We start from the raw sequence: 56,269 nt of genomic DNA, 5'->3' as shown, positions 1-56,269 counted from the left end.
ACCGCGTGAAACGTCGGAAGGATTTCACACGTTTGCCCCAAATGCCGAGGGTAACGATCTGGCGAAAAGCTGCGCGTACGGTCCGAGCTGTTCAGTGACCACTACAGCCAGGCACGTCTTTTCTACCGGTCACAGCAGCCGCCGGAACAGGCGCACATAGCAACCGCAATTGCTTTCGAGCTATCCAAGGTTCAACTCGACCACGTCCGGAACCGCGTGATCTCCCAACTTCGCAATATCGACGAAGAACTCGCATCGCGCGTGGCAACTGGTCTGGCATTGCCGCTCCCCGGCAAGGCGCCCGCGGCGCGCGAGCCGGTCGATCTACCGCTTTCGCCTGCGTTGTCGTTGCTCGGCCGCGCCAAACATACTCTGGTGGGGCGCAAGGTCGGCATCCTGTTTTCGGACGGATCGAAGAAAGCGACGATCGACACCCTCGCCGAGGCAATCAGAAAAGAGGGCGGCACACCCATGTTGATCGCACCGCGTGTCGGCGGAATCAAGGTCGAAGGCGGCACGCTGAAGGCCGACGGACAACTGGCTGGAACACCCTCCGTGCTGGTCGATGCCATAGCCCTCGTGCTGACCGAAGACGCAGCGGAAAAGCTGTGCTCAGACAGTGCAGCAGTGGGCTTTGTTGCCGACGCCTTCGCGCATCTCAAGGCAATAGGCTTTACGGCAGGTGCGCAGGCGCTACTCAATCGGGCAGGCGTGCAGGCAGACGAAGGCGTAACCGACGATCTGGGCAAAGCATTCCTGAGCGCGGCCTCACGGCGATTCTTTGATCGGGAGCCATGTGTAAGGAACCTGTGCTAGCCAGACGCTCTCAGACTGACGGAGCGCATTCACGGATATGGTGACGGCAACATTTCAAATTGCCCGCTAGATTTCAAATTGCCCGCTAGTATTGAGACTTGAATACTAACGTCATAGCGATTCTGGTGCGAATCCGTCGATGGTGGCGATGCGTTCGGCGGCCAGGTTGCCCGATTGGAGACCTATCATCAAGTCCCAGTTGTTTCCGTGGCGGGAAACGTGTTTCTTCACGCTGGATCGCTCGCGCTCTCCGGGGGGCAGACAGGGCCGTCTGCGCCTGCTCGGCTTTGATGTTGAGTTATCGCACAACCGCCGGAACTGGGCGTCGAGGCTGCAATGCTGAGGCGGTCCTCTGCGGTGGATCGCACACGATGGCGCCAAAGCTGCGCGGCGACAAAGGAGGCTGGGTCGTTCATGCAAGCGCCGTGGGCAGCGCCCGGCATCTCGCCTCAAGCGCAGCAGCGGTGATAGACGCATTGATTTCGGCGGTCGCGGCATTAGGTGCCGGAATTTCCGACACTGGGGTGGCGTATCTTGGGCGCGATGCGCAGGCTTATCGTGGCCGGCCCGCCATCGCGCGGTTACTTCTGGCGGGACTCTGAGCGGATTGGCCCGTGCGGCGACGGGTGCGGATCTGGGCGCGTAGAAGACGCGTGGCTGAGCGGTGGAGATCTGGGAATGGCCGTGCTGGCGACCTTGGCGTGCGATCCAGGCACATGATCAAGATCACGTTAGTTTGAGAGAGCGGCGATAAAACCGGGCACGCGCTCTCGATACGTCAGCGCTGGCTATGTTCAACGGCTTTCACCTGCCCTTGGTGGCGAGCAGGCACAGGAAATCGCGGCGCAACGCTGCGTCTTCGAGGAAGAGGCAGCGCATGACGCTACTGGTCATTTTCGCGCCGTTATCTTTCGTGCCTCGCCAGTGCATACAGTAGTGGTCGGCTTCCATCGCGACTGCAAGCCCGTCGGGGCGGATCCTGTGTCCGAGCCGATCGTAGGTGAGCCGCCGTCGACACGCGACGTGTCGCCGGTCGCCGCGCCCACATCTCGCCTGCATCTCCGGAAAGCATGTCTGCGGACCCGGGGGCAGTAGCAAGGTAGGCCTGTTCGCAGCGGCGACGTCTTTAAATGCGTCTGCGGCTTTTCCTCTTGAAATCCCCGCCAGAGTGTCTATCTTAGTTCTCGCTCAGGCAGACGCGCGGCTTGCAAGGTTCCGCGCGCTGCGTGTTTCGATTTGTTTTGCCAGAAGCTGGCAGGCGAACTGGAGCGCGTATGCCCGTTCGCCTCCATCGTTTTTTGAGGAGAACTTCATCATGAGCGATTTCTACTACGGAACTGACCTCTTCAGCGAGTTCGACCGGCTGCAGCGGCGGATGGCTAACCTCTTCGGTAGTTATCCAACCAGTCTCCGGGCGAGCCACCTCGGAGCATTTCCGGCCGTTAACATAGGCGCCACCGACGACACGATTCAGATCGTCGCGTTCGCGCCCGGCATCAATGCGGAGGAACTCGACGTGTCGATCGATAAGGGACTGTTGACCATCAGTGGTGAGCGCAAGCCGGCTCAACCGCATTCGGGCGAGGACGAACGCATTTATGCACAGGAGCGCTTCACCGGCGCGTTCCGTCGGGTGATCGAGCTGCCGGAGAACGCCGACCCCGACAAGGTTCAGGCGCGCTACGAGAATGGTTGCCTGTCGATCGCCATCGGCAAGCGCGAATCCTCGAAGCCTCGTGCCATTACCGTCCAATGATCCGGGAGCCGACAATGAGCGATACCACCGAACTGAGCCGGCGCGACCCGTCGGCCGTCACGCGCACCGCGAACGAACCATCCGCGCGGCGGATGACCATCACACCTGCCGTCGATATCTACGAGGACAGTCACGGCGTCACACTGTGGGCCGACCTGCCTGGCGTCACGCGGGACAAGCTCGATGTGCGCGTCCATGATGGCAATCTAGCCATTGAGGCTGAGGCCGTCGTGCCGACACCGGCAAATCTGCGGTTGCAGCATGCCGAGGTTCGTGAGCCGCGGTTTGCGCGCACCTTCACGGTCTCCCCGGACTTCGATACAGCGAAGATCGAGGCGAACCTTAAGGATGGCGTACTGAAGCTCACGATCCCGCGCCGTGACGAGGCGCGTCCTCGGCGCATCGAAGTGCGTTCGGACTGAAGTCTGCGCTCGCGGGGCAGCTACGGCAGCAGGTACAGCAGATACAGCGGCTGTTTGCGGTTTGGCTGCCCCCGCCGTTAGCGCAGGCCGGCGAGTGGGCCGGTGGAAAAGCAGCCGTGCGGATGCAATAACCGGTTCTCCTGGCATATTCCAGAAGAGGCAATGATGAATCCCGATCCGAAAAAGTGGAATCCCTTCAAGTTCCTTCGCGAGGATGTGCGCAGGTCCGAAGCGAACAGCAAGGAGAGTTCGCCGAGTGGAGAAAACGAGCAAGGGCGGCCCTTGCTACCCGACATTGCGCGATTGTTCTCGCGAGAGCAATGGCGCGCGGTGGAGGAGTTTTTTCACGACCCATTTGCAGGCCGTAGTGCGCTCGAGCGATGGTTCGGCGACTTCAGTTCATCGCGCTTCCAGCCACGTATCGACGTCGTCGACGAGGGGCCGGTGCTGCGCGTGACCGCGGAACTTCCTGGAATGGATCGCGAAGACGTCAAGGTGAGCGCTGAGGACGGCGCAATAGTGCTGCGCGGCGAGAAGAAACAGGATGTGCGCAGTGGCGAAAACGGCTGCTACCGGCTCGAGCGCGCTCATGGACGCTTTGTGCGCACGATTCCGATGCCTGAATATGCCGATCCAGCTCGCACCCTGGCAAAATTCGATAATGGTGTGCTCACGTTGACCGTGCCGAAAACGGAGCCGGCGTCATACACGAGTTGCACCATCGATATCGGTTAGGGCAAGCATGCCGAGCCCCATGACGGACGGCGGAAAAGAGGACCGGGCCGTTAGCTCAGATGGTAGAGCAGCGGACTTTTAATCCGTTGGTCACTGGTTCGAATCCAGTACGGCCCACATGAAACCGGGCAGTCGACGCCACCAGGAAAACGGGGCTTGGTCCTCTGTTTGACTGCTGCCATCATCCCGGCGCAGGCAGTAAAATGGCCCTCCATCGCGGACATTAGAGCAACCGTCCCGGGGCAAGAAGGGCGCCAGATTCTTCCTGGCCATGGCCAGCGGTTAGCCAGACGTGCCGGAAGGATTACGACGGATGATCCCGGAGATTGTCGACGCATATTGCACTGCGTGCTCCTTCGGGCCGGGTTGAATTTCACACCAGAATTCCTGGTGGCGGGCACCGAGACGTCGGGCCGCCTCATAGAGGTAAAAGTGACTGGCAAGCCAGAACTGGCAGCCATCAAAGAAGACCTTCATTGCCGGCTGCGCCGCGCGCATTGAACCGCTGCGAATAGCGGCCATAGCATCATTTAATACGGCATCGTCGAACGATCCTCCACAGGCAAGCTCCTCACTCACCGAGAGCTGCAAAAACTTGAGATAGTCCAGGCCGAGCACGCCAGCAGGTAGTCTGGCCGGTGATCGGGCACGAAAATGTCCGGACATCACGATGTCAGATCATGCGGGATAACTATACGAACGGGAAACCTGGTCGCGCCATAGATCCCGAGCGGAACTGACCATCCATCCATTCATTCATCCACCATCAGATGGCGAATCACAAGTGCCGGATCGGCGATGTCGAGGATGAGCCTGCGCAGGACGCGCCTGCGCATGTGCTCTTCGTCGAGGATCCAGGGTGCACCTTTCTCGCTGAGATAGCGCTCCAGGGCGGCATGATGATCTTCGCTGTCGGGCAGATTCAGACGAGCGGCCAGCAATCCCGCAACGACGTCGTCGATCTCAATATCGAGTGGCATCGAATCAATGCTTAGTTCAAGCTTCATGTCTGACTCCGGTAAAAAGCGGCGCCGCATGACGGAGACAGCGTGCGGCGCCGAACGGGTTGCGCCGGTCGCGACTGTAGACCGACGCATGCAGGAAACCCTGCCGGATTAGTAATCGATCGCGGTGTCAGCAGACTGTGCCGACTTTTCGTCCTTTGGCGCTTCGGCAACCGTGGCATCCGTCGTCAGGATCAAGCCGGCAATCGAGGCCGCGTTCTGCAGCGCCGTGCGCGTCACCTTGGTCGGATCCACCACACCCGCCTCGACGAGATCGCCATACTCGCCGGTTCCTGCGTTGTAGCCGAAGTTGCCCTTGCCTTCGAGGACCTTCGCGATGACCACGGAAGGCTCGTCCCCAGCGTTGGCGGCGATCACGCGCAACGGCGCTTCGAGCGCACGCATCACGATCTGGATGCCCGCATCCTGGTCACTGTTGGCGCCTTTGAGGCCCGTCACGGCCGAACGCGCGCGCAGAAGCGCCACGCCGCCACCGGGCACGATGCCTTCCTCGACCGCCGCGCGCGTGGCGTGCAGCGCGTCGTCGACCCGATCTTTCTTTTCCTTCATCTCGACTTCGGTTGCCGCACCGACCTTGATGACGGCCACGCCACCGGCGAGCTTCGCGACGCGCTCCTGGAGTTTCTCGCGATCGTAGTCACTCGTCGTTTCCTCGATCTGCGCGCGGATCGACTTCACGCGCGCCTCGATGCGCTGCTCGTCGCCCGCGCCGTCGATGATGATCGTATCGTCCTTTCGCACCTCGACGCGCTTCGCACGTCCGAGATCCTCCAGCGTTGCTTTTTGCAACTGCTTGCCGGTTTCCTCGGAGATGACGGTTGCACCCGTGAGGATGGCGATGTCCTCGAGCATCGCCTTGCGTCGGTCGCCAAAGCCCGGCGCCTTGACGGCGGCGACCTTCAGGATGCCGCGCATTGCGTTGACCACGAGTGTGGCGAGCGCCTCACCGTCGATATCTTCCGCGACGATCAGCAGCGGCTTGCCGGCCTTGGACGTCGCCTCGAGCACCGGCAGCAGGTCACGGATGTTCGAGATTTTCTTGTCGTGCAGCAGGATCAACGCATCATCGAGATAGGCCACCTGCTTGTCCGGATCGTTGATGAAGTAGGGGCTCACGTAGCCGCGGTCGAACTGCATGCCCTCGACCACGTCGAGTTCGTTCTCGAGCGATTTGCCGTCCTCGACCGTGATCACGCCTTCCTTGCCGACCCGCTCCATGGCGTCGGCAATGATTCTGCCGATCGCCTCATCGGAGTTCGCTGAAATCGAACCGACCTGTGCGATCTCCCTGTTCGTGGAAATCGGCTTCGACAGCTTGCGCAGCTCGTCGAGCACGGCGGCTACCGCCTTGTCGATGCCGCGCTTCAGATCCATCGGGTTCATGCCAGCGGCGACATGCTTCATGCCTTCCTGGACGATGGCCTGCGCCAGAACGGTGGCCGTAGTGGTGCCGTCGCCGGCGACATCGGCGGTCTTCGAGGCGACCTGCTTGACGATCTGGGCGCCCATGTTCTCGAAGCGGTCCTTCAGCTCGATTTCCTTTGCAACCGACACGCCATCCTTGGTGATGGTCGGCGCGCCGAAACTGCGCTCGATCAGCACGTTGCGACCTTTCGGTCCGAGTGTGACCTTCACGGCGTCGGCCAGCACGTTCACGCCCTTGACAATACGGGCACGTGCGCTGTCGTGGAATTTGACGTCTTTTGCACTCATGTTATTGCTCCGGGTAAAGTCGTTGACTCGCGTCGCGAACGCCCGTCCCGGTGTTCGCGACCGCATCGGGATTTTCAGGCGGCCTTGCGGGTGGCGCCCGCGTCGACCTCGAGGACGCCCATGACGTCTTCCTCGCGCATCACGAGGAGTTCCTCTCCATCCACCTTGACTGTCTGACCCGCGTACTTTCCGAAGAGCACCCGGTCACCGACCTTGAGCTGGAGCGCGCGCAGCGTTCCGTCCTGCAGCAGCCGGCCGCTGCCGACTGCGACGATTTCGCCCTGTTCGGGCTTTTCTGCTGCCGAATCGGGAATCACGATGCCCGAGGCCGTCGTCCGCTGCGTCTCGATTCGCTTGACGATAACCCGGTCGTAGAGGGGACGAATCTGCATTCTCATCTCCTGAGCGATTAAAGGATCACCAATAAGGGAATTCGGCTGCTGTTACCGGAGCGTGTGGGACGCCTCGGAGCAGCCGAGCCAGTTTGCCTGGCGGAAAGCGAAATAGAGGCGTCCATCACACGCTTCAAGGGGCGCTAATACGGCTTTGTGTAACAAATTATTTCAGAGTGGCAGGAGGATGCGATCGATCTTGCCAAGGTGATAAACCGTTCGGCCGCGTCCGTCCGGTCGGCGAGGCCGAGGCTGCACGGGACAGGGCGGCTGGCGTCCGCCATCGGCATCCAGGGTGTCGTCTGGCTCATTGAGCGTGCGCCACAATCCGCCCTTGACAGGGCGGAACAGCCAGCGCACGTAACCCCTGCGCGCGGCAAGTTTCATCAGCTCGTCGCGATCAGTCCCGTCATCGAAGATTTGCGGATCGCGGACCATGTCCTCTCCATAGTCGCCGAACGCCTGACGACAGGCGAGCGCCTCCGCAGCGCTGGCACCGATCACGTTGCACCCGCGCCGCTCCGTACGCTCGACATCCCACGCACCGAATTGCCAGGCTGCATCCAGCAGCATCGCGTCCACACTCTCAAAGTTGTGCCATGGCGCATGAAGTGGAAAGGCTGACACAGGAACTGGCCGGGGCGGGATCTTGATGCCGGGCAGGACAAGCGGCGTCGCGCGCCGGAATCCATGCCAGTGGATTATGGCGATGAGCGGCGTATTCACCTGCGCCGCCGCCGTGACGGTAACGGCGAAAAGCGGCTGGCGCACGGTCTCAATCTGCTCCTGAAGTCTGTCGAAAAAGTCCATGAAGCCTCCTAGGTTGACATGTTGCAGAGCCTCTTGAAATTTCCGTTCCTTGCGCTATTTTATGCATCGCTCAGGCAGTCGCGATCAAGCGCTGCGTGTTTCGATTTGTTTGTCGGCGGGTTTCCCACGGGCAGGCGGACTGGAGCGCGTGGTTCCGTTCGTCCCCGTGTCGGCCCGGTTTTCCAGGAGCCATCATGAGCGACCTCTTCTTCAGCACCGGTCTTCCGGGCGAATTCGACCGCCTGCAATGGCAGATGGCCAGCCTCATTCCCGGCTTTCCCGCGCGCCTGCGCGCCATGCGCAGCGAAACCTTTCCTCCCGTCAACATCGGCAGCACCGACGACAGCGTCGAGATCGTCGCGTTCGCGCCAGGACTCGATCTGGCCGCGATTGACGTATCGATTGACAAAGGAGTGCCGACGATCAGTGGCGAGCGCAAGCTGTCCGGACCCGAAGCGGACGATGAGACGCGCGTGTATGCGACGGAGCGTTTCATGGGTGCCTTTCGCCGGGTGATTGAACTGCCGCAGCACGCAAAGCTTGAGGTGCGGGTGCAGGACGCCACCCTGAACATCGAGGCTGAAGCGGTGATCCCGACTCCCTCCGGGCTGCACCTGCAGCATGGCGAGGTGCGCCACCCGAGCTTCCAGCGCGCCTTTACGCTCAGCCCTGAACTTGACGTCTCGCTTATCGATGCGCAACTGCGCGACGGGGTGTTCGAGCTCAGCATTTCCCGTCGTGAGGAGGCAAAGCCGCGACGCATCGAGGTGAGCGTTGGTCAGGCGTAAGCGCAGGGGCAAGTCCGGTCATCCGGAGGAATGTATGAACGACGTACGCAGCGAAAGCTGGAAGGGCTTCATGATCGAGACCAGCGCGTTTCCGGTCCGGCACTGCGCGCTGCCTCCCGCTGGCCGGGAGACGTATGTAGCCGTCGTGCGCATCCGGCGCGCGGAGCGCACGGTCGCGGACTGGCACCTGCCGCGCTACGCGCAGCACCGGTCAAGCGTGGACGAGGCGCACCGGGAGGCGCTCGAGTACGCGATACACGCCATCAACGCGGGCTGTGTCAACGACACGGGTTCGCCGGCGCGCTTCCTCGCGTGACAAACACCGCGCTGCACGGTGCGCGGTCCTCGTTTGGCTGCATTACGTGTCGTTTTTTGTGCGGGGGCCCCCTGCTTTCGGGACCCTGTTTTACGGGAGAAGGAAATGCTCAGTCCACACGAATTTGCGACCCTGATGCTGATTAGTCAGGCACCGGACCAGATCGACATGAATCGCGCGGAACTCGACGCGTTGCTCGAGCGCCAACTGGTCATGCTGGAACATCGCGCCGGGGGGGCGCGACGCGTGTACCTCACCGGGAAGGGCAGAACGGTCCTCGACGCGCTTCACCCGGGCGACGCACCGCGTCGAAGCCTCGAGACCGCCGGGAACGACGGTGGAGCAAGGCCGGAAACGCGCTCCGTGCCTGGTGGCATCACGACGGATATTGTGGTGCCGTCAGGCTGAATGGCTGCGTGATCGCTACGCCAGGCTTGTCATCGTCGCAGAGAGACGCGGGCGCGAGGTTATCGGGGTCTTCCAGGCAATCTCGGGGCGACACAAGTCGTCGTGCTCGCGCCAGATTGCGCCGACGGGGGCATGCCTGCAGCTCGCCATGCGGAATGCTACATGAACCGATGGGAAACTCATTTCGCCGCGGGCGCTTGCGCATGGGTGAGGCGCCCTGCCGGAGGTGCGTTATGAATGTGGACAAAATCATCGAGTATCACGGCTGCGAGATCCGGGCGGTGGTCATCGCCATTGGGAAGGGCCGTTACGCAGCTGTGGCCATCATCACTGACCGGGACGACGAAACGCGCACGCTCGGCGTGGACGGGGAGTTCGCCAACCCACAGGAGGCGCGCGATGAAGCGTTGGAACTTGCCGTCGCATGGATCCAGCAACGCTCAGTCGTTTCAGACCACGTCCAACGGACTTGGCTCCCGGTCAGCAACTGCCGTCCGGACGCGAGGTGATTACCTGCGGCTTCACGGTCGATCCGGTTCCGGTTCGCTGCGCCTGCGGGACCATCTGGGCTCGAGCCACTTCGAGGAAAACAGCATGACAGACATCGCATTCATAGATTCCGACAAGGAGGCGCTTTATGAACGCATACGGCTGCTGCTCTTCAGCGCGGATCTGCCGGTGCAGCGTCTGGAAGCCGACATCGACGATATCGGACGTTTCACCGCGCCAGATGTGCGCTCACCGCACCTGCGTCTGGTCGAGTCCATGCCGCCGCTCACGCCTGCTGCCGAAGCGATCGTGCGCGCCGTGATCCGCGCGTACGGCATCGAGCTGTTCGGGCGCGACGGCGTGAATTCCCGTCTGCGTGCCCTGATAACAGCTGGACCAGTCAGATTTGGACAGACTGCCCTGATGCTGGGGCCGGACGCGCCCGTCCCGCAGCGGGCCCGTGCACTCGTCGAGGAGTTCAACCGGATTTTCGAGCGCTATCCTGAGAGCGGCTTCGCGCAGGCGCGATACCTTCTCTCGGGGATTGGCCTGCCGGTCGGTCGCGATGTGCCTCGTAGGCCAACTCGCTCGCGCAAGGGTGGCGGGAAGACTTTCACGCCGGCAAAAATCTTGCGTCGGGACCGTCGGCTCACGTCATAGCGGTCAGTTTTCGCGAGCGAGGCTCGGCCACGCGCGGACTTCCTTCGCACCTGCCGGTAGCGCAGAGTTCGCGCCACCACGGTTCGCACTGTCGTTGCGCAGCGTAGCAATTGTCGGAACAGTGTCATCATGATGGCGACGTTCGATCTGGCATGCTGGCCAGTCTGCCACGATCGACCCCGTCGGGCGAGCTACGTTGGGACTCAAGCCCGGCGTATCCAATGTTGAAGACCGTAATCACGGATCAGACGATTGATGTGGAGAGTTTTGATAGGCAATATGTTCTGCGTCAGGCGAGCACACCATCCCGGCCAACACGTGAACGCCTCTCAGACACTGATCAATTTTTCCAAACGGCGACTCCCCGCGCTCAGTAAGTGCCACGAGACGCACGCGGTCGCCAAACCTCATAAAAGGAGTAACAGCCACACCTGTTTCCAGAATCTCCAGCACGCGTCGCTCCGCAATACACGCCGAACCCACCGATCGATCCGCGTTCGAGACCGTCCCTGAACCGATAATCGTGCCCGCACTCAAACGCCGCGTGCGCGCCGCATGGGCGATAAGCGTACCGAAGTCGAAACTCATCTCATCGCCGCTGGGATTGCCGAACCATTTGCCGTTCCAGTCCACCCGCAGCCTGAGACTGACGCGACCGTCGTGCCAGTTGTGGCCCAGTTCGTCGGGCGTGAGCGCGATGGGCGCAAAGCTTGTCGACGGTTTGGCCTGCAAAAAGCCAAACCCTGATTTCATTTCGCGCGGTCCCAATGCACGCAGACTCCAGTCGTTCAGTTGCACGATCAGGCGTACGTGCGCGAGCGCATCGCGTGCCTCGACGCCCATCGGCACTGCCTGCGTGACCACGCCGAATTCACCTTCGAAGTCGATGCCTTGCGCTTCGTCGGGCAGAAAAACATCGTCGTTAGGGCCGAGAAAATCGTCGCTAGCGCCCTGGTACATCACGGGAATCGTGTCGAAATCGGGAATTGGTTCGGTGTTGAACGCGCGCTCCATCAGCCGTCCGTGGTTGAGAAACGCCGAGGCGTCGCACCACTGAGGGCTACGCGGCAAGGGCGCGGCACAGGCACGCGGATCGAAGGCGAAAGCGTCTTCGGTACGGCCCGCGTTTAACGCGTCATAACGCGCGGCAAGACGCGGCGCGAGCGCATCCCAGCGCTCCAGTGCGTCGAGCAGATTAGGCGCGATATCCTGCGCCGAAACCGCCCGCGCAAGATCGCGCGAAACGATCAGAAGCTCGCCATCACGGCTACCGTTACGGCGGGTGGCGAATTTCATGCGCGCTCCTCATCGACGATGGCAACCGCGCGCGTCCAGCCCGCCGACGCCTTGCGGATCTTGTGCGGAAAACAACTGATCGTGAAGCCGTGCGGCGGCAGCGCTTCGAGGTTATGCAGTTTCTCCAGGTGGCAATAGCCGATCTCGCGGCCCGCCTTGTGGCCTTCCCAGATCAGCGAGGTGTCGCCCGTCGCCGCCACTTTTTGCGACGTGTAGGAGAAGGGCGCGTCCCAGCTCCACGCGTCTGTGCCGGTGAGGCGCACGCCGCGCTCCAGCAGATACAGAGTCGCTTCGCGGCCCATGCCGCAGCCCGCGCCCAGATAGTCGTTGTGCCCGTAACGCGAACCCGCACGCGTGTTGACGACCACGATGTCGAGCGGCTCCAGCGTATGACCGATGCGTTCGAGTTCGGCTTCGACATCGGCAGCGGTCGCGACGTAGCCATCGGGAAAGTGCCGGAAATCGAGTTTCACGCCCGACTGGAAGCACCATTCGAGCGGCACTTCGTCGATCGTGATCGACGGGCGCGGCTCACCGAAGCGCGCATCCATCGTCGAATGAAAATGCCACGGTGCGTCCAGGTGCGTGCCGCTGTGGGTCGTGAGCGTGACCCATTCGGCGGCGGCGGCTTCGCCGTCGGGATAGTCCTCGGCGCGGGTGCCCGGCAGCATCGCCATGAATTCGGGCAGCGTGTCGGCGTGCGCCTGATAGGTGATCTTCGGCGCGAGCGGCGGCGGATCGGAGAGTACGTCGTTTTCCAGATAGATCGACAGGTCGATAAAGCGGCGCACGGGTTTCATGATGCGTGTCCAGTAGTGTGGGTTATACGGGGAATGCGCGCGAAACAGCCGCAGGCGAGGGCGCCCACGACGAGCGCCGCGCAGCCCAGGCTGCCACAGCCGAAGTGCTTGACCAGCACGCCGCCGAGCAACGGTCCGGCGGCGGCGCCCGCCATCACCATCGCGGGCGTGGCAGCGGCGGCGCGGCCGCTTGCGTCGAGGCGCGCAAGCAGGCCGAACGCGTAGGTGTGGCAGAAGATCATCACGGCGGGAAACACGGCGGTGGCCGCCGCGTACGAGGTGAAGCCGTTGCCGAGCGTGATCGTGAGCGCCAGCGCCGCCTGCGCGAACGGGCCGATGAGCACGACGGTGCGTGCGTTCAGGCGGCGCTGCGTGAGCGCGGCGAGCGGTGCGGGCAGCAGATTGACGAGGCCCAGCGCGATCAGCACCGAGGTCACCGCCGTCAGGCCAAAGCCGCGTTCGACGCCGATGCGCGCTACGAAGCTCGCGAGCATGGCCTGCGTGAGCGCCATGCAGATCACGCCCGCAATCGCGAACCACACGGGCGCGTCGAGCGGCGTTTTCCCGGCACGCGATGGCGCGACGTCGGCCTTCGGCGCGGCGGCAGGAAACGCCAGCGCGCTGATCAGTGCCGCCACCGCCATCACGGCTGCGACGATCGTGAAGAACGCCCGTGCGCCGTAAGCTGCGACGGCATGCGGCGTCGCACCGAGAAACGCAATCGAAAACGCGCCGAGCGCAAAGCCCGCAAACGCAAACAGCCGATGCGGATTCGCGCTGCGCCCGATCGTGCCGTGCGTGATGCTCAGGCTGCACCCGACCGCGAGACCCGCCAGCAGATGCAGCGCCGCCATCGCGGCATAGGTGCTGGCCGTGCCCGCGCCATAGAACGCCACGGCCGCGAGCGCGAAGCCCGCCGCCACGAAGGCGCGTGCGGGCAGTCTGGCCGCGAGGCGCAACAGGAGCGGCGAGCACACCGCGCTGCTCGCCACCACGCCTGCGAGAAACAAGGTCGGCAGCGCGCCCGCGTGCTGCGCGTCGAGCCGCAGGCCGCCGATCAGCGTGGCGACCCAGACCGGCAACGCCACGAGGTCGACCATACCCGCGCAGTGCGCGGCCATCAGCGCGGCCAGACCGGCCCGTCGATACGTGCTTCGTGCGGGCGTGGAGGCGTGGCCCGTCGAGAGTGCGCCGGCAGAATTGTCCATGATGGCGCTCCGCTCAGATCGCACGCGCGAGATAGTGATGCGTCTCGTGCATGATGCGCGCGTGTTCGGCGCGGTCGCCGTTGGCAATTTCGATTTCGCCGAGACGGCCCGAGTTTTCGACCACCACGCGGCAACGCTCGAAGCGGCGCACCTCGAAGGCTGCGAGCGCGTCGGCGGGCGTGGCGTGGCGCGCAAGTTCTTCGGCGAGCACGATGCCGTCTTCGATGCCGATGCCCGCACCCGAAGCCATATGTGGCGTCGTGGCGTGCACCGCGTCCCCGACCAGCACGACGCGCCCACGCGACCACGGACGCTGCATCAGCAGACTTTCGAGCGGCCGGTAGATGACGCTCGACTGCCCGTCGATCTGCTCGCGCACGCGTTGCAGCACCGGCGCGCCGAAGCCCGCCAGCAGATCGCGCAGCATGCCGGGCGCGGCGGCCGCATCGATGTGGGCGCGCGTCGGGCGGTCCTCGGTCAGGAACAGGTACATCTCGTCGCGAGAGACGGGATTGAGGCCCGCCTTGACCTTGTGGCCGAGCCACATCGACGCGCATGCGATCCCCGACGGGCGCGGCAGCACCGCGCGCCAGACGCCCTGGCCGGTGTAGCGCGGGGAGGGCGCGTCGGGAAACGTGGCGGTTCGCACCTTCGAGTAAAGCCCGTCCGCGCCGACGACGAGGTCGTAGCGCGCTTCGCTGCCATCGGTGAGCGTGACGTTCACGTGATCGGCCTGCGCGTCCAGGCGCTCGAACGAACAGCCGAGCTTCACGTTGACGCCCGCCGCACGCGTTGCGCGGGCGAGGATGTCGGCCAGCACCGGGCGCATGATCGCGCCGCCGCCGGGCACGTCCTCGCCCGCCACGCGCGGCGTCGGCAGCGCGCCGAGCGGCGTGCCGTCCGGCGCGAACAGGTTCACGCCGTCGCCCGCATGACCGCGTTCGACAAAGTCGTCGAGCACGCCCACGGTGCGCAGCGCGCGCAGCGTCGGGCCGCCGATGCTGATGCCCGCGCCATACGAGCGCCAGCCCGCGTCGATTTCGACGAGATCGACTTCGAAGCCGCGTTTGGCACATTCGATGGCGGTCGTCATGCCGGAAAATCCGCCGCCGATAATCAGGACGCGCCGCAAGGGCTGGTTCATGGTGAAGTCTCCTGGTCTTGCTGTTGTAAGTTGAGGTCTTGCAGATACACGCGGCCGTTTTCGTCGATATGCAATGGCACCGGCGTCAGCCGCTGGCCAAGGCACGGGCCTTTCACGCACAGGCCGCTCTCGATGTCGAACAGCGCGCCGTGGGCATGGCAAACGATGTGCGTGCCGCCCGCATCGAGCCAGGCGTCCTTGCGCCAGGCCATCGGCGTATCGCCGTAATGCGGGCAGGCGTCGCGCCATGCCCGCACTCCAGTCGCGTGACGCACGACGAACAGCGTCGGCTGACCCGTGCCGTGCGGATCAAAGCCGCGCGAGCACGGCTGCGGCAGCGCATCGAGATCCGTGAGATAGCGCACGGTCTTAACGAGCCGGCGGCGGGCCGCCCGGCGCCCATTTCTCGCGATGCTGAAGCAGGAAAAGCTGTGAGGCGTCGGCGCCCATCGGCGCGGCGCGGGCCTGCCATTCGTCGTCGTGCAGGTCCATATCGGCGTCGTATTCCACGTGGCAACCGAGCGGGCTGTTGAAGTACCAGAACCAGTTCGAGCCAAAGCGATGGCGGCCCGGTCCCCAGAACGACTGGTAGCCCTTTTCGACAAAGCGCGTGCCCGCCTGCACGACTTCGCTCGGGCCGCCCATATGGAACGTGAAGTGCTCGCAGCCCTTCATGAATGGCGGCGTTTCGATCAGGAACAGCGTGTGGTGATCGAGCGTGCCGGCAGGGCGCAGAAACGGGCCGACGCCGGTGAAGCGGTCGGTGCAGCGAAAGCCCAGGCGCTCGACGTAGAACGCTTCGGCGCGCGCGGCGTCGGGCACGAAGTAGACGACATGCGAGAGCGTGCGCGGCGTGAGCACGGCGGCGTCGTTTGCGGCGACCACATTGGGCGCGCGCTGCGCAGGCGCGCCCGGCGCATTGATGGCTTCCGCGGCAAGCGACAGCGGGCGGCGCACGCTGATCTGGAAGCCGAGCGTGAAACCCATGTCGTCGGTGCTTTCGAGCGAGCCGTCGGGCAGGGTGCGGACCTCGCGGTCCTTGCGCAGTTCCGTGGCGATCTGGTCGAGCGCGGCTGCGTCGGCCACGCCGTAGATGGTCTTGCGCAGCAGGCTGGCAGTGCCGAGCGAGGGCGGCAAACGGGCGTCGTTGGCGCGGCGGATCTCGATGGCGGTGCCGTCGAGCGCCTCGAAACGACCACCCGCGCTCGCGCCGTCCGCTTCATCCGCAATCTGGCTGGCGGCGACCGGCAACAGGCCGTAATCGACGAGATACTGGCTGCAAGCGGCGACGTCGTCCACGCCAAAGACGAGGCAGTCGGGGCCGATGATATTCATGCCTGATTCCTTGAGACTTGCGGTTTAAAGAGCCGTTAAAGGCGAATTAAAGTTGCGTGCGACCGCCGAGCGCTTCGGCCACCCAGTCGGCGATGTAATGCCCGGCGTTGATCGAGTTGTCGAAACTCGCGTGCTGCGCGCCGCCTTCGCGATCCGTAAAAATCTTGAGTTCGCGGCGCGGGCTGTTGATGAGCTGGTCATAAGTGCGCTGCGCCCACACGAGCGGAATCTGCGAGTCTTTCTCGCCGTGCGTGACCAGAAACGGCACGCGGATGCGATCGAGTACGCCGTCCAGATGCACGTCTTCGGCAATCCGCATGAAGTCGTCGATATCCTTCGCGCCCCATACCCAGCACACGTGCTTCCAGTAGTGCGGCACAGGGAAATCGCCTTCGCGCTGCAGGCGCTTTTTCTGGACGTCGCGCCAGTCGTGATTCGCGCCCCACACCACGCCGCACGCAAAGCGCGGTTCGAAGGCGACGGCGCGCGGGCAGTAATAACCGCCCAGCGAAACGCCTTCCATGCCGATGCGATGCGAATCGACGTCGTGACGCGTTTCGAGCCAGTCGACGATCCGGCTTGCCCAGCGCTCGCTGTCGAACACCGCGTTCATGCCGTGCAGCCGCAGCGCTTCGCCCGTGCCCGGCTGATCGACGATCAGCGAAGACACGCCGCGCTCGGCCAGCCAGGCGGGCAGGCCGACGAAATACTTCATCTCTTTCGTCGAGTCGAGACCGTTGACCTGCACGAGCAGCGGCGCGCGTTCAGGTGCGTTCTTCGCCCGCACATAGAGACCGGCGAGATGACCATCGCCATACGGAATTTCGACGCGTTCGCACGCATCGCGCGCGAGCGCGATCCCTTTTGCAAACACATCGAGTTCGCGCTGGTACAAGGCCATGCGCCCCGGCGAATCGTGCGCGAGCATGCGCTCGCTCGTCAGCAGATAGATGCTGGCGCGTTTGTATTTCTCGCCCGCCGAGAGCAGACGGCCGCGTGCTTCGTCTTCCGCGGCGAGTTCGCAGAGCGTGTCGGCCATCTTGACCCACGCTTCGCGGAATGCGCGCGTGCCTTCGGCATCGGGCTGCTTTGCCGCTTCCTGAAGCGGCGCGCACATCGCCTCGATTTCACCCATGCGCGCGCCCATTTCGATCGCGAGATCGATCGACAGATTCCAGACGTAATTGGTTGGGAAATAGCGGAACATATTTTTAATTCTTCCTTGCTGACGTTTGAAACGTTTGAAACGTGGCGTCGGGCGTTACATCAGCGGCACCGCGATGTTCAGCCAGACGTTATTGCTCTTCGAGGTATTGGCCGCGTAAAGCCCTTGCTGATAGTTCAGATTGATCTTGACCGGCCCGGCGTCGTACACGATCGACGGCCCGAAGCCAAAGCTGCGCGTGCGATAGCCGGAAGCCACCGTGGCGCCGTTTTGCGTGTCGTTGCTGTACTGATTGAGGTAGGAGCCCACCACGCCGAGCTTCCAGTGCCCGAGATGCCAGCCCGCTTCGAATTCGCCGAGATACGCGTCGCCCGATGTGTAGTTGGTCGTCGAATTGCGCTGGTTGAGCAGCAGTCGATTCGAAATACCGATATCGATACCGCCCGGCTGGTCGTAGCGCGCCGCAAAAACCGGCTGCAAGGACGTGTAGCCCACGGCCACGCTGGCCTTGGTCGCGCTGTACGAACCGGTTTCGAGCGCGATATCGAGGCCCGTTGCGAATGAGAGTTCACGCGTGGGCCGCCAGTCGATAATCAGCGGCGACACCGTGATATTCGACAGACCATTCTGTGTTGAATGCTGGGCCGCCACGGTCGTATGCAGCGAAACCACGGGAATCACCAGTTGCGAATAAAACCGCGCGCCATAGAACTCGAACGGATACGAGGCGAGCAGACGCGTGACTTCCGTGGCTACCGACGAATGAAACGGCACGGGCAGTTTCGAACCGTCGTTGCCATACAGCCCGTTTGAAAAGCTGTAATTGAACTGCTGCAAAACGAACAAGCCGGGGAACGGCGGCATCGACGCGATGTTGTCACCGGTGGCGCTCGCGGGATAGGGCGAGATGCCGCCTTCGAATGCATTGGCGTGCTGTGAAACGGTGATGAGTGACGCTAATGAGGCGAGCGAAGCGAATACGCAAGCGTTGCCGAAGCGTTTGAAATTGCCCTGCATGGTGTCTCCTGAACGATTCTGTGAATCGCTTTGTGGGTGTTTTTGTTGTGGGTGCGGCTAGGTTAAGATGCCGCGAAACATGTGAAAAATGGATTGAATCCATTCGCCGGATCGATTTGCTGAATACCAAGGGAAAACCCTGGATCGGCCAAAGAGACGGCAAAAACAAAAGCGGAGACGGGACGCATGCGTTTCAACAAGCTGGATCTCAATCTACTGGTTGCGCTCGATGCGTTGCTTAGCGAGCGCAGCATCAGCCGCGCAGCGGAGCGCGTGCATTTGAGCCAGTCGGCCATGAGCAATGCGCTCGCGCGCCTGCGCGATTACTTCGAAGACGAGTTGCTGGTGCAGGTCGGCCGCAAGATGGAGCCGACGCCGCGTGCGGAAGCGCTGGCGGATGCCGTGCGCGATGTGCTGGTGCGCGTCGAGGCCACGATCTCGACGCAACCGGCTTTCGTGCCGGCCGAGTCAACGCGCGAATTCCGCCTGCTGGTTTCGGACTACACGATGACCACGCTGATGCCGCACCTGCTGGCGCGCATCTATGTGGCGGCGCCGCATATCCGCATCGATCTGCGACCGCAGGTGGCGCATCCCGAACGCGCGCTCGAACGCGCCGACGCCGACCTCCTGATCATTCCCAGCGAATACTGCTCGCCGGAGCATCCGGTAGAAACCTTGCTGGAGGAGCAGTTCTGCTGTGTGCTGTGGAAAGACGCAGCGCTGGCGGCCGCGCCGCTGACGCGCGAGGCGTACCTGGACGCGGGGCATGTGCTCGTGTTGCCGGGACAAGGGCAACCGGCGCTCGAGCATTGGCTCGTGCAGCGCCTAGGCGTATCGCGCCGCGTGGAAGTGACGACTTACAGTTTCATGGCGTCGACCCAGCTGCTGATGGGCACCGAGCGGATTGCGACCGTGCATCGACGGCTGGCCATACAGGCACAGCGTCACGAACCGATTGTGATTCGCGAGGTGCCGCTGCCCATGCCGACGATGCGCCAGACGGTGCAGTGGCATGAGCATCGCACGGCCGATGCTGGATTGGCCTGGTTGCGCGAGCAGTTGCGCTTGACGGTAACCGCGATGGATAACGGCGGGACGTGGAATTGCAGGCAGTCAACCGGCACCTAGCTAGCGATTGGGGTAGGGGATCGCCGCAGTTTACTCGTGAGCGTCCTCAGCGTTAGCCTGCATAATTGTTAGAACGCAGTTTCTGCAGGTAAAGTCTGCTCACAGAGGCCTGGCTGGCGCGACGGCTCCGTCAATCTCTCGGTTGGGGGTGGAGCAAGCCTTAGCGAACATTTCACCGGTTGCCGGGCTCAATTCGTCTAGCTAACGACTTCGAAAGATCGCCAGTCATCCCAGATTGCGCAGGCAGCCGTAGTGAAAAAGATTCGGACTTGAATTCCAGGGAACGAATCCTGATAGCCGCTACAAAAATGCGCAGATGCGTGGCTATACCGGCCTGAATTTGCGTGATCTTGACCGGAGGCTTCTTAAGGAGCGCGGCGAACTCACGTCCCGACAGGAGCAGCCCCACGTATCTGAGGACACAGGCACTCTCTTAAAAATAGACATAGTCTTGTGCATAATAGGACGCCTAGTCATTACGTGGAATCAATCGAAATTCTGACCGAGCCGGAGCGCCGTCGCCGGCGCACCGCGCAGGAAAAAGTTGCCTCAGTGCAGGAAACACGCGAGCCGGGAGCGTCCGTCAGCGGTGGCGCGTCGGGACGGCGTGAATGCCAACCAGGTGTTCGGCTGGCGCAAGCAATACCAAGAAGGCAGTCTGGCAGCGGTGAAGGTAGGTGAATCTGTTGTGCCCGCATCCGAGTTGGCGACGGCCATCACGGAAATCAAGAAGCTGCAACGACTACTCGGGAAAAAACGATGGAAGTCGAAATCCTGAAAGAAGGTGTGGATTGGGGCCGCTCAAAAAACCTGATTGCGCGCTCGCCCTTGCTGCCGGGGGACGACCTTTGAAAACGGTCTGCGAAGTTTTCGGCGTGGCGCGCTCTGGTGTAGCAGCCAAACGGGTTCGCTCGCTCAGTTGGCAACGGCTACTGACGCATCTGGGCATTGCTGTGCCGAAGTCGAGAATAGACCAGCGCGCCGTGCGTCGATCACAAGCGTGTGTATCGGGTATGCGTGAGCATCAGTTGCTGCTGCGGAGCCCCGGAGTGCGACGAGACAGTCGACGGCATGATGGTCGCGTGGCTGTTGACTGTAGCAACACCCGCTGGTGCTCCGATGGCTTTGAGTTCCGGTGCGACGATGGTACGCCGCTGCGCATCACGTTCGCGCTGGACTGCTGAGACCGGGAAGCCATTAGCTGTGCGGCGACGACTGGCGGCCATAGTGGTGATGTGGTGCGCAACGTGATGCTGGCTGCCGTCAAGCCGGCACCACGCAGGCTACGCAGACCATCGAATGGCATCGGACAACGGCTCGGCATACATCGACCACCGCACACGCAGCTTCGCTCGTGATCGGAGGTGGGCGGTGTCCATTCCGTCTCAGCCATGTGCGGCTATTTGCGCGCTTCATTGTCCGTGCGTCGGGACGTAGGCTTCCCCGCAGCAACCGGCCATAACATGCTCCCCGACTTCGATGCGCCGCGCTTGGCAAAGGACTTGCTCCACAGTTGGCCACCTCCGTTTGCACATGATGCAGTTATGCCAAGACCGTCGTTTTCCACTCAGCTCCTTACGCTCTGGATTCTCATCGCCGTGCTGTGCGGTCTGTTGAGCGTCGCGATATGGCTTATGTTGTCGTCGGCGCTGAGCGAGCGCGTCATCGCCGCAAAGCAGCAGGCGGTGGCCGCTTGCACCGCGGTAGCATCGCGCTATGACCTGTCGATGCAGCGCTCGGGCGAAACCAACACCGACCTGATGCACGCGGTGCTTGATCTGGTGCTGATTCAGACCGATGGCGTCGAAGGCGGCTTCTGGACCAGCGCCCCGCCTTCGAAGGCGCCCAATGGCTTCATTGCGTACGCATTTCCTACCTACGGAGGCAGCGGCGTCAAACGCGATATTCCAGAAGCCGAGACACCACTTATTCTTCGCGCGCTGAAAAGCGCTGTGAGTGCCCGACAGTTGCAGGCCGAAATCGTGTCGAGCGGAACGGACGCCGTGCTCGCGGTCGCCTGTCCGGTCTCGCGTCACGCTGATCTGCTCGCATGGACGCTCACGCGCGCCCGCCCGCCGCTTGGACCCTACGGCGAGCGCGCCACCGCGATTCTGGCGGGCGTGCTCGCCGTCATAGTCGTGCTTGCGCTATTTCTGGCGCTGACGCTCAAGCGATGGCGTCAGAACCTCACACGGCTGGAACACGCGCTTGCTCCGGACGGCGGATTCGAGCAGGGTAAGCAGCTCGCGCGCTTCGGCGAGCGCGATCTCGACCCGATCGTCGACGCGCTCAACCGCTATGGCGAGCGGACCGAGCAACTCAAGCACGATACCGACGCGCTGAACCGTCAACTCGCGCAGGCCGAGCGATTCAGCACATTGGGGAAGATGGCGGCGCAAATCGCGCATGAGATTCGCAATCCGGCGGGCGCGATGCGACTCAAGGCGGAGAATGCGCTCGCGGGTGACGGTGCACGCCGCGAGGCCGCCTTGAGGACAATCATCGAGCAAGTAGGACGCATCGAGTTGCAGGTGACGAGCCTGCTTGCACTGACGCAATCCGTGACGGTCCACGCGCGCGAGGTCGATCTGCGCGCGTGGCTGGACGATATAGTTCATATGCATGAATCGCGCGCCGAAGGCAGGCATGTCACGCTCGGCGCGGAAGTCGCACCAAGCCCGACGCAGCCGGCTTTCGATCCCGCGCAGATGGCGCGGGCGCTCGACAACCTGCTCGTGAACGCGCTCAGGCACACGCCGTCAGGCGGAAGAGTGACGGTTCGCACGTACGGCACTGCTGCGGAAGACGGTGAGCGCCTCAGACTGGAAGTCATCGATAATGGGCCCGGCGTAAGCCCCGTCGAACGCGAGCGGATCTTCGAGCCGTTCGTGACGGGCCGCCCCGACGGATCGGGTCTCGGTCTCGCCGTCGTGCGTGAAATTGCGTCGGCGCACGGAGGCCGTGCTTACCTTGCGGAAGATTCGAACTTGACACGCTTTGTGATCGACTTGCCATGGCGACCATCCTGATCATCGACGATGACGACGCGTTCCGCGAAGGCCTCGCGGAAACCGTGCAGGACCTCGGCTATTCGCCGTCCGAAGCCCGCTCAGGCGACGATGCGTTTGAGCAGTTGCGCGAGTGTCCTGCACCCGACTGCATCTTTCTCGACTTCCGCTTGCCAGGCGCGGATGGCCTCGTCGTGTTGGAAACGCTGCGCAAGACGCCGGGGCTACTGACTGTGCCGGTCGTGATGCTCACCGCGCACGCGACGAGCGACAATACCATCGGTGCGATGCGGCTGGGCGCTTTCGAGCACCTCACCAAGCCGGTCGGACGAGACGAGATTGCGGCGCTGCTCACGCGCATTCTGTCGGCCCGGGTCGACACGCCCGCTACGCGCGTGTTCGTCGACGAGGCTCGATCCGATGAACCGCAACTGCTCGGGGTGAGCGAGGCCATGCGTGAGGTGCAGAAGCGCCTCGGCCGCGCGGCTGTCGGAAATTCGACGGTGCTGATTACCGGCGAAACGGGAACCGGCAAGGAAATCGCAGCGCGCGTACTACACCGTGCGTCGGCGCGCGCGAGCGGTCCGTTTGTCGCGGTGAACTGTGCGGCCATTCCCGACGAGCTGCTCGAAAGCGAACTCTTTGGGCACGGCAAAGGCGCATTCACGGGCGCACAGAGCGACAGGCGAGGGCGCGTCGAAGAAGCGCATGGCGGCACGTTCTTTCTCGACGAAGTAGGCGACATGCCGCTTCCCATGCAAGCCAAGCTCCTGCGCGTGCTTCAGGAGCGGCAATTCACACCGCTGGGCACGAACCGGATCGTTACGGTCGATGTGCGCGTGGTCGCCGCCACGCATCGCGATCTCGCTGCGATGGTCGAGGCGGGCACGTTCCGCCGGGACCTGCTGTTTCGCCTGAATGTAATTCCGCTGCATCTGCCGCCGTTGCGCGAGCGCGTGACCGATATCCTGCCGCTCGCCGAGCACTTCCTTGCGGGCGCACCGGCCGGGATCCCGCGCAAACATCTTTCAGCCGATGCACAGCGCCTGCTAGCGACCTTCACCTGGCCGGGCAATGTCCGCGAGCTGGCCAATGCGATCGAGCGGGCAAGCGCGCTCGCTCCCGCTCAGGTACTGACGCGCGATGACTTCGCGTTTCTGACCACGACCCGAGATAGCGCGGATGATGCGATTCCTCCGGCGCTGCTCGACCTTCCCCTGCCACAAGCGGTGGCACAACTGGAGCGCGCGCTGATCGTTCATGCGCTGTCAGCATCGGGCGGCAATCGCGCCGAGGCGGCGCGGCGGCTTGGCATCAGCCGCCAGTCCCTTTACACGCGCATGTCGGTGCTGGGTTTGTCAGAGGCTTCCACGTAAGGCCGACACCGTCAACGAACCGGACATATGCTGTCGGGTTCCCTGACACTTCCACACGGCTTGATCTGATAACGCGTTGAGCCACCGGCGTTTCACGAATGGCATAGCTCTTGCAAATGATTCCTCGCTACGCAAAAGGAGTGAATCATGCAATCGACCCGATATCCCAGCTGGCGAATCGCCGTGTTCGCCGCGGTGCTCACCGCGAGCGCCGCCTGTGCGGCACAAACTCAACCTCAGCCCGCTGCAACATCGGCCCCCCCGTCTCCCGTCGCCGAAGTACCTCCGCCTGCCGACGCGGCTCCGGTCGAAACCGCGCAAGGCAAGGTCGCGCGCTTTCTCACCAATCCGGATGGCGACGTCGATGGATTCATGACCGACGACGGCACCCTCGTGCATTTTCCGCCGCATATGAGCGCGCAACTGACGGCGGCAGTTCGTCGCGGCGATCTTGTTCAAGTGAGCGGCAGGCGCGATGAAGGCGGCAGCTTCGCGGCGCAGCGCATCACCGATACGCAAACCGGCCGGCAAGTGATCGACGAACCGTCGATGCCTGGCACACCGCCGATGCCGAGCGGCGAGCGCGGAGCAGGACTCTCGCGTCTGAGCGCGCAAGGACAGGTGGCGCACGTCACGACCGCGCCGCGCGGCGAACCCGATGGCGTGATCCTCTCCGACGGCACGGTCATCAAACTCACGCCGCCCGTGGCTCAACAGTTTGCGACGCTCATGCGCAAGGGCGCGACCGTATCGGCGCAAGGCTATGGCACACGAAATCAATACGGCACCGCGCTCCAGGCGACGGCTTTCGGCTCGCCGGGCAACCTCACTCCACTCTACGATCGCAACACGCCGATGCCTTAAGTCGGCACTTTCATAAAGGACAAAGAACATGCATTGGATCGACCCAACAAGCCTTCCGGAGACACGTGGCAAGGTCACACGCTTTCTACTGAACCCACACGGTGAAATCGACGGCCTCGTCATCGGCGCGCGTCAGGTTCACTTTCCTCCGCATCTGTCGAAGCAACTCGCGCGTCACGTCGCGCCCGGCGATATCGTTCGCGTGCGCGGCGTCAAGCCTCGCGATGCCGACATGATCGCTGCCGTGTCACTGACTACCCGGAGCGGTCTCGTAGTTCTCGACGAAGGTCCGCATCTCAACGGCGAAACGCACCACAAGCCGGATGTCGAACGCAAGCCAATGGATGCATCCGGGGAAGTGGTGCTTTCGCTCTTCGGCCCGAAAGGCGAACTGCGCGGGGCGCTGCTGGACGATGGCACATCGTTGCGCATGCCGCCTCACGCTGCCGCCGAACTGGCCGACTACCTGACGCCGGGCGCACACGTTCACGCCTGGGGCCACGGCGTCAGGAACCGGCACGGTCGCACGATCGAGGTCGACGAAATAGCCGAACTCGTCGATGCATCGCAGGCAGCCTGACGAGCCTGCATTTCACTATGGAGCGAGTGTCATGTTGAGCTGGGTACACTTCGGCGACCTCCATGCGTCGAACGACGACGGCTATGAAAGCCTCGACCATCTGAAGTCGATGATCGGGCTGGTCAATCGCCATTTGTCGGACCGTGTCGATTTCGCTTTCCTGCCGGGCGACAACGCGAACAACGGAACGCCCGAGCAGTATCGTCGGATCGCCGGTGAAGTGTCGGCGTTGAAGCTGCCGCTCCATGCGATTCCCGGTGACCACGACTACGAGCCGCGCAACCTCGACGCGTTCAACGCCTTTGCGAAAGCTCAGTTGCGGATGTCGCGCCTCATCTACGGCCACCGATGCTTTTTTCTGGATGTCGTATCGGCGGGGCGCGGCGGTCCTGACTTCAGGCTGTCGGACGCGGACCATCAGTGGCTCGAATCGGAACTCGCGTCGTCCTTGCGGGATCGTGAGCCGCCCGTCGTGTTCATGCACGCCTATCCGGGCGATATTGCCGATGGGCAAGCGCTGGCGTACGCATTCGCCCGCGCCAACGTCGCCATGGTCGACACCGGCCACACGCACTACAACGAGTTGCTCAACGACGGCTGGGTGATCTACGCATCGACCCGTTCCACCGGACAGATCGAAGAAGACAACGGTCGGCCCGGGTTCTCGGTGGTAGCGGTGGACGGCGGGGCCGTGAGCTGGAAATTTCACCCATTCGATGCCGCGTGGCCGTTCGTCATGATCACGCGTCCGGCCGACTGGCGGCTGCATCGCAGTCGGTCGGTGCCGAGGCCATCGGACGAGAAATGTGTGCGCGTGCTGGTGTCCGATGACGATGTTGTATCGATCACCGGCAGTCTCGACGGCATTCCGATCACGTTTGCCCGGAGCGCGGACGAAGCCGGAATATGGCAAGCGCCTTTGCCTGCTGCCACCGCGAATGATCGGCTGCCGTTGACGGTGACCGCCCGCACCGCCGACGGGCGAAGCGGCGAAGATTCCATCGCACTGTCGGCAGCGGGCCACGCGGACAAGCACCTCAAGCATCACTCGGCGCTCGGCATCGATGCGCATGCAGTCGAAGCGTGGGCGGAGCACGGCATCGTCGGCTCGCAGTTCGGGCCCAACAAGAATGGACGCCATTGGTGAGACGGGTGAGCCATGAACCCTCAGTACGCGCTCGAAGGACTGAACTTCTTCATGGCCGATGTGCAGGCGGGCATCGGGCCATTCCTTGGCGTCTTTCTTCAGGCGCATGGCTGGCATCCCGAGGCGATCGGCACGGTAATGACCTTGGGCGGTATCGCAGGCATGCTCGCGACTTCTCCGGCAGGCGCTCTCGTCGATGCCACGCATCACAAGCGCGGCATTATTGTCATCGCGGGGGTGTTGACGACGCTTGCATCGCTCGTGCTGTGGGTATCGCATAGTTACTGGATGGTGGCGGCGTCGCAGATCCTCACCGCCGTGACGGGGGCCGCGCTGGGTCCCGCCGTTGCCGGCGTGACGCTTGGAATCGTGCGTGCGAAGGGGTTCGACCGGCAGTTCGGCCGCAATCAGGTGGCCAATCACGCGGGCAACGTGGTCGGCGCGGCGCTGTCGGGCTGGCTCGGATGGCGCTACGGATTCGGCGCGGTGTTCGTGCTGGCCGCCGTGTTCGGCATCCTCACGGTCATCTCGACGCTGCTGATCCGGCGAGACGCGATCGACCACGACAGCGCACGCGGTCTCGGAGCATCAACGTCGGGCGCGTCGACCCCCGAGCATGAGCATGCGAGCGGCTTTCGCGTATTGCTGACCTGCCGGCCCTTGCTGCTGGTCGCCGCATCGCTCGCGATGTTCCATCTGGGCAATGCGGCGATGCTGCCGCTCTACGGCATTGCGGTCGTCGCCGAGCATCAGGGCGATCCGAGCGCCTTTACCGCGCAGACCATCGTGGTCGCGCAACTCGTGATGGTCGTCGCGGCCTGCTTTGCGAGCCGCCTGATTCAGCGCATCGGTTACTGGGGTGTGATTCTGATCACTTTCCTCGCGCTGCCGCTGCGTGGCATGACCGCCGCAATGTTCATCACCGCGTGGGGCGTGTGGCCGGTGCAGGCGCTCGACGGCATCGGCGCGGGCTTGCAGAGCGTCGCGGTGCCTGGGCTGGTCGTGCGTCTGTTGCAGGGTACGGGACGGGTGAATGTCGGGCAGGGCGTGGTCATGACCGTGCAGGGAATCGGCGCAGCGTTGAGTCCAGCGCTCGGCGGCGTGCTCGCCCAGCACTTTGGCTACGCGACTGCTTTTCTCGTGCTGGGCGCTGTGTCGACCGGATCACTGGCGCTGTGGCTGCTCTTCGGCACCATGCTAAAAAAAGCTTGCGGCATCAACCGCGGCATCAACAACGATTCCCCTCTGGCGACATGAATCCGATTTTTCTCTCATGGGGCATTGCGCTCGCCGCAACTGCCGGCGTCATCTTGCGGCCGTTTCGCTGGCCCGAAGCGATCTGGGCCGTGGCCGGCGCCGTGATGCTCGTAGCACTCGGGCTGCTTCCAGCCCATCTTGCGTGGCAAGCGGTCGGCAAGGGCACGGACGTTTATCTGTTCCTTATAGGCATGATGTTGCTTTCGGAACTGGGTCGTCGTGAAGGCTTGTTCGACTGGGTGGCGGTGCACGCCGTCAATTTTGCGAAGGGATCGCCTCGCAAGCTCTTTCTGCTGATCTATCTCGTTGGCGTCGTCGTGACGACCTTTCTGTCGAACGACGCAGCCGCTGTCGTCCTCACGCCCGCAGTGTTTGCTGCCGCCAGAAAAGCGCAAACGAAGCCGCTTCCCCTGCTCTACGTCTGCGCGTTCATCGCGAATGCGGCGAGCTTCGTCCTGCCGATCTCGAACCCCGCGAATCTCGTGCTCTATGCGAACCACACACCGGCGCTCGGTCTTTGGGTCGCGCGCTTCGCCCTGCCTTCGGTGTTGTCGATCGTCGCCACTTTCTTGATGTTGCGCTGGACGCAGCGTGCAAATCTCGGCGATACCTGCGCGCGCGACCTGTTGGTCGAACCACTCAGCACGAACGGCAAACTGACGCTGGCGAGCACGGGCGTGACTGCGATCGCACTGCTGGTCGTCTCGGCGTTCGATCTGCAACTCGGCCTGCCCACTGCGATTCTCGGCATCCTCACGGCGGTGGTTGTACTGATCAAGGAGCGCCAGTCACCCGTGGAGTTGGTCAGCGAAATATCGTGGAGCGCGTTGCCGCTCGTCGCGGGCCTCTTCGTGCTAGTCGAAGTGCTCGATCATACCGGTGTCATCCGCGAGCTCTCGGCGTTTCTGCGGCAGGCAAGCCAACAGAATCAGCCAATGACGGCGGCCGCTTCCGGTCTCGTCATCGCGTTCGGAAGCAATGCGATCAACAATCTGCCTGCCGGACTGATCGCCAGCGCGACCGCTTTGCAGGCGCACAGTCCTGAGCGCGTCATCGACGCTCTGCTGATCGGCGTGGACCTTGGCCCGAATCTTTCGATCACCGGCTCGCTCGCGACGATCCTCTGGCTCTCCTCGATTCGACGGGAAGGCGAGGAAGTGAGCTTCATGCAGTTCCTGAAGGTCGGCGTCGTCGTCATGCTTCCCGCGCTTGTCCTGGCGCTCGGCAGCCGGCTCCTGACCGGACATTGAAGGTTCACAAACGGAGACAGGAACAATGAGCGGCACGTGGATTCATCCCTTCATCATCCTAGGCGGCATTCTAAAGGCCGCAGGCGCTCCGATCAACGGCGAACTCAAAGGCACGCACCGCTTTGGGATTCGATTCATTCATTCCTCCGTTTCACGATTTTACGAAACGTTGGCTTCCACTTTTTTCATCCGACCTCATTCTGGTATGAGATGCAGCCTGAATCGAAGGACGACGCTTGGCGATATGCGCCGAAACATTTAGGCAAAGCATGTTTATGTCGTGGCTATTCGTGCGCGACTTGCTAGCTGCTGATCATCAACTTGTCGAGTCTGCTGGCACCGCCCGGGTTCTTTCCGACCGCATCAGGGCGCGGATTCCCATTCGCAGCCAAATAGATGGGACTTGCAGCCTACAACGACGAGGTTGCGTCCGCGGCGCTTCGCGTCATAGAGCGCAGCGTCAGCTTCACTGATAAAGGTTTCCGGATCCGGCGTCCCGTGTCTGGCGGACGTCACCCCAACGCTTGCCGTCACCGCGATGACCTCGCCCTGAACTTCCACGGGAGTGTCGCCGATCGTGCGGCGGATTTTTTCGGCTACATGTGTAGCATGGTCGATGGGCGTGCAGGGCAACAGTAGCGCGAATTCCTCGCCCCCGAAGCGCCCGAAGATGTCTTCTTTTCGCACCACGCCCGCCACTCGCTGCGCCATGGTGCGCAGCACTGTGTCGCCGACAATGTGGCCGAAATCGTCGTTGACTTTCTTGAAGTGATCGAGATCGAACAGCAGCACCGAAAGCTCGCCACCGTAACGCTGCCAGCGCGAGAATTCCTCGGCCAGACGCGTCTCGAAGTAGCGGCGATTGCCTATGCCGGTCAGACCGTCGCGGTTGGCGTATTCGCGCAGCCTGGAGACGGCATCCTCGCGCTCTCGCTGCATCACGCTCACGTGCGTCACATCGGTGATTGTTACGCACACGGCGATCACTTCGCGATCGCGCAGAAGCGGGATGAAGGTGCAGTCCTGCTGCATGTAATCGACGCCGCCCGTGATGGGCCGGTCGTGATCGAAGCGGAACAGATATGGGCGCTGCTCCCACGAGCTGAAGGCAAAGCCGCCGAGCTTGAATACGCTTTCAACCTTGCGCTCAAGCCAGGCACGGGGCAGTTCGGGAAAGCACTCCAACACCGGGCGGCCGATCACGTCTTCGGCGCCAACGCCGCTGTGATCCTGCATGAACCGGTTCCACAGCAGAACATTGAGCTTGTGGTCGAGTACGAATATCCCAAGATTCAGCCGCTCCACGACAAGCTGGGTGAGCAAGGCATTGCCCTGAAGCGTATCCGGAACCGATTGCTCGTTAGCGACACCGGCTTTATCGTTTTCTGGGTAGCGAATCATCTCTATCGCCTTGGTGGAGGAGTGCGTGCATTCGCACGTCGGCAAGCGCCTCAGATCGCGCCTTCAGACGCGTTGTGTTGTTCAGGGGTCACCATCTATGGGCTCCGCCAGCGAGATTCAAGAGCCAGAAGAGAGTTCTACGGTCTCTTTTGTACCTGCGATTGAGGGGGCGCGCCCTTGTGGAGTTGCCTCTGTAATTTCGGACACAGCTTCACACCAAGGTTGCTGAATCCATTGAGCGCCGGAACTCGCAAGGCGAGCGATACTCCCGCGCGCTATGGGCATGCTTCTCGCTAGTGGTATCGAAGTAAGCGCGGACAACAAGCCGCGCCACAGGCCCGAACATTGTTCCACTGTGTTGGCAAATCCGACGGTAATACCCCCGTCCGGTAAGCGGGATCAGAAGTAGAATTTCCAGCAAAGGGAGCTCTTCGCAATGAAGAAGTCGAGTTTCACGGATAGTCAGATCATGGATGCGCTCAAGCGCGCGGTCGCTTGCCCCGCGCGACTGGATGCTGCGGTAGCGACTGGCACCGACGAGGTCGTGCACGAATGGCTGACCGAGCACGCAACGGCAATCTTTAGCGCGCCGGGCGAAATCGCGTTATCGAACTCCCTGATTTCCGAAAGACTTCGGCTACGCTAGCAGCGTCACTGGAACTGCTAGATTATGAACGACGACAGCGATCCACTGGAATGCGTACACACTTCGGCAAGCATAAGCCTCACTGATATTCCAGCGAACCAAATCTGCGGGCAGTTCAACTGTAGAAAAAAGCCCCGCGTTTTGCTGGGCGAATTTGACAATCAGTCGATCAGGAATTGGGTTCGATCCTTGCCTTCGATCCACGCAGGTGCGCGACCGCGTCCACTCCACGTTTGACCTGTTTGGGGGTTGCGGTATTTTGCTCCGACCGGCCCTCGAAGCGCGCCTGGACCACGCGGGCCGATCGCACGTGCACGTGTGAACTGAACCTGGTCGTGCAGGTCGTATTCGTCAACAAGCTGACGAATCTGTTCCATCACGCCTGCGACTTCTGCTTCCCGCACGGCCGCGATCCGTGCTTCCAGCTCCGCACGTTGCGCCAGTAACGTCTGATAGTGAGACGTGACTTTTTCAGCGGCCGCTGAGGACTTGGACTTGTCGAAAAGCGCCTCGGCCTGTTTTACTACATCCTTTTTCGCAGTAGCCATCGTGTTTCCGGTATGTGCCATAGACAAAACCCGCTATATAGTGACGGGCGGTTCAAAAGGATACAAAAATAAACCCATGGTTTCCAGCGTGAAAAGCCGTCCGTCTCAGCGCAATCAGAGTGTTCGATAGCGAGATATCGCCGCTAAGATATAGACCGCAAACCCAATGGCGCGATCTTGGAAATTACTCTACTTACGTTAGCTAGAATTCTCTAGGCTCATTCGACGCCTGTCCGCACGCCGCCGCGGCAAACTCACAGCCATGTGAATGACGACAGACGTCCAATAACCCTTAACGACCGCTGCCATCCGCCACAACTATGCGGATCGCGACCGAACGATAGAGAACGGGACCGGCTCCTCGCACGGCATCGCATTCCGAACTAAACCGGCATTCACGGAGACACGCGAGACCGAACGCGCCGAATCATATCAATCCGGGGAAGCAACAAAGTTTATCCCTACTTCGCAAGACACGCAATCAATTGATTTTCGGAGAAATATTGCTCCTCGATTGCGAAAATTCACCTGAATTTCGGCGAAGCTTCTACTTTACTTCGCGAAACGCAACATCTTTAGTTCGGCGGACAGTAGCGGGTAAAGGCGGAAGAGCGCCGCCAGCGAGGCGCAGCTGGATTGCACGAGGCAAAAAGGGAAAGCGGAACACGCTCAGAAGTTGTACTGCACGTAAACCGAGGTGAAGTTGAGCCCGGGATTCGGCGTCTTGATGTCGGCGTTCGAGATGTGCTGGAAGCGCACGCCAGCCTGGTAGTTCTGGTGCGCGCCGAACTGTGCGCCGACGCCAACCATATCCGCGAACTGGAAGGCCGATGACAGCGTGCGGTCCGGCGTCAGCTCGACGTGCGTGAGCATGCGTACGCCCACACCCGCCTCGAAGTACGGACGGATCCAACCGGTGTCCTTGATGATTCGGAAGACCGGCGTCATACCGAACTCCCAGATGGTCGGCTGTGTGGCGGCAGTTTCACTGAGGTGCCAGTAGGCCCCGTGAAACTCTCCGATTAGGGTAAAGTGAAAGCCCACGATGTGCCACCACTGCAAACCAGGGTCCCAGACGAGCCCGAAGTCGAGCTTCTTGACATCGTGATCCGCCACGCCCGGGCCGATCTGAATTCCGAACTGGTCGGCTTGCGCACTGGCTGTGCCAGCAGCGAATATGGCGGCGCACAGGCCCCTGAGAAGGCTGCCCGCCCACACCGATTTTCTTGCTGTCATGAACATCCCCGACAAGGAACGACACTTTACGACGCGGCGATATCCGGCCCGCTCCACCTGAACCGCTGACTTCCCGTGCCGACGTTTGCCCGTCCCCGCGCGCGAGGATGCGGACGTCAGCGCCATTTGAACTGGCTTGAGTACATCGCTGCAGGCAAGTTCGGTCGTTTGCAAATGATTTTTCCGCGCAGTGTCGCCAGTTTAGTCGCGAATTTGTGATCGCGCTCAAAGCGAGCGCGATCAATCAGGGATGGAATGCTTACAGCGAGATTCATAGCGCTTGTAAGTGGTGCAAGCAGGTGGACCGGGTCGGGCTCGCATTCAGCGAATGGCTTCACGGGATGAGCGGAAAAAAGAGGTGGTCGCGCAAATTCGGACAGTCGGGTAAGTGGAATGCCCGGGGCCCACGTATTGGACGCACGCAGTGCGTCCACCGCCATGAACAGCCTTTCGCCATCGCTCAAAATTTGTCATTCAAGAGTCTGCTCTGCATTGAACAACGGCCTTCTGAAAGACGAAGTCAGCGCAGGTACCGGGCGCCCGAACAAATAACCCTGCATGACATTGCAACCAAGTTCACGCAGCGCCTTGCATTGAGCCTCAGTCTCTACTCCTTCGGTCACGCATGTTAGTCCTAAATTTCTACACATACCCATAATGCTTCGCACAATGTCCTGGGCGGCAACATCAGAGTCAATCTCCTGAACGAAACTACGGTCGATCTTCACCTTGTCGAGTGGCAACCGATGAATGCAATGCAAGCTCGAAAATCCCGTGCCGAAGTCGTCGAGCGCGATGTGAACGCCGAACTGTTTAAGTTGATTCAACGCGCTTCGCATCCGATCGAAATCGAGAATTACCGCGGTTTCGGTAATCTCGATCGTCAGACGCTCTGGCGAGACAGAACTTTTCCGGATCATGTCCATGACGGAAAAAATCGTGTCAGGCGAGTTCATGTCACGGGCGGACAGATTGAACGACACTCGAACGTGGGGCTCAGCCTCCCGCAGTGCGTCAAGGGCTTTCCCAAGAAGTATCAGTGTAATCGTATGGACGAGGTCGCTCCGCTCCGCGACTGCTATGAACTCTGACGGCGCAACATCACCCAACGTAGTGTTCCGCCAGCGTGCCAGAGCTTCAAACGACACGACGTATCCGTTCGTCACGTCGATAATAGGTTGGTAATGAAGGGTCATCTCGCGAGACAGGTCAGCCTGGCGGAGTAACTGCTCAATCACGTTTGACCTCCGGATCGCGCTTTCAATCTCGCTGGAAAAAATCGTGGTGCCACCGCGCCCGTGTTCCTTGGCGTGGTACAGGGCGTGGTCCGCACGCTCGAACAATTGCTGAGATGTTGTTGCGGCGATGGGAAACTGTGCAATGCCCAGCGATGCTGCTACCCGAATGCTTGCACCTGCGCAACGATAGGGTGCTTCCAGTACCTTGGATATCATATTTCCAAGCGTCTGCAGGCTTTCGATCTGCGTGTCGCCGGTCACCACAAGCCCAAATTCGTCACCGCCCAGGCGCGCGAACGTGCATTCTGGAGATTGGAGCCGCGTCAGCCGTCTGCTGACCTCCTCTAGCACCTGATCTCCGGTCGGATGGCCGTGGAGGTCGTTGACCTGTTTGAAACCATCGAGATCGATTACGCCCACCGCGAATGTCTTACAGCCATCGGCCATCTCACCGCAGAGTTCATCGAGCCGCTCCAGAAACGACCGCCGGTTCGGCAATCCGGTCAGCGCATCCAGGTTTGCAAGTCTAGAATTGGTATCGCTAAGCGCCTGTAAAGCCCTTCTGGATTGAATCAGGCTCGCGAAGTCCCGGTAATGCGTGAGCATCATCATGAGGATGGCAATCGTGACAAGCAACATGTTCAATGCGATGGCTACGAGAACCGAATTCCCCGTGCGGACGAAAAATATCGTGAAAGGGATGACCACGATCGCCGTCAGCAAAAGCGCGGCCCTACGCAGGTGCACGAGGCAAAAGATGCACCCTATGACGGTAATGGCCATGGAAAAGGCAATCTGTACGCGCGCGTAAGCATCGCCATACGGGTACAGCGCAAATCCCCAGGCTGTAAACCCGACCCCAAACGCGGCGGTGACCCAGGTTGCCAACGAGAGCCGTTGGTAGATTTCCCGATCCGTCAGATAACGATGGCGTCGACGGCGGCCGAGCCAAACGAGGAGGCGAGTCAAACCGATGGAACACAGGACGCCTGGGATATAGATAGAAAGCCACCTGGGTGAGTCGCGCAGATGTGTATAAGCAACTGCTCCGGTGTTGATCAGAAGTATGAAATAGAGCAGCGGCACTTGCCGCGAAAACGCGTGGAATTGCGCGTTGATGAGTTCGCCATCCAAGGCGGAACTTCGGCTATGCTCCGATTGATTATCAAAAGATACCATTATGATCCGCTTTTGTGAGGCGCGTTGGGAGCCAAGCGAAGGCCTTCCTAGTCGAGCTGACTTCAGTATAACGGCGTCACGCTGGTATACATGAATAGCAAGCGGTCGTTCTTCGATGATGATTGCGGTACGCCGGGTGGCGCGGAGGACCGTTATTGAGCTTAATTTGGCCTTTCACTGATCCCTCGTTAGATGACAGGACCGGTCGACACCGCAGTTTTTGGACGTTGGCGAATGTCCGTGCCGAGTCTGCTTGCAGGTGCGAGCCCGTCGGCACAGGCGGGCCGCCGTCCGGCGCGTTGTTACAAAATTAAGATCGCAACGGAGACGTTTTTAATTCGCTCTACGTCCATCCATCATTTACGCCGCCTCGTATCCTGCAATGATCACTGATGCAGTAATAGTTTCCGCACCGGAACGGTAATCGTCGACGACAAGAAGCGGCGGCCCCGCGGCCACCGAGCGACAACCGGTCCGGAGCATGTCCAATCGCTGGTGTGTGGATAATTTTCCATACAGAAAGTCGAATATGTAGTTCGACCATGTTGGCAACTGGCTGCGCGTCCGGTGTTGTGGCACGAGCTTTGCACTCGAATGCTACTGCCGATCGTGACGGCCCGCTCACCCGATACTCACGCAAGCGAAATTTCGACGCCACGCCCGAGCCTGTCGCCCCCAAAAAAACGGCGCGCGGTCGACGCGCGGCGCCGTCCTTTGTATCCAGAAACACTGGGCGAGCCACCTGCATCACGACTTCCGCCTCGGAGCCGGTGGCGTGCTGCTCTCCTGGGCGGTACCGAAGGGGCCGTGCTTCGACCCGAAGGTCACGCGCATGGCGGTGCATGTAGAGGATCATCCCCTCCACTACGCCAGCTTCGGGGGCACCATCCCCGAAAAACAGTATGGCGCGGGCACCGTCATTGTCTGGGATCAAGGCACCTGGGAACCCCAGGGCGATCCAGGAGCCGGCATGAAGTCGGGAAAACTCGTTTTCCGCCTTCATGGCGAAAAGCTCGCAGGACTGTGGGAACTGGTGCGGATCGCCAAACCAGGCGACCTGCAAGACCAATGGCTCCTGTTCAAGAAGCGCGACGAATGGGCAAGACCGCTTTCCGAGTACGACGACGTCAAGGTACTGCCAGATAGCGTCGTCGCGCATCCGTTGGGACTGCTTGAACAGCGGGAGCCGAAGGTGCCAGTATCTAAATCCGCCCACCCAGCGCCCGCAGACCTTTCTGCGGCAGTGTGCGCGCCGCTTCTTCGAAGATCGAGCCCCAGCTCGCGACACTGGCGTCGTCGTTGCCCACTGGCGGAGACTGGATTATCGAGATGAAGCTGGATGGCTACCGGCTGCTCGGGCGTATCGATGATGGGGACGTTCGGCTCCTTACGCGAGGAGGTCATGACTGGGCGGCACGTTTCCCCGTGCGACGAACGCAAGGCGCTGGCCCTTCCCGGTGCATGGCTGGACGGCGAGATTGTCATGCTGAAGAACGGCCTGCCGAACTTTTCTGCACTCCGGAACGCGATGGACGTCCACACCAACCGGGACATTGTCTATTTCCTGTTCGATCTGATGTATGTCGACGGCCGCGACATGCGGAAGGTGTCGTTATGGGCGCGCCGCGCCCGGCTCGCGGAGGTACTGGAACACGCGGGCGAGCATCTGCGCCTGAGCGAGGCGTTCGACGCGCCCGCCGCGGCGGTGTTCGAGGCCGCCGCCAGTCTCGGACTCGAAGGGCTCATGCTCAAGCGACGCCATGCGCCGTATGAATCTGGACGCACCCAGTCTCGGTTGAAGGCCAAGGCGCGCCTGCGTCAGGAGCTGGTCGTCTGCGGCTCTACTGCCCGCGGGAGCAAGGACGGCGAGATCGGCAGCCTCCAGCTGGGCTATTACGACGATGCGGGGAAGCTGCATGACGCGGGCAGCGTCGGCACCGGCTGGGATTCCCGCACCGCGCGCGACATATTGGGATCGCCTCGCCCCGCTGGAAATCCAGTCGTCGCCGTTCGACGTCACCGCGGCGAAGGCACGCCGCTGGTCGCGCCGCGCCACAGGCACACAGCGGTGGGTCGAGCCCCGGCTGCTTGCCGAAGTGGAGTTCGCGGAGTGGACAGCGGACGGCGTCGTGCGCCAGGCCGCGTTCAAGGGACTGCGCCTTGACAAGCCGGCGACGGCGGTTGTGCGGGAGGGCGGCAAGACGGGCGCGCCGGTATCGTCGCCTGCGTTTAAGATCACCCATCCGGAGCGGGTCGTCGCGCGCCAGCGGGGATCAGCGGCGAACTATTCTTCCAGAAACACGCCGAGCGAACCGCCATGCCGGGCGTGACGTTGCACGATCGCCGGTTGTGGCCGGATCATCCCGCTCTGCTGTCGATCGATACGGGTGAGGCACTGCTGTCGGCGGCCCAGATGAACACCGTCGAATTTCATACCTGGAACTCGACGGTCGCACGCATCGAGCGTCCTGACAGGGTGATTTTCGACCTTGACCCGGGCGAGGGCGTGAAGTGGGCGTATGTTCAGGAAGCGGCGCTGCTGGTGCAGACGCTGCTCGGCGAGCTTGAACTCAAAGCGTGGCTGAAGACGAGCGGAGGCAAGGGCCTGCATATCGTCGTGCCGCTTGCGCCGCGTCTGGGATACAGCGCGGTGAAAGACTTTTCGCAGGTATTCGGCGGACACATCGCGAAGACCATTCCCCAGCGCTTCTCGGCGACATCGGGGCCATCGAACCGGATCGGCAAGGTCTACGTCGACTATCTGCGCAACGGAATCGGCCAGGCGACGGGGCCGCGTTTTCTGCGCGGGCGAGGGCGGGCATGGGCGTGTCGATGCCCGTAGCGTGGCAGCAACTGCCTGAACTCAAAGGCGGTGCCCAGTGGAACGTGCAGACGGCGCGCGAGTACCTGAGCTTTCAGCCGACGGATCCATGGGCCGAGTACTGGTCGACGGCCCAGACGCTGGCAGGGGCAATGAAGCGTCTCAGATAGCGCGTCGCTCCTCACTGGCAGCCCGATACCGTATTCCGTGCATACTCGCGGGACAGTTCGTCAATGGCCAGTGTTCGTTGTAGACGACCCGCTTATGTGTGCTGTTCGCTGCGAAGCCGCGGCGAGCACGTCGTGAAGATCGGAGTAAGTTGCGCCGGAGGTTCCGGAGAGATGCCCGAGGGCCGCCATGGCGTGATCGTACATACCGTTGTCCAGGCTGCTCCTGAGTGGCGCGCACCCTTCGATCTCCGGGGGCCCGGCGATGGCCTCATCCCAGAAGCCATCCATTGCGTCACGCAGTTCGCCATAGGTATTTGCGAGATTGATCGCAGCGATGCGTTGGCTTAGCGTCATGACTGGATGTCCTGATTCACGTTGTGACGGATCTTCATGATTTACCCCGTCGCGCTTCAACCCCGATGAAGTGCGACTTTTGTGCCGGCCGACGCCGGCACTTTTTTTGGCACGCACGACCGCGTTCTGCGTGCCCCAAGCAGCAGAGCGAGCGACGGTGCGCCCATACCCGGCCTCCCGACGATCGCCAGGCGCATACGGACTACTGCTGCACCTTCACGTCCTCGCGCTTGGCTGTCTCCATTGCCTCGGGCTCCAGCTCCTCCGCTGATCGATTGAGGTGAACGAACAACCCCCATGCCGCCAGAAGGATGCCGGCGGAAACAATCAGCTCCGCCGCGTAACGAAGCTGTGTCGGATCCTGATGGAGCGCCTTGAACGTCGCGACGAGTCCTTCGATGGCAAGCGCAACCACCACGACGACCATGAATCGCGACAAGAAGCGTCGCACACGCGTCGGGCCGCTGACATCGGCCTCGCGAATGACCTCTTCCTCCACGATGGTCTCGGCGATCTGCATGGCGACCACAGCGCAGGCCAGCAGCCCCAGCGCCTCGATGATGGACTGCGCACTCGCCGGATCCCACTGAGCGATGAACGCCGTCCATCCTGCCCGCGCCGCAATGACAATCAGCATCAGGGCGGCGCACGTGAAGAGGGCGGCCATCAAGCCGTGTACGACCGTAAAGCAGCGCCAAACGAACTTCATGGTGTGGCTCCTTTGCATACCAGAGGGATGACAGCTTTTTTGTCGACGTAGCTAGCTCCTCACACTATCGAGCGCCGCCATGCACTTAGGTGCCGGATGACCGCGCGCGCATCACCCTTGAGCTTGCTCATCAACGACTCCAGATGACGCATGGCTTCGCCGTGGTTCGGGTTGATCTGAAGACACTTGATGTAGGCCTGTGCCGCGCCGTCAAGTTCGCCGAGTTGTTCGAGCATCGAGGCATGGCCGAAGGCCGCATCCTCGCTATGAGGATTCACCTCGAGGCAGCGCAGATAGCCGCGCGTGGCCTCGCGCAACTGGCCAGCGTGTTCAAGCAGCACCGCGCGGTTGTAATGCAACAGATCTGCATCCTCGAAATGCGTTAGCGCCTCTTCGAAGACCGTCAGCGCATCCGCGCAACGATCGTCACTGCTGGCGAGCAGCGCACCGAGGTTCGCGTACGCGTGATAGTGCGGCTGAGGCGATAGCGCGATGGCTTTTCGGTACGCGCGCTCGGCGTCCATGGGATTGATCTCGTGCAGCCTTTCTGCATTTTCGAACCAGCTCGCCGCCTGTCGCGCGCGATCCTGAAGAACGGCCGGTGAACTGTCCATCCGGCTGACGGGATTCTGGGTTTCGGGATTGCCGGCATCGCCGAAATCCAGCAGCAGTTGCCCGGAGTTTGCGTCCCACTGGGTTGCGCCCGTGCGCACGGCGACTGTGTCGCCGACCGCGCTAATCCGAAGGCCGGAAAACGGCGTGCTGTCGGGTAGCTCGCTTTTCAGTCGCGCCAGTGCGCGAAGTATCCGGCGCCCCGGAATTCTCGCCGCCTTCAGTTGATATGCTATGCGAAGCAAAACGACATCGCGGAAAGAGAAGCGCAGTTCGTTCCGGTGTCCGCGTGTCGGCGTGACGAAGCCGGCATTGATCAGGCTCGACAGCACCTTGCGTGAGACGCCCAGCAGGGATTGCAGATCCCGGATCGAGTACCCGTGTACAGGGGCGTTGCGCATTACTTTCGGGCCCGTTTAGCCGGGGCGGCTGCTGGCGTCACCTCGGCGCGTTTGACCGCGCGGGTGCGCTTCGCGGCAGGAAGGGGCGACACCTCCGCGACCGTGGCCCTGGCTGCGGAAGCCTTCTTTTTGGCGCCGCCGGTCAGGCTTGCCCGCAACGCGTCCATGAGGTTGATGACCTGGCCACCCGAGGGCGCGCTTTCTTCGGCTGACGCGACAATCTGCTGCCCCTCGATCTTTGCGTCGATCGCCGCGAGAACGCGCTCTTGCTCGACGTTTTCATACTGGTCGGGGTCGTAACTGTCAGACTCGCCCTGGGCGATGATCTGAAGTGCAAGCTTCAGTTCAGCGGCGGAAACCGGGGCGTGTTCGACGTCGCCATCCTTGAGCGAGCGGACTTCCGCGCTCCACAACAGCTGCTGGAACACCATCCCGTCGTCGGTTGCGCGGATCTGCACCATGCAGGTCTTGCCCTTGTTGTTCCAGCTGGCAAGCGCGCAGCGGCCACTCGCCTGAAGCGCGCGTTGCAGCAGGGGCTTGGCGCCGCGTTTGTCCGGTGCGATGAAGTACGCCCTGTCGTAGTAGAGCGGATCGACCGCCTTATCGGGCACGAACGCCACGATCTCGACGAGGTGGGTGGGGCTTTCTTCGAGCGCCTTGAGTTCGTCTGGCGTGAAGACCACAAATTTTCCCTTCTCGAACTCGTAACCCTTGGTCATTTCCGCACGCTCGTCCTTTTTGCTCGTGCTTCTCGACACGTACTGCTGCTCGAGGCGGGAGCCATCGGGCGCGAGCAGGTTGAACCGGATTGTGGCGGAGCTTTCCGTCGCGCTGAACAGGCGAACCGGTATCGACACGAGGCCGAAGCTCAACGAAAGGGAGGCAATGGATCGGGCGGTAACCATGGCTGCATCCTTGCAGGGCGGAGCACGCTCCGGGCGAAACGATGATTGGGGCAATCAGACACCGCGCACGCGATTCCAATATCCGGTTCGGGGTCTTGTCGGGTATGCGGCTGGCGAGCAGAAAGCATGCCCATGTGCCCATTAGAGCGAGGCCATAAGCGCGGGTAGTTGCATCGAAACAGAACCCGACGGCGAGCCTCGCTGAATCTCGCCGTTGGGGCCGTCAAATGTGGAACGCGTCCTGGCTGTCGTCGATCGAGATACTGGTAATCCAGGTCTGGGACTGGAGCTTCGTAAGGATTGCTTCCCGCATGCGGGAGGTATCGGGCCCGACGGCCAGTACCAGTTCATCGACATTGCGTCTCCCGTCATGCCGCGCGAGCATCCCGGTGGCCCGTGCCCCGCACTGCTGTAACACCTGCCAGACTGGCACGACCCTTAGCTGCCCGGAGGGGGCGGCGACGGTGAGTCTGCACCACCCACTTCCCCGCTGTTCGGCGAGCGCGATACGAGACGAACAGGGCGAACTCGTCGGCTTCGCGAAGATCACTCGGGACGTGTCAGAACGAAGGGCGGCCCAGGAACAGCTGGAAAAGACGCGTGCCGCGCTTCTGCAGTCGCAAAAGATGGAGGCTATCGGCAAGCTCACCGGTGGCGTTGCACATGATTTTAATAATGTCCTTCAGGTATTACGCGGGAACCTTGAACTGCTGGAGCGCCGCCACACCCGCGATGTCTGGTCGCGAGAACGGATCGGGAAAGCAATCGATGCCGTGGAACAAGGCGCCAATCTGGCGTCGCAGCTCCTCGCGTTTGGCCGGCGGCAGCCGCTACAGCCGGTCGCGGTCAACCTGGCTTCGATGCTCCGCAATATGGACGATCTGCTCAGGCGTGCCCTGGGCGAAATGATTGCCGTGGAGACGGTCGTGGCGGGCGGCCTCTGGAATACGCTGGTCGATCCTAATCGGCTCGAGAATGTCGTCCTGAATTTGTCGATCAACGCGCGCGACGCCATGCCAGGTGGCGGGAAGCTCACGCTTGAGCCATCGAATGCGACGCTGGACAGGGATTATGGCGTGCTGCCAGTCGACGTCGAAGAAGGGCAGTACGTCCTTCTCGCGATCAGTGACACGGGCACCGGCATGCCGCTCGACGTGCTGGAGCGTGCGTTTGAACCCTACTTCAGCGCAAAGGAGGAAGGCAAGGGAACCGGACTAGGGTTGAGTATGGCCTATGGGTTCGTAAAGCAGAGCGGCGGCCACATGCGTATCTACAGTGAACTCGATCACGGAACAACGGTAAAGATCTACCTTCCGCGCACAACGGAGAAGATCGACGACCTCGTAGAGACGCCCTTGCGGCCCACCGTAGTCGCAGGGGGGGCAGAGACGATACTGGTGGTCGAGGATGACCGGCACGTCCGGACAACGGTAGTGGAAATGCTCACGGACCTCGGCTACACCGTGTTGAAGGCGGAAAACGCACAGAGCGCCCTGGGCGTACTTAAAAGCGGCTTACACATCGATCTGCTTTTCTCGGACGTCGTGATGCCAGGCCCACTGCGCAGCACGGATCTGGCCAGAATGGCGGTTCAGATCCTGCCGGATATAAAGGTCTTGTTTACTTCCGGTTATACGCAGAACGCAATCGTCCATGGCGGGCGCCTGGATCCCGGTGTCCAGTTGATCAGCAAACCGTACAGTCGCGAACAACTGGCGAGCAAGATTCGGCGGGTCATCACGCGGCCCAGGACCTCCGCATCAGAAGTCGAACCCGCGTATGGCGCCGTCCATTCATCTTCGGCCGCCGCCTGTGTCGTCGTTGTTGTAGACGATGATCGGGATTCGCGGGAGGCAGTAAGCGAACTTTTGACTGAGATGGGTTACTGCGTTTGCCAGGCAGGCACCGCGGAGAAAGCGTTAGCCCTCCTCGCCCAAAGACAAGCCCGCGTTCTCATTACGGATATCCGGTTAGGAGGACAGTCTGGCCCGGAACTAGCCGTCGAGGCCCTACGAGCTGACGCAGAGCTAAGTGTGATTCTCGTGTCCGGCGATACGCCGCCCCAGGACGATGAACTTCCCTTTCCATTCGCATTCCTGCGCAAGCCATTCGCGGCTGAAGATTTCTGCCAGCTGATTCAGTCGCTGATACAGCTATAAGGCTGCTCCACTATACTCTTCGGCCAGACTAATCGAAAGCTGCAGATGGTAGCAATTCGATGACCGTCCTTAACGCCCCCCTGTCTGCCCAGATCCGCCGGATATTCCAAAGCGACCGGCGCGGCCGCTTCCACCGAGCGGTCGAAGTCATGGACACACACGAACTGGCGACGGTCGAGCAACCGAGTTTTTCTGTTTGACGCCGTTGCGTAGCCGTGTAGGCACGCATCCTGCGCTGCTGGGGTTCTGTTCACAGGGAGCGCAATCATGGCAACCAAAACCTCATCCGGCAAGCGGCAGGACACTGCAAAGCTTGCCACGCCCACCGATCTTGGAGAAGCAGCACGAAAGGAAGTTTCGGCTGGTTTGACGAAACTTCTCGCCGATGTATTCGCGCTCTATGTGAAGACCAAGAACTTTCACTGGCACGTCAGTGGCCCACATTTTCGTGACTATCATCTGCTGCTCGACGACCAGTCTGCGCTTGTCTTTGCAATGATCGACCCGGTGGCCGAACGTGCGCGAAAACTGGGCGGAACGACCCTGCGTTCGGTGGGTGAGATTGTTTCATTGAAACGCCTCTCAGATAATGACGAGGTTTTTGTTCCTCCTGAGGCGATGCTCTCGGAACTCCGCACCGATAATGAATCGCTTGTTCGATATATGCGCGAGCTTCACGAGCTTTGTGACGACAAGGATGACGTCGCAACGGCAAGTCTTCTCGAAAACTGGATCGATCAGACCGAGGAGCGGGTCTGGTTTCTATTTGAAACGACCCGTCAGTCAAGCTGAAAACGACTGTCAGAATCCAGTTTATCTTTTAGTTATTTCTTAATTTTGTAAGAATTATGGTAGATTGAAGATGGGCTGATTTTCACCTGAATATGTTTCGGATACCAAAGTAAGGGGTTTTAAAATGATTGGCATAGTGATCCCGGTGCACAATGAGGCGGAACTGCTAGCCGCTTGCCTTGCCGCGATTCGCTCTGCTTCGCGTCATTCCGGTTTGATGGGAGAACCTGTCCAGACGGTTGTTGTGCTTGATACGTGTTCCGACCAATCAGAGGTGATTGCGAAACGATTTCCTGTTGAAACTTTGCGGATTGACGCACGCAATGTGGGCGCCGCCCGCCGCGCGGGCGCGCGGGTTCTGCTGGAACGCGAAGCGCGCTGGTTGGCATTTACTGATGCCGACAGCCGTGTCGCCGCGGACTGGATCGTCGCCCAACTCGGCCAGGGAGCAGAGGCCGTGTGCGGCTCGGTTCATATTGACGACTGGGGATCTCATCCTGCTCAAGTGCGCGACTCATGGCGCGAACGCTATTGCGATGCAGACGGGCACCGCCATGTGCATGGCGCTAACCTCGGGGTAAGTACATCTGCGTACCTGCGGGCAGGTGAATTTCAAGCGCTCTGTTGCGGCGAGGACGTGGCGCTCGTGGAGATGCTGAGCGTGACTGGTGCGTCCATCGCCTGGAGCGCGGCTCCCCGTGTCGCCACCAGCGCACGAACGACTGCGAGGGTACGGGGAGGCTTTGGCGACACGCTTGCTTCGTGGGCCGAAGCTACCGGTACGAGGTGCGCCGAACCGGGGTGCGCGCCCCCCCTCATACGTGAACCCAACAATCAGGACGAAGTTTGCGCAGCCCCCCCCGTATGAATTGAGCTTCCTGCGCGTTTGTGGTTTGTTCCGATTAGCCGCCGAGACGGAGACACCAAATTGACTTCGTATCCTTCGTGGAGGGATCAGGCGCCGCTACCGCCTTTGCATCGTGCAGGGCAATGCGCAGCCCCACTGGTCATCTCTCCCCATCTCGATGACGCTGTTTTTAGTTGCGGTGCGCTGCTGGCCGCGATCCCAGGCTCGACGGTCTGCACAGTATTTGCGGGAGCACCCGACAAGCCACAACGCCGCGCGTGGGATGTGGCAGCGGGCTTTCGCGACTCCACGACTGCCATGACGATTCGTACGCGTGAGGACGCGCAGGCGTTGGCTCTATGTGGCGCTCGCGCTGAAAGGCTGTCGTTCCTCGACCGCCAGTATGACCCTTTGCCCGATGATGAGGCGATTGAAAGCGCGTTGGTCGCCCAGCTCGCGAAATGCCCAGGCGCCCCTTTCGTCGTTCCGCTGGGGTTGCGCCACCCTGATCATCGACGGGTCGCCGAAGCATGGCTCACGCTGCTACGAAGCCGTCTTATCCGTTCGTGCATTGTGTACGAGGAGGCCATTCACCGGACAGCTCGCGGCCTCACCGAGCAGCGTTTGCGAAATTTAAGCGATGTTGGTCTGCGTGCGGATGCGCTGGACGCGACATGGTGTCCTGAGCGCACGAGTGCACGTGCAACGAACATCAAGCGTTGTAGCGTCCTTGCTTATGACAGCCAGCTACGGGCATTCGGTAGCCGGGTTCCGGCCGATCTTGCCCAGCCCGAACGTTATTGGCATGTCTATTGGGCGATGACACCGCCTGCGCCGCGCACTACATCAAGTAGAAATCCGGCGACCGGGTAGCTGTAGTGTTCGCCGTTTCGATCTGGAAATTTGGGACGTCAAAGCGACTCAGGCGGCCATCGGTGTGTCGACCATGCATGGGCGGCGAGTAGGGTCAGGCCTGTCTACGCCAGACCTGAAGCAAAAACTCGTCGTCCCGGATCAATGTCACCTCCCGCAGTGCTTTTTCTTTCGCAGTCTGCGTGAAAATGCCGTGCACAGCGGCGCCTGCCGTCCGAAAGTCATCCGAGATTCGACGCCAGTGGCAGCACAGTAGGGCGCCCCCGGGTTCGAGAGAGGAGCAGGCAAGATGCGCAAGTTCAGCGCACCGTCCAGCGTCAAGGTAATAGCCGATTTCGCTAATCACGACCGCATCGTATTGTTCGGTCGGCCAAGCCTCAGGTACTGCCGACACTTGCACCTGTACGTGCGGAAAATTCGCGAGACGAGCTCGCGCGAGCGCGACCGCCCGAGGTGAGAAGTCTGAGCAGAGCAGGCGCGAACAGCGCATTGCGAGTTCCGCCGAGAGCGCGCCGTTCGCACATCCCGGTTCAAAAACATTGCGGTAATGCCTGTCGGGCAAGGAAGCAAGCAACAGCGCGCGTTTGCGCTTCTCATACCAGCTATTCTCGTAATGCCATGGGTCTTCGTCTGCCGCAAATTTCTCGTCAAAGTATCCCGCATCGCCACCACCGGCTAGTGCTTCAGTAGCTTTCATGGTTGCCAGTCTTCGCGGGACGTTCGAAGGGCGCGACCAACTTCGGCCAGATCGTGTTCCGCGTGGCTTTGACGCACAAAAACCGGCAAATCTGCGCTCATGTGTGCGAACCAGGCGTCACGGCACAAAGGACCAGCGCCGAGCCCTCGCGCACATGCGCGACTCACGCACTCGACCGCGCGTTCGACAACCGCACGGGTGCGAAGCGCGATCAGTTGGGGATCGCGGTCGGGAGCTGCGTCGATCGTGCATGCCGATTCACGCAGAAACGCCCGGGCAGCGATTAGGGCCGCGTCCGCGTCGCCAAGATGCGCATGGAGGTGTGGGTCGTCACGACGCGCCGCCGCGGCGCGCAACCGTGTGGCGAGCGCGGCGGCGGCGCCGAACCAGCAAGCCGCGATGCCCGCTCCGCCATGCCAGAAACCGGGACGATGCAGGTAGGAGCTCTCAGCGCCGACCAGCGTAGCTCGAGCGTCGTGGAGTTCGACGTCTACGCTTTCCGTGACGGACATGCCTACCGCTTCCCACCCTTGCGAACTCACGCGCACGCCAGCTTGGTCCATGGGTAAAATCGCGAGCCAGTCGCGACCGTCATCGTCCACGCAGGTGACAAGCGCATGGGTTACAAACGTGGCCCCCGAACACCACGATTTTGTACCAGACAGCCGAACGTTCCTGCCTTCCTGGTGGGAGAACTGGAGTTCGCCGTGGGAAGAACGGGCGGCCCACACTGCCCAGAGTTCAACTTCGGTGCTTTGCTCAGCGTTCGCCTCAGTAGGTCGACTGGAATATCCGAGCTCGGCCAGGATTGCCTGCGCGTCAGCGTGCGCTTCGTAGATCTTAACGAGCGGTAAGTCGCGAGCGGCCAAAGCGGCCAGAAACCGCCAGCGTTTCAAGGTTTGCCCCCCGCCCGGTTGTGGGAGAGAGGGGCAGTGCGCCACTACGCGGCGGGCGGCAACCGTCAGGGTGGATGCGTCAGCTGGAAAAGGAAGTCCGTCGAGTACGGCGCCCAGGTCGGCGGTGGCAGAGCCATTGCCCGTGTATTCGGTGGACTGAAGCACGAATGATGAGTTGGGACAAGCGGGCGCTCGCTGGGCGTGGCTGGCGAGGTGCTTCATACGAGCCTCCAATGTCGGATGTGCCGTGGATTTCGGGTCTGCCAGCGTGTGTGCAATTTGCGGGCCGTGTCGTTACCCCCGAGTTTTCGCGCGGCATTTTGCCCACTTGCCAAGGTACAGCTTTTGCTACGCCCTCTCTCACCCGGACGACGCTTCTTTCGACACGTCGTGCTGCGGCGACAGTGCGACCCAAGGAGAGTGGAATGAACGACGAGTATGAAGAGTTGATCCGGCAGCGCGCCTACCAATTGTGGGAGGAAGACGGATCGCCAGAAGGGAAGGCCGACGATTACTGGCGACGGGCGGAATTGCAGGTCAATGCGGAACGACCGGAGCTGAATGACGCCCTCTCGTCAGAGCAGGAAGAAGACAAGCGCCGACGTGCCGGCGAGCCACTTGATCAAGGCCCTGATCTATCGTCAGCCGAGCTTGCGCGGGATTCCCGACGTAAATAATGGTTTCTTACCCACCGCCAGGCTGACCATCTACCAGACGTCGGACGCTCATGACGTCTGGCATTTTCCGCCTGGCATGACTGGGAGAGAGCGCACGACCGGCTTGGCGCTCGGCGGGATCCGGCGCGATTAGTCTCGCGCGGCCAGCCGCGCAATGACGACTGCGCGAAAGACAAAAGTAGCAGATTTCGGGCCTAGGGACACCCGTTGATGGTCGTGCTTGTGATTCATCCGATGCCAATGCGTGGTGAGGTGGCGCACGTCGGCCAACCGCAAAAATGTTGTCAAATGCAGTTCGCTATTGATGGAACAGTGATTGCGCTAGCAGAAGCATAGGGGGCGGCGTCGCGCGTGGCCCTGAATTCGATAGGAGCAAAATCATGTCGCATATCATCGCTGCTCGTTTCACGACTTTCGACGCTGCTGATACGGCGAAGCAGGCGTTGCTGCAAAGCGGGTTTGTGGATGACGACGTGTCGGAAGTCTTTGTTAATCCGGGGGGGGCAACATGCCCAGTTTGCCGTGGGAGGAGACGAGTACGCCGATGCCCAGGCGAGACCGGCTGGAAAGGGCGCGATGGGCGGGGTGGCAGCTGGCGCGATAGTTGGACTGGTAGTGGCCGCAATCGTCACCGTCGCATTCTTTCATTCGATGCTTGTGCTGATTGTGGCGGAGCGCCGTGGGTGCCTATGTAGGATCACTTGCAGGCGCTATGTTGATGACGCGCGGAGGGGGCGAACGGCCAGGTGGGGTCGTGGAGAACACCCCGTTACGATAACGGGAGTCGGGGGTATTGCTGGCTGTCCATGTCAATGACAACCTACAGTACCGCGCAGTCGAAATATTACGGCGCTGTGCCGGTATGGACATTGAACAGGCCACCGGTCTATGGAGTTCTGGCCGTTGGATCGACTTTGATCCAACCCGTCCGGTGAGTCCTTTCCAGAGTCAGCGATCATAGGCTATAAGGACTACTGTCTTTGGAAGCGGAGCGAGGGGAACCGTGCGACACGTCTGGATCCATCTCTATGATGGCCAAGCGAAATGAACAATGGTGCGCACGGCGGCTATGCACGGAAATCCGCCTTACCCCGTCGTCCTTCGGCCCCGAAGAACGGCTTGTGCCGGCCATCTGGCCGGTACTTTTTTCTGGGACAGGTGTGAGTCCATTGGCGATTGTGCCAAACCGGTCAGCGCTCCAATCCTTCGTCATCCGCATCTTCGTCCGGGTCGGTTGGATCCGCGTGGCCAACTTCGATGAGCTGGATCATCCGTTCTGCCTCAAGGACAACCTCTTCACCTGCATCGATTAACGTCTCGTTACCCACTTTCCGATCTGCAATTACACGGATAGACTCGTCGCCATCGTTATAAACGCTTACTCTCATATGTTTCTTCCTGTTTGTCAGTGAAATGAGGTTCGCGCAGCAGAATTTAGGCCTAGGCAAATTGAAGCGTTGCGGCACTCGATATCTGTTTAACTGCATAAACTCGTTTATCAAATCTTAAGTTGCGATGCAAGAGGAATGGTTTTTGCTCACCACCGAACAAAATAAAGCGTGTCGCAGGTGAGGAGGCAATCATGTCCGAAACATTGCTTATTGGACTGTTTCCATTCATTCGTGGCGCAGAGGAGGCCTGGAAGAGCTTAGAAAACTCGAGCCCGAAAGCGTAAGGGCGCTAATTTTCGACCTTGGAGATGAAGGTACTCCGACGGTCTTACCTTCAGACGTTTTACCGCTTCAGGGGTCCGGGATCGCTGAATATGTGGCGCGCGGCGAGTGTCAAAGCGTCTTCGGTGACCACGATTTCCACCGATCAGACGAAATCCATCATCACTGCCAGCGTCCGAATAGCCGACTGTTGATTTGCAATAGGGAAAATCAAGCCGTCCGGCATCGACAACGGGTGTTGGTGTTCGCAATTAGTGCTAGCCGTGCTCACAGATGCGCGCCACCTGGATCGAAGATTGGCCCGGATTTCTCCAGGCCTAGCTTGCGCCGCTCGCTCGCGTCCACTTGTCCCGAGTGGGACGTGCGACTTAGGGCGGCCCAAATTGATCAAAGTCCCAGACTCACGACATTCGTCTCGCAGCGCCTACGCTCATTTGCGACGCGGCTCCCGCTGTTAGTGTGCAACGCGTAAAATCAGCGGCCGTCTGTCCGCCGTCGTGCGTGAACAATACGGGGAGCCAAACAATGAAGGGCGATAATAGATGGACAATAGCGCTGTAGTCGGGGAAATTGATGCTGACAGTGCCCTCATTGCAGGGACCGAAACCGCGGAGCAATCGGTCTTAGTGACGTTTCAGGGGGGAGGGGCAAAAGGGGTCGTGCACGTTGGGGCGCTTCTCGCGGTCGAGGAGCAGGGGCTTACGATCGCCGGAGCAGCCGGAACGTCGGCGGGAGCGATGGTCGCGGCGCTCGTCGCCGGGGGGTATTCGGGGCGGGAGTTGATGGACCCTGCAAACCAGTCCCACATTTTGGAGACGCTCGGTCCGAAGCTGGGCGTAACAAAGGCAACGGACCTGTTTGGACCGTTCGGTTGGAGAGCCATCAAGGCTTTGAGAAGCATGGCCGGTGGCAACTCCTTGATCGAGATCGGAGTGCTAGTGCTGGTTGTTTTGGGCCTAATCGATGTCTTTCATCCCGTTGCTGCGCTAATCACTTTTCTGGTGATGGTTGCTCTACTCGGTGCAGCGAAAAACAAGCTCTCGTCCGGAATTACGTCGGTGAAGCATGTGCGCCGGTTCATCGATCACGCGCTCTCGGAAAAGCTGGCTGACGCGCCGAATCCGCCAATATATCGAAAGCGAAATGTAACATTCAGAGATTTGCACGACGCTGGTCGCATTCCGCTCCATATAGTCGCGACTAACATCACCGACGAGCATGGTGAGGTTTTTTCTTATGAGCGCACTCCTGACGTTCCGGTGGCCGACGCAGTGGCAGCGTCAATTTGTTTGCCCGTCATTTTCGAGCCGTGGCGATTTATGTGTGCGCGCGGCGCCGGTATGTACCGAGATGCACGGGAGCGCAGTTTCCAGGATGGCGGTCTGATCTCGAATCTGCCGGTGTGGACGCTTCAGCGCCACCGTGACGAGCTGCTTTGTCCGATCATTGCATTCGGAATCGATCCGGATGGCGGAAGTGCGACAAGTGGCACCGATCAGGACGGCGGCGTGCCCAAGCCGCCAGAGCGCAAGGAAAAGCACCGGCTCGCCGCCATTGGAGAGTCGGTAATTTCGGGCACCCTAGAGATCGATGCTCGTGGCGTCGAAGATATGGTCCATGTGCCCATTCCCTGCTCCCTATCGCTGCTTGATTTTGATGCGAATATCACCACTTTGTTTGAAAACGTGGAGGAGGCGCGGAGATTCGTCTTTGAAGAATTGCGCCTTGAACTTACGGTATATCCCGACATCCTACGATCAATTTGTGGAAAAGTGCGGAACGCCGTCTCAATGGTCGTCCGCGGCGCTCCATGGTGTCGCCCGGGTGCTACGCGCTGGTTGCTAAAGTCACTGGAGCGTATCAACCACGCGGGGGCGGCGGCGATTTCGAACTCCTTGAGGGGGTCGGATTCACGGATGCGTACTCAATTTCCGTAATGGACCTCACGCGGGTCTGGGAGAGTAACCGGCACACCCTCGAACTACGACCGGCCGACGAGGAATGGATGCAGCCGCACTGGCGCATGTTGGTGCCTGTGTCACGTCGGAAGAAGGATTGCGAACTCCCGTTGATAGACGGCAACAAAGAGAAGCCCCTCGTCATTGTCGTTGAATTTTCAGACGTATTTGAAGAGTTACGACCGGATCAGGCGGATTTCGAGGATTTCTTCGGTAGCCTTTCCAGGTCGCTTGTCGGGTATACTGACTTTCACATCTATGACGCTATTCAGAAGAGGTCGTCATCGCCATGGTAATGACACAAGTGCGCACGCCGGCGCATACTCCGGCGAAGAAGGCAGTTTCGCGTAAGACGGGTGTTCGCTCCAAAGGGGACAACCGACCGGAGGTCATTGTTCAACCGGGTAAGGTTCGCAGTCGAGACGTGGCGCAAGTCTTTCAACTTGCTTTGGCTAAGGGCGGCAACGAGGTTGAGAGAAAACTTGCGGAGGCTCTCAAAGAATCCGAAGACGCTTTGCGACAGCTCAAGTTAATGAAGTTGCGGAGATTACAAGGCAAGTAAAAAAGGGGCTCTGGCCCCTTTTTTGTTCTAAGTAGTGGCTATTCCTGCCGGGCGGGGTCTGTCATAAGCGTTGCGAAGTAATCACCTGAAGTTCACCCTCATCACCGTGCACTCCAAGTAATAGCGATCGCACACCGGTCGTCGCACCGCGCGAATGATTGAAGCCGCCAACGACAAATTCCTGCCGCAGCCCCGCCTTGAGCTTGACCCAGTCGGTGCTTCGGCCTGAACGGTAGGGCGCGCTTACCCTTTTTCCCATGATGCCTTGCAGTCGCCGCTTTCGAGCCGAAGCAAGCAGCGACATCGGATCGTATGGAAAAAGATCCGAAACGCGTAACAGTGGGCCCTCCGCAGGACGAAGGAGCAGCTCCAGTTCGCCGCGGCGTTCACGTAATGGAGCGCACCTGAGATCGAATCCGTTCAGCCAGAGCAGATCGAAGGCGAAGAACGCGATGGTCGCCGTACTACGCGCGTCGAATGCGTTCTGCAACTTGCTGAAGTCGGCGCGACCGGTCTCATCGAGCACGACAATCTCTCCGTCCAACCACACTTCGTGCGCAGCGATACCGGCAAGTGCTTGCGCGGGCCGAGCGTAGGACGCAATAAATGGTCACTGGCGCCGGTTCGACCGGACGCGTTCTGAGTCGCCGAAGTGACGGTTTTGCTTCCACTCGGAGCGCAATAAAACCGTCACTTCGCCTCAGTCCGCATTAAATCTGACTTCGCATCGCAGTAGCGGCTACCGGAATTCCCGCGGCTCGATCGGCGCGAGTGCAGTTTCGTTGAAAATCGCAGCTATGTCGCGAACACAGGCTAACGACAGGGCCGGGCTTTGCGGCGGATTCGCCGCGTGTACGCCGACGGGATGGCGGTTCGCGGGGGTGACATTTCCACCGCTACTCAGTCGTGTTGAGCTGGTAGTTCGGGCCACTCTGGACGCGTCAGAGTAACGCTGAGGAGCCCGTGCACGGCCAAGGGCGCAGTCGCGCAGCGGATCGCGATGAAGGCCTAAAGCTGCGCGGCAGCACCGCGGCCTCTGCGGCGCGGCCCATGCGCCAGTAGTTCGCGAGCGGTCGCGAACAGTCAGGCGGAAAACAGGCTGACCCCTCGCATCGAGGGATCTATTGACGCCCAAGGCGTACCGGCGTGCACGCGCGGATCCACATTGACGAAACGTCTTGCCCACGTGACGGGATCCTCGTCGTTGTAGGTGAAGCGCACGTTCGCAAGCGCTGAGTCAAAGCCTCGGCCGATCGCATCGCTGATCGACTGCTGATCTTCCAGCGCCGAGAATGAGACCTGAAGACTTGACGCTGAGTCTGAGCAAACGAGTGTGATGAGATCCTTGTCTATCTCGATCTCGCGCCAGAACTGCTCAAGATCGAAGAACCGTCCGCCTCTAAAATACCAACAGGCGTGCCAAATACAGCCAGCTCGTGAGCCGAGTTGGTCGTCTTCGGGCGCGGGAGGCTGCGTCCATGGGCGGGTCGACACCATGAGTCGGAAACTCGCGTCGTACTGCCTCCTCGCATGTTCGATCAGGTGCGCGTACGAATGGTTTCCGTGCACCCAGTCCCGAACGAGGACATCCGACCATCGCTCGTCCGGCGATGACTGATCATTGAACGACGACGTTGCGCGGAACGCGCCGCGCTCAAGGTCACGCAGCGTTTGCTCTAGGCGATCGAGATCGTCGTCGTGAGGCCGGCGACAGTGGCCGATGCGATTCCTGATCTGTTTAAGCTCTTCGATTCGGCCCGCCCAGATTTTTCGGGCAGGCAAATACGGCCCAAAGAGGTCCCACTGTTCGTGTGTCAGTTCAAGAAGCGGCGCCGCGTCGAGGTACGCGAGTTGATCTTGCGCATCGGGCGTTTGCATGTAATGGTACGCCCCGTCCTGTTGCTGACGATTCGCCGAATTGGGCGGTAGCCCGTCGGCCCATGCGTTGCCATACTTGCTTCGCAACTCCACGTAGACAAGTGAACGCAGCCAGGTTTCGAGTTGCCACCATCGGCTGTAAAGCGCCGATGCGTGGGTGGGCATCGCGCCGGCGCTCCAACCCGCCGACAATGCCTTTTGAACTTGGACGGGCAACGCCTGCCAGTCCGATGCGTCTGATGCTGTCATGGTGCCCCGATGGTTGCTCTATCCGTGCTTCCGGCAGTTTAACTGCCACGCGTAGGCCGCAATCAGTTTGTTGGTGCCCACAATTGCCGCTAGCCGTGTCAGCAAGTTCGCTAGCGGGAGATTTACTGAAAACGTTCCGTATACCGAGCTAAAACTGCAAAATCGAGCAATTTCAGGCTGTTGTATCGCGGGAACAGACGAGGGGTGCGACGTCCAGTAACGATGCTAGCCTGTAAGCACTCGACCGGCACCGTAGCGTAGATCGTTGACGACGGGAGCGCGATATTATCGGATAGGATCGACGTGGGCAGTAGAGGGTAGCGACGACGCCACGTTCCACGGCAGCAGCTCGTCGATGCGGTTGATCGGATGGTCAGCGACGCGCTCGAGCACGTCGGCGAGATACGCCTCGGGATCGAGGCCGTTCAAGCGCGCCGTGCCAATCAGGCTATACATCGCGGCGGCACGTTCGCCACTGGAGTCGGCGCCGGCGAACAAGTAATTCCGTCTGCCGAGGGCGACGCCGCGCAGTGCTCGCTCGGCGATCAGGTTGTCTATTTCCGCACGCCCGTCGCTGCAGTAGTAGATGATCGCCGGCCAGCGATTCAGCGCGTACTGAATCGCCTTGGTCGTGTCGGATTTTGCGGAGAGCGTGGTGAGCGTTGCTTCGAACCAGCGTTTCATGTCGTCGAGCAGCGGCACCGCTCGCGCCTGGCGCACACTGTGCCGCTCATCAGGTGGTTTGCCACGGATCTGCTCCTCGATCTTGTAGAGGTATCCATTTGATTTTCGTGCAATTTTCCGGATAGGAGCATCCATGCCTGGCGTGCCTTTGCCTTGTGGCCCCGTATAAATCTCGTTTTGAATCAAACACCTGCTGACTCCCCCGTGGATCTTTGCCTCAGGCGCGGAGACTGGCGGTAGAAGCGTGGGGATCGCTCGCGAGACTGGGAAGGATTCGATGTGCGTACCGATCCACCGGAAAATTGAACGTGCCGCGCAGGTTGATTCCCTCCAGGTGCGTCGGTGCGATTCTTCTCAACTGCCCAGGGTCCAGTGGCACGCCCGTGGCCGCCTGAATTTCCTCAAGAGCGCGTTGCATATGGGTGGTGTTCCACGCCATCAGGATATTCGAGAGGAGTGTCAGCGCGGACGAGACTGCCGAGAGCGATTCCTGGCGGCGTGCAAGTTCGACGGGTATCTTGCCGATATGGATCGCGCGTTGAACGTTGTGAACCGCTTCTCCGCGGTTCAGGACATGCTGCATTTCTGCCCTGAACGGGGCATTGGTGAAATAGTCGATCAGAAAGATACTTCTGAACAGGCGACCAACGTGAACGCCGCCTTCATAAACGGCCTGCCCACGCGCTGCTGAGCCGAAGCGAGCCAGAGCTTCGACTGCCGTACATTTTCCTGAACGGATGGACGCAGCGATCCTGACTAACTCGTCCCATACGTCCACGATGAGTTCTATCCTCACATCGCGATCAGTGACCGCAGCGAGTTGCGGTGGGACTTCATGGTTTCGAGGGACATGAAGCCGCCGGTCACGAAGGTGTGACAGGCGAGGGCATAGATCGAATCCCAGTGTCCGTGCCAGGCCCATTGCGAAATCGGTGTTTATATGGTAAGCGGTCAATAAAAGACGCCCTTCCATCGAGGGGCAGAAGGTCAGAAGCTAGGTGTCCACGTGGACACCTGCACACTGACACTGATGACAGAGAACAAAGACCTGAAGAGCCGTCTGGTGATTGGCGAGAAACGCGACGGCCGACGCGAGTATGACGAAGGCGCACGCGACGAGCTGGTCATGATGTGCCTGAAGCCCGGCGTGTCGATCGCGCGTACGGCCATGGAACATGACGTAAATCCGAATCAGC

At 61.0% G+C, this 56,269-nt stretch carries 52 protein-coding genes, 1 tRNA gene and 7 pseudogenes (1 of these 60 cut by a window edge); 31 read left to right on the top strand and 29 right to left on the bottom strand.

The features are described 5' to 3' along the window. Positions 1-816, top strand: a pseudogene (locus BBA01S_RS44020) (catalase); it begins 1,283 nt to the left of the window's first position. A gap of 804 nt (positions 817-1,620) precedes the next feature. Here BBA01S_RS44020 and BBA01S_RS46255 read toward each other — a convergent pair. Then, a pseudogene (locus BBA01S_RS46255) lies at positions 1,621-1,812 on the bottom strand (GTP cyclohydrolase I); the annotation flags it as partial. Between the two features lie 319 nt (positions 1,813-2,131). Here BBA01S_RS46255 and BBA01S_RS33965 point away from each other — a divergent pair. The 4 genes from BBA01S_RS33965 to BBA01S_RS33950 all read left to right on the top strand — a co-directional run bounded on the left by BBA01S_RS33965 (position 2,132) and on the right by BBA01S_RS33950 (position 3,846). Further along, complete coding sequence (locus tag BBA01S_RS33965) at positions 2,132-2,572, top strand: Hsp20/alpha crystallin family protein (RefSeq protein ID WP_027820322.1); 441 nt, start codon at positions 2,132-2,134, stop codon at positions 2,570-2,572. A 14-nt stretch (positions 2,573-2,586) separates the two neighbouring features. After that, entirely contained in the window at positions 2,587-2,994 is a 408-nt protein-coding gene (locus tag BBA01S_RS33960) for an Hsp20/alpha crystallin family protein (protein ID WP_027820321.1), read from the top strand. A gap of 165 nt (positions 2,995-3,159) precedes the next feature. Next, complete coding sequence (locus tag BBA01S_RS33955; RefSeq protein WP_027820320.1) at positions 3,160-3,729, top strand: Hsp20/alpha crystallin family protein; 570 nt, start codon at positions 3,160-3,162, stop codon at positions 3,727-3,729. A 44-nt stretch (positions 3,730-3,773) separates the two neighbouring features. Next, positions 3,774-3,846, top strand: a tRNA-Lys gene (locus tag BBA01S_RS33950). Between the two features lie 165 nt (positions 3,847-4,011). On the opposite strand, the gene BBA01S_RS33945 is transcribed toward BBA01S_RS33950, so the two are convergent. From BBA01S_RS33945 to BBA01S_RS33925, 5 genes are all read right to left on the bottom strand, one after another. Then, positions 4,012-4,395, bottom strand: coding sequence for a hypothetical protein (locus BBA01S_RS33945; protein ID WP_156966177.1), 384 nt, complete (start codon positions 4,393-4,395; stop codon positions 4,012-4,014). Positions 4,396-4,481: 86 nt separating this feature from the next. Beyond that, positions 4,482-4,736: a hypothetical protein gene (locus BBA01S_RS33940; RefSeq protein WP_027820318.1), complete on the bottom strand. Its 255-nt coding sequence runs from the start codon at positions 4,734-4,736 to the stop codon at positions 4,482-4,484. A 108-nt stretch (positions 4,737-4,844) separates the two neighbouring features. Then, on the bottom strand, positions 4,845-6,467 hold the full coding sequence (groL, locus tag BBA01S_RS33935; RefSeq protein WP_027820317.1) for a chaperonin GroEL: 1,623 nt from the start codon (positions 6,465-6,467) through the stop codon (positions 4,845-4,847). A 74-nt stretch (positions 6,468-6,541) separates the two neighbouring features. Continuing rightward, entirely contained in the window at positions 6,542-6,859 is a 318-nt protein-coding gene (locus BBA01S_RS33930) for a co-chaperone GroES (protein WP_027820316.1), read from the bottom strand. 171 nt (positions 6,860-7,030) lie between these two features. Beyond that, the gene (locus BBA01S_RS33925) at positions 7,031-7,669 is read right to left on the bottom strand and encodes a hypothetical protein (protein WP_027820315.1); all 639 of its coding nucleotides are present in this window, start codon (positions 7,667-7,669) and stop codon (positions 7,031-7,033) included. A 194-nt stretch (positions 7,670-7,863) separates the two neighbouring features. Here BBA01S_RS33925 and BBA01S_RS48675 point away from each other — a divergent pair, with 194 nt between their 5' ends. The 5 genes from BBA01S_RS48675 to BBA01S_RS33900 all read left to right on the top strand — a co-directional run bounded on the left by BBA01S_RS48675 (position 7,864) and on the right by BBA01S_RS33900 (position 10,330). Continuing rightward, positions 7,864-8,457 (top strand): Hsp20 family protein, encoded by a 594-nt coding sequence (locus tag BBA01S_RS48675; protein WP_027820314.1) that lies wholly within the window; start codon positions 7,864-7,866, stop codon positions 8,455-8,457. A gap of 34 nt (positions 8,458-8,491) precedes the next feature. Further along, positions 8,492-8,773 carry a hypothetical protein gene (locus BBA01S_RS44015; protein WP_042298346.1) on the top strand — a complete coding sequence of 94 codons (282 nt, stop codon included), beginning with the start codon at positions 8,492-8,494 and terminating at the stop codon, positions 8,771-8,773. A 105-nt stretch (positions 8,774-8,878) separates the two neighbouring features. Further along, positions 8,879-9,181 carry a hypothetical protein gene (locus BBA01S_RS44010; RefSeq protein WP_245641668.1) on the top strand — a complete coding sequence of 101 codons (303 nt, stop codon included), beginning with the start codon at positions 8,879-8,881 and terminating at the stop codon, positions 9,179-9,181. A gap of 233 nt (positions 9,182-9,414) precedes the next feature. Next, positions 9,415-9,690, top strand: coding sequence for a hypothetical protein (locus BBA01S_RS33905; RefSeq protein WP_027820313.1), 276 nt, complete (start codon positions 9,415-9,417; stop codon positions 9,688-9,690). 85 nt (positions 9,691-9,775) lie between these two features. Continuing rightward, a complete protein-coding gene (locus BBA01S_RS33900; RefSeq protein WP_027820312.1) occupies positions 9,776-10,330 on the top strand; it encodes a hypothetical protein in 555 nt (184 codons plus the stop codon). Positions 10,331-10,567: 237 nt separating this feature from the next. On the opposite strand, the gene BBA01S_RS33895 is transcribed toward BBA01S_RS33900, so the two are convergent. The 8 genes from BBA01S_RS33895 to BBA01S_RS33860 are packed head-to-tail and all read right to left on the bottom strand — an operon-like array spanning position 10,568 to position 18,295. After that, complete coding sequence (locus tag BBA01S_RS33895; protein WP_027820311.1) at positions 10,568-11,626, bottom strand: fumarylacetoacetate hydrolase family protein; 1,059 nt, start codon at positions 11,624-11,626, stop codon at positions 10,568-10,570. Then, the gene (locus tag BBA01S_RS33890) at positions 11,623-12,426 is read right to left on the bottom strand and encodes a cyclase family protein (protein WP_027820310.1); all 804 of its coding nucleotides are present in this window, start codon (positions 12,424-12,426) and stop codon (positions 11,623-11,625) included. Before BBA01S_RS33890 ends, BBA01S_RS33895 begins: the two co-directional genes overlap by 4 nt. Beyond that, positions 12,423-13,634, bottom strand: coding sequence for an MFS transporter (locus BBA01S_RS33885; RefSeq protein WP_027820309.1), 1,212 nt, complete (start codon positions 13,632-13,634; stop codon positions 12,423-12,425). Before BBA01S_RS33885 ends, BBA01S_RS33890 begins: the two co-directional genes overlap by 4 nt. 13 nt (positions 13,635-13,647) lie before the next feature. Beyond that, positions 13,648-14,778, bottom strand: coding sequence for an FAD-dependent oxidoreductase (locus BBA01S_RS33880; RefSeq protein WP_027820308.1), 1,131 nt, complete (start codon positions 14,776-14,778; stop codon positions 13,648-13,650). After that, entirely contained in the window at positions 14,775-15,143 is a 369-nt protein-coding gene (locus BBA01S_RS33875; RefSeq protein WP_027820307.1) for a Rieske (2Fe-2S) protein, read from the bottom strand. The genes BBA01S_RS33880 and BBA01S_RS33875 overlap by 4 nt, the downstream gene beginning before the upstream one ends. 4 nt (positions 15,144-15,147) lie before the next feature. Next, on the bottom strand, positions 15,148-16,113 hold the full coding sequence (locus tag BBA01S_RS33870; RefSeq protein ID WP_027820306.1) for a VOC family protein: 966 nt from the start codon (positions 16,111-16,113) through the stop codon (positions 15,148-15,150). A 46-nt stretch (positions 16,114-16,159) separates the two neighbouring features. Next, positions 16,160-17,320 (bottom strand): alpha/beta hydrolase family protein, encoded by a 1,161-nt coding sequence (locus BBA01S_RS33865; RefSeq protein ID WP_027820305.1) that lies wholly within the window; start codon positions 17,318-17,320, stop codon positions 16,160-16,162. A 54-nt stretch (positions 17,321-17,374) separates the two neighbouring features. Then, on the bottom strand, positions 17,375-18,295 hold the full coding sequence (locus BBA01S_RS33860) for a SphA family protein (RefSeq protein WP_027820304.1): 921 nt from the start codon (positions 18,293-18,295) through the stop codon (positions 17,375-17,377). 186 nt (positions 18,296-18,481) lie between these two features. On the opposite strand from BBA01S_RS33860, the gene BBA01S_RS33855 reads away from it, so the two are divergent. The 9 genes and pseudogenes from BBA01S_RS33855 to BBA01S_RS33815 all read left to right on the top strand — a co-directional run bounded on the left by BBA01S_RS33855 (position 18,482) and on the right by BBA01S_RS33815 (position 28,908). Continuing rightward, positions 18,482-19,426, top strand: a complete 945-nt coding sequence (locus BBA01S_RS33855; protein ID WP_027820303.1) for a LysR family transcriptional regulator — start codon at positions 18,482-18,484, stop codon at positions 19,424-19,426. 489 nt (positions 19,427-19,915) lie between these two features. Then, positions 19,916-20,785, top strand: a pseudogene (locus BBA01S_RS46245) (transposase); the annotation flags it as partial. A gap of 185 nt (positions 20,786-20,970) precedes the next feature. After that, positions 20,971-22,455, top strand: a complete 1,485-nt coding sequence (locus tag BBA01S_RS33845; RefSeq protein ID WP_027820302.1) for a sensor histidine kinase — start codon at positions 20,971-20,973, stop codon at positions 22,453-22,455. Further along, the gene (locus BBA01S_RS33840) at positions 22,440-23,810 is read left to right on the top strand and encodes a sigma-54-dependent transcriptional regulator (RefSeq protein WP_027820301.1); all 1,371 of its coding nucleotides are present in this window, start codon (positions 22,440-22,442) and stop codon (positions 23,808-23,810) included. The genes BBA01S_RS33845 and BBA01S_RS33840 overlap by 16 nt, the downstream gene beginning before the upstream one ends. A gap of 147 nt (positions 23,811-23,957) precedes the next feature. Next, positions 23,958-24,674, top strand: a complete 717-nt coding sequence (locus BBA01S_RS33835; RefSeq protein ID WP_027820300.1) for a hypothetical protein — start codon at positions 23,958-23,960, stop codon at positions 24,672-24,674. A gap of 28 nt (positions 24,675-24,702) precedes the next feature. Next, positions 24,703-25,254 carry a hypothetical protein gene (locus BBA01S_RS33830; RefSeq protein ID WP_027820299.1) on the top strand — a complete coding sequence of 184 codons (552 nt, stop codon included), beginning with the start codon at positions 24,703-24,705 and terminating at the stop codon, positions 25,252-25,254. Continuing rightward, a complete protein-coding gene (locus tag BBA01S_RS33825) occupies positions 25,235-26,401 on the top strand; it encodes a metallophosphoesterase family protein (RefSeq protein WP_245641667.1) in 1,167 nt (388 codons plus the stop codon). Before BBA01S_RS33830 ends, BBA01S_RS33825 begins: the two co-directional genes overlap by 20 nt. Before the next feature lie 12 nt (positions 26,402-26,413). After that, positions 26,414-27,658: an MFS transporter gene (locus BBA01S_RS33820; protein ID WP_027820297.1), complete on the top strand. Its 1,245-nt coding sequence runs from the start codon at positions 26,414-26,416 to the stop codon at positions 27,656-27,658. After that, the gene (locus tag BBA01S_RS33815) at positions 27,655-28,908 is read left to right on the top strand and encodes an arsenic transporter (protein WP_027820296.1); all 1,254 of its coding nucleotides are present in this window, start codon (positions 27,655-27,657) and stop codon (positions 28,906-28,908) included. Before BBA01S_RS33820 ends, BBA01S_RS33815 begins: the two co-directional genes overlap by 4 nt. A 363-nt stretch (positions 28,909-29,271) precedes the next feature. Here BBA01S_RS33815 and BBA01S_RS44005 read toward each other — a convergent pair whose 3' ends face one another. Further along, entirely contained in the window at positions 29,272-30,309 is a 1,038-nt protein-coding gene (locus BBA01S_RS44005) for a sensor domain-containing diguanylate cyclase (RefSeq protein ID WP_084162710.1), read from the bottom strand. Positions 30,310-30,778: 469 nt separating this feature from the next. Between BBA01S_RS44005 and BBA01S_RS47695 the strand changes: the two genes are divergently transcribed. Further along, complete coding sequence (locus BBA01S_RS47695) at positions 30,779-30,955, top strand: hypothetical protein (RefSeq protein ID WP_167336072.1); 177 nt, start codon at positions 30,779-30,781, stop codon at positions 30,953-30,955. 161 nt (positions 30,956-31,116) lie between these two features. Here BBA01S_RS47695 and BBA01S_RS46240 read toward each other — a convergent pair whose 3' ends face one another. From BBA01S_RS46240 to BBA01S_RS44000, 3 genes are all read right to left on the bottom strand, one after another. Then, positions 31,117-31,503: an H-NS histone family protein gene (locus BBA01S_RS46240; RefSeq protein WP_084162709.1), complete on the bottom strand. Its 387-nt coding sequence runs from the start codon at positions 31,501-31,503 to the stop codon at positions 31,117-31,119. Positions 31,504-32,172: 669 nt separating this feature from the next. Beyond that, positions 32,173-32,913 (bottom strand): acyloxyacyl hydrolase, encoded by a 741-nt coding sequence (locus BBA01S_RS33795; RefSeq protein WP_322787850.1) that lies wholly within the window; start codon positions 32,911-32,913, stop codon positions 32,173-32,175. Between the two features lie 296 nt (positions 32,914-33,209). Beyond that, entirely contained in the window at positions 33,210-35,111 is a 1,902-nt protein-coding gene (locus tag BBA01S_RS44000; RefSeq protein ID WP_042298354.1) for a putative bifunctional diguanylate cyclase/phosphodiesterase, read from the bottom strand. Positions 35,112-35,784: 673 nt separating this feature from the next. On the opposite strand from BBA01S_RS44000, the gene BBA01S_RS48255 reads away from it, so the two are divergent. The 5 genes and pseudogenes from BBA01S_RS48255 (at position 35,785) to BBA01S_RS48670 (ending at position 38,147) form a co-directional block, all read left to right on the top strand. Further along, entirely contained in the window at positions 35,785-36,489 is a 705-nt protein-coding gene (locus tag BBA01S_RS48255; protein WP_245641670.1) for a DNA polymerase ligase N-terminal domain-containing protein, read from the top strand. A gap of 6 nt (positions 36,490-36,495) precedes the next feature. Next, a pseudogene (locus tag BBA01S_RS48555) lies at positions 36,496-36,900 on the top strand (ATP-dependent DNA ligase); the annotation flags it as partial. 157 nt (positions 36,901-37,057) lie between these two features. Next, entirely contained in the window at positions 37,058-37,486 is a 429-nt protein-coding gene (locus BBA01S_RS48245; RefSeq protein WP_322787849.1) for an ATP dependent DNA ligase, read from the top strand. Next, positions 37,429-37,998 carry a non-homologous end-joining DNA ligase LigD gene (gene ligD / locus BBA01S_RS48240; RefSeq protein WP_407668358.1) on the top strand — a complete coding sequence of 190 codons (570 nt, stop codon included), beginning with the start codon at positions 37,429-37,431 and terminating at the stop codon, positions 37,996-37,998. Before BBA01S_RS48245 ends, ligD begins: the two co-directional genes overlap by 58 nt. Then, positions 37,977-38,147, top strand: coding sequence for a hypothetical protein (locus tag BBA01S_RS48670; protein WP_407668357.1), 171 nt, complete (start codon positions 37,977-37,979; stop codon positions 38,145-38,147). The genes ligD and BBA01S_RS48670 overlap by 22 nt, the downstream gene beginning before the upstream one ends. A 60-nt stretch (positions 38,148-38,207) precedes the next feature. On the opposite strand, the gene BBA01S_RS33760 is transcribed toward BBA01S_RS48670, so the two are convergent. The 4 genes from BBA01S_RS33760 to ku form a co-directional block, all read right to left on the bottom strand. Further along, positions 38,208-38,501: a hypothetical protein gene (locus tag BBA01S_RS33760; RefSeq protein ID WP_027820290.1), complete on the bottom strand. Its 294-nt coding sequence runs from the start codon at positions 38,499-38,501 to the stop codon at positions 38,208-38,210. A 202-nt stretch (positions 38,502-38,703) separates the two neighbouring features. Beyond that, positions 38,704-39,210, bottom strand: a complete 507-nt coding sequence (locus BBA01S_RS33755) for a hypothetical protein (protein WP_027820289.1) — start codon at positions 39,208-39,210, stop codon at positions 38,704-38,706. Positions 39,211-39,269: 59 nt separating this feature from the next. Continuing rightward, positions 39,270-40,223, bottom strand: coding sequence for a MerR family transcriptional regulator (locus BBA01S_RS33750; protein WP_027820288.1), 954 nt, complete (start codon positions 40,221-40,223; stop codon positions 39,270-39,272). Further along, complete coding sequence (ku, locus tag BBA01S_RS33745) at positions 40,223-41,128, bottom strand: non-homologous end joining protein Ku (protein WP_027820287.1); 906 nt, start codon at positions 41,126-41,128, stop codon at positions 40,223-40,225. The genes BBA01S_RS33750 and ku overlap by 1 nt, the downstream gene beginning before the upstream one ends. A gap of 503 nt (positions 41,129-41,631) precedes the next feature. Here ku and BBA01S_RS43990 point away from each other — a divergent pair. The 4 genes and pseudogenes from BBA01S_RS43990 to BBA01S_RS46230 form a co-directional block, all read left to right on the top strand. After that, positions 41,632-43,287: pseudogene (locus tag BBA01S_RS43990) on the top strand (response regulator); the annotation flags it as partial. A gap of 267 nt (positions 43,288-43,554) precedes the next feature. Then, positions 43,555-44,079 (top strand): Dps family protein, encoded by a 525-nt coding sequence (locus BBA01S_RS33725; RefSeq protein ID WP_027820286.1) that lies wholly within the window; start codon positions 43,555-43,557, stop codon positions 44,077-44,079. A 124-nt stretch (positions 44,080-44,203) separates the two neighbouring features. Beyond that, positions 44,204-44,947, top strand: a complete 744-nt coding sequence (locus BBA01S_RS46235; protein ID WP_084162707.1) for a glycosyltransferase — start codon at positions 44,204-44,206, stop codon at positions 44,945-44,947. Between the two features lie 18 nt (positions 44,948-44,965). Then, positions 44,966-45,799: a PIG-L family deacetylase gene (locus tag BBA01S_RS46230; protein ID WP_322787847.1), complete on the top strand. Its 834-nt coding sequence runs from the start codon at positions 44,966-44,968 to the stop codon at positions 45,797-45,799. Positions 45,800-45,893: 94 nt separating this feature from the next. On the opposite strand, the gene BBA01S_RS33710 is transcribed toward BBA01S_RS46230, so the two are convergent. Then, positions 45,894-46,496, bottom strand: a complete 603-nt coding sequence (locus tag BBA01S_RS33710) for an SAM-dependent methyltransferase (protein WP_027820284.1) — start codon at positions 46,494-46,496, stop codon at positions 45,894-45,896. Continuing rightward, complete coding sequence (locus BBA01S_RS33705; protein WP_156966175.1) at positions 46,493-47,614, bottom strand: acyl-CoA dehydrogenase family protein; 1,122 nt, start codon at positions 47,612-47,614, stop codon at positions 46,493-46,495. The genes BBA01S_RS33710 and BBA01S_RS33705 overlap by 4 nt, the downstream gene beginning before the upstream one ends. A gap of 203 nt (positions 47,615-47,817) precedes the next feature. On the opposite strand from BBA01S_RS33705, the gene BBA01S_RS43985 reads away from it, so the two are divergent. Then, positions 47,818-48,069 carry a DUF2934 domain-containing protein gene (locus tag BBA01S_RS43985; RefSeq protein ID WP_042298344.1) on the top strand — a complete coding sequence of 84 codons (252 nt, stop codon included), beginning with the start codon at positions 47,818-47,820 and terminating at the stop codon, positions 48,067-48,069. Between the two features lie 1,190 nt (positions 48,070-49,259). On the opposite strand, the gene BBA01S_RS33695 is transcribed toward BBA01S_RS43985, so the two are convergent. After that, a complete protein-coding gene (locus BBA01S_RS33695; RefSeq protein WP_027820281.1) occupies positions 49,260-49,457 on the bottom strand; it encodes a hypothetical protein in 198 nt (65 codons plus the stop codon). An 827-nt stretch (positions 49,458-50,284) separates the two neighbouring features. Here BBA01S_RS33695 and BBA01S_RS33690 point away from each other — a divergent pair. Continuing rightward, positions 50,285-51,679 carry a patatin-like phospholipase family protein gene (locus BBA01S_RS33690; RefSeq protein ID WP_027820280.1) on the top strand — a complete coding sequence of 465 codons (1,395 nt, stop codon included), beginning with the start codon at positions 50,285-50,287 and terminating at the stop codon, positions 51,677-51,679. Positions 51,680-52,323: 644 nt separating this feature from the next. Here the strand turns inward: BBA01S_RS33690 and BBA01S_RS43980 are convergent. The 4 genes and pseudogenes from BBA01S_RS43980 to BBA01S_RS33660 form a co-directional block, all read right to left on the bottom strand. Then, positions 52,324-52,812, bottom strand: a complete 489-nt coding sequence (locus BBA01S_RS43980; RefSeq protein ID WP_281177019.1) for an ATP-dependent DNA ligase — start codon at positions 52,810-52,812, stop codon at positions 52,324-52,326. A 533-nt stretch (positions 52,813-53,345) separates the two neighbouring features. Continuing rightward, positions 53,346-54,389, bottom strand: a complete 1,044-nt coding sequence (locus tag BBA01S_RS43975) for a Swt1 family HEPN domain-containing protein (protein ID WP_063750586.1) — start codon at positions 54,387-54,389, stop codon at positions 53,346-53,348. Between the two features lie 285 nt (positions 54,390-54,674). Beyond that, positions 54,675-55,169 (bottom strand): annotated as a pseudogene (locus BBA01S_RS33665) (IS66 family transposase); the annotation flags it as partial. Between the two features lie 121 nt (positions 55,170-55,290). Then, positions 55,291-56,016 (bottom strand): annotated as a pseudogene (locus tag BBA01S_RS33660) (Tn3 family transposase); the annotation flags it as partial. Positions 56,017-56,269 lie beyond the last annotated feature (253 nt).

The organism is Paraburkholderia bannensis NBRC 103871 (genome assembly GCF_000685015.1).
Lineage (GTDB): Bacteria > Pseudomonadota > Gammaproteobacteria > Burkholderiales > Burkholderiaceae > Paraburkholderia > Paraburkholderia bannensis.
Note: the sequence above shows the minus strand (reverse complement) of the source record. Positions and strands in the feature narration are given on the sequence as shown.

Excerpts from the sequence above, each read along its gene's own strand:
- BBA01S_RS33965 (WP_027820322.1), top strand. The coding sequence starts at position 2,132 with ATGAGCGATTTCTACTACGGAACTGACCTCTTCAGCGAGTTCGACCGG.
- BBA01S_RS33960 (WP_027820321.1), top strand. The coding sequence starts at position 2,587 with ATGAGCGATACCACCGAACTGAGCCGGCGCGACCCGTCGGCCGTCACG.
- BBA01S_RS33955 (WP_027820320.1), top strand. The coding sequence starts at position 3,160 with ATGAATCCCGATCCGAAAAAGTGGAATCCCTTCAAGTTCCTTCGCGAG.
- BBA01S_RS33945 (WP_156966177.1), bottom strand. The coding sequence starts at position 4,395 with ATGTCCGGACATTTTCGTGCCCGATCACCGGCCAGACTACCTGCTGGC.
- BBA01S_RS33940 (WP_027820318.1), bottom strand. The coding sequence starts at position 4,736 with ATGAAGCTTGAACTAAGCATTGATTCGATGCCACTCGATATTGAGATC.
- groL (WP_027820317.1), bottom strand. The coding sequence starts at position 6,467 with ATGAGTGCAAAAGACGTCAAATTCCACGACAGCGCACGTGCCCGTATT.
- BBA01S_RS33930 (WP_027820316.1), bottom strand. The coding sequence starts at position 6,859 with ATGCAGATTCGTCCCCTCTACGACCGGGTTATCGTCAAGCGAATCGAG.
- BBA01S_RS33925 (WP_027820315.1), bottom strand. The coding sequence starts at position 7,669 with ATGGACTTTTTCGACAGACTTCAGGAGCAGATTGAGACCGTGCGCCAG.
- BBA01S_RS48675 (WP_027820314.1), top strand. The coding sequence starts at position 7,864 with ATGAGCGACCTCTTCTTCAGCACCGGTCTTCCGGGCGAATTCGACCGC.
- BBA01S_RS44015 (WP_042298346.1), top strand. The coding sequence starts at position 8,492 with ATGAACGACGTACGCAGCGAAAGCTGGAAGGGCTTCATGATCGAGACC.
- BBA01S_RS44010 (WP_245641668.1), top strand. The coding sequence starts at position 8,879 with ATGCTCAGTCCACACGAATTTGCGACCCTGATGCTGATTAGTCAGGCA.
- BBA01S_RS33905 (WP_027820313.1), top strand. The coding sequence starts at position 9,415 with ATGAATGTGGACAAAATCATCGAGTATCACGGCTGCGAGATCCGGGCG.
- BBA01S_RS33900 (WP_027820312.1), top strand. The coding sequence starts at position 9,776 with ATGACAGACATCGCATTCATAGATTCCGACAAGGAGGCGCTTTATGAA.
- BBA01S_RS33895 (WP_027820311.1), bottom strand. The coding sequence starts at position 11,626 with ATGAAATTCGCCACCCGCCGTAACGGTAGCCGTGATGGCGAGCTTCTG.
- BBA01S_RS33890 (WP_027820310.1), bottom strand. The coding sequence starts at position 12,426 with ATGAAACCCGTGCGCCGCTTTATCGACCTGTCGATCTATCTGGAAAAC.
- BBA01S_RS33885 (WP_027820309.1), bottom strand. The coding sequence starts at position 13,634 with ATGGACAATTCTGCCGGCGCACTCTCGACGGGCCACGCCTCCACGCCC.
- BBA01S_RS33880 (WP_027820308.1), bottom strand. The coding sequence starts at position 14,778 with ATGAACCAGCCCTTGCGGCGCGTCCTGATTATCGGCGGCGGATTTTCC.
- BBA01S_RS33870 (WP_027820306.1), bottom strand. The coding sequence starts at position 16,113 with ATGAATATCATCGGCCCCGACTGCCTCGTCTTTGGCGTGGACGACGTC.
- BBA01S_RS33865 (WP_027820305.1), bottom strand. The coding sequence starts at position 17,320 with ATGTTCCGCTATTTCCCAACCAATTACGTCTGGAATCTGTCGATCGAT.
- BBA01S_RS33860 (WP_027820304.1), bottom strand. The coding sequence starts at position 18,295 with ATGCAGGGCAATTTCAAACGCTTCGGCAACGCTTGCGTATTCGCTTCG.
- BBA01S_RS33855 (WP_027820303.1), top strand. The coding sequence starts at position 18,482 with ATGCGTTTCAACAAGCTGGATCTCAATCTACTGGTTGCGCTCGATGCG.
- BBA01S_RS33845 (WP_027820302.1), top strand. The coding sequence starts at position 20,971 with ATGCCAAGACCGTCGTTTTCCACTCAGCTCCTTACGCTCTGGATTCTC.
- BBA01S_RS33840 (WP_027820301.1), top strand. The coding sequence starts at position 22,440 with ATGGCGACCATCCTGATCATCGACGATGACGACGCGTTCCGCGAAGGC.
- BBA01S_RS33835 (WP_027820300.1), top strand. The coding sequence starts at position 23,958 with ATGCAATCGACCCGATATCCCAGCTGGCGAATCGCCGTGTTCGCCGCG.
- BBA01S_RS33830 (WP_027820299.1), top strand. The coding sequence starts at position 24,703 with ATGCATTGGATCGACCCAACAAGCCTTCCGGAGACACGTGGCAAGGTC.
- BBA01S_RS33825 (WP_245641667.1), top strand. The coding sequence starts at position 25,235 with ATGCATCGCAGGCAGCCTGACGAGCCTGCATTTCACTATGGAGCGAGT.
- BBA01S_RS33820 (WP_027820297.1), top strand. The coding sequence starts at position 26,414 with ATGAACCCTCAGTACGCGCTCGAAGGACTGAACTTCTTCATGGCCGAT.
- BBA01S_RS33815 (WP_027820296.1), top strand. The coding sequence starts at position 27,655 with ATGAATCCGATTTTTCTCTCATGGGGCATTGCGCTCGCCGCAACTGCC.
- BBA01S_RS44005 (WP_084162710.1), bottom strand. The coding sequence starts at position 30,309 with ATGATTCGCTACCCAGAAAACGATAAAGCCGGTGTCGCTAACGAGCAA.
- BBA01S_RS47695 (WP_167336072.1), top strand. The coding sequence starts at position 30,779 with ATGGATGCGCTCAAGCGCGCGGTCGCTTGCCCCGCGCGACTGGATGCT.
- BBA01S_RS46240 (WP_084162709.1), bottom strand. The coding sequence starts at position 31,503 with ATGGCTACTGCGAAAAAGGATGTAGTAAAACAGGCCGAGGCGCTTTTC.
- BBA01S_RS48245 (WP_322787849.1), top strand. The coding sequence starts at position 37,058 with ATGCGGGGAAGCTGCATGACGCGGGCAGCGTCGGCACCGGCTGGGATT.
- BBA01S_RS48670 (WP_407668357.1), top strand. The coding sequence starts at position 37,977 with ATGGGCGTGTCGATGCCCGTAGCGTGGCAGCAACTGCCTGAACTCAAA.
- BBA01S_RS33760 (WP_027820290.1), bottom strand. The coding sequence starts at position 38,501 with ATGACGCTAAGCCAACGCATCGCTGCGATCAATCTCGCAAATACCTAT.
- BBA01S_RS33755 (WP_027820289.1), bottom strand. The coding sequence starts at position 39,210 with ATGAAGTTCGTTTGGCGCTGCTTTACGGTCGTACACGGCTTGATGGCC.
- BBA01S_RS33750 (WP_027820288.1), bottom strand. The coding sequence starts at position 40,223 with ATGCGCAACGCCCCTGTACACGGGTACTCGATCCGGGATCTGCAATCC.
- ku (WP_027820287.1), bottom strand. The coding sequence starts at position 41,128 with ATGGTTACCGCCCGATCCATTGCCTCCCTTTCGTTGAGCTTCGGCCTC.
- BBA01S_RS33725 (WP_027820286.1), top strand. The coding sequence starts at position 43,555 with ATGGCAACCAAAACCTCATCCGGCAAGCGGCAGGACACTGCAAAGCTT.
- BBA01S_RS46235 (WP_084162707.1), top strand. The coding sequence starts at position 44,204 with ATGATTGGCATAGTGATCCCGGTGCACAATGAGGCGGAACTGCTAGCC.
- BBA01S_RS33710 (WP_027820284.1), bottom strand. The coding sequence starts at position 46,496 with ATGAAAGCTACTGAAGCACTAGCCGGTGGTGGCGATGCGGGATACTTT.
- BBA01S_RS33705 (WP_156966175.1), bottom strand. The coding sequence starts at position 47,614 with ATGAAGCACCTCGCCAGCCACGCCCAGCGAGCGCCCGCTTGTCCCAAC.
- BBA01S_RS43985 (WP_042298344.1), top strand. The coding sequence starts at position 47,818 with ATGAACGACGAGTATGAAGAGTTGATCCGGCAGCGCGCCTACCAATTG.
- BBA01S_RS33695 (WP_027820281.1), bottom strand. The coding sequence starts at position 49,457 with ATGAGAGTAAGCGTTTATAACGATGGCGACGAGTCTATCCGTGTAATT.
- BBA01S_RS33690 (WP_027820280.1), top strand. The coding sequence starts at position 50,285 with ATGGACAATAGCGCTGTAGTCGGGGAAATTGATGCTGACAGTGCCCTC.
- BBA01S_RS43975 (WP_063750586.1), bottom strand. The coding sequence starts at position 54,389 with ATGACAGCATCAGACGCATCGGACTGGCAGGCGTTGCCCGTCCAAGTT.